At 44.5% G+C, this 57671-nt stretch carries 47 protein-coding genes (1 of these 47 running past the window's edge); 32 read left to right on the top strand and 15 right to left on the bottom strand.

Annotated elements, in window-relative coordinates; all coding sequences use genetic code 11:
• Positions 1–113 precede the first annotated feature (113 nt).
• Entirely contained in the window at positions 114–485 is a 372-nt protein-coding gene (locus tag HRM2_RS01940) for a pyridoxamine 5'-phosphate oxidase family protein (RefSeq protein WP_012662762.1), read from the bottom strand.
• 140 nt (positions 486–625) lie between these two features.
• Between HRM2_RS01940 and HRM2_RS01935 the strand changes: the two genes are divergently transcribed.
• Positions 626–1114: an RrF2 family transcriptional regulator gene (locus tag HRM2_RS01935; RefSeq protein WP_012662761.1), complete on the top strand. Its 489-nt coding sequence runs from the start codon at positions 626–628 to the stop codon at positions 1112–1114.
• A gap of 424 nt (positions 1115–1538) precedes the next feature.
• On the opposite strand, the gene HRM2_RS01930 is transcribed toward HRM2_RS01935, so the two are convergent.
• From HRM2_RS01930 to HRM2_RS01890, 10 genes are all read right to left on the bottom strand, one after another.
• Positions 1539–2078, bottom strand: coding sequence for a GNAT family N-acetyltransferase (locus HRM2_RS01930; protein ID WP_012662760.1), 540 nt, complete (start codon positions 2076–2078; stop codon positions 1539–1541).
• A gap of 155 nt (positions 2079–2233) precedes the next feature.
• Positions 2234–2482, bottom strand: coding sequence for a GlsB/YeaQ/YmgE family stress response membrane protein (locus tag HRM2_RS01925; protein WP_012662759.1), 249 nt, complete (start codon positions 2480–2482; stop codon positions 2234–2236).
• Positions 2483–2720: 238 nt separating this feature from the next.
• Positions 2721–3203: a DUF4113 domain-containing protein gene (locus HRM2_RS27495; protein ID WP_232364271.1), complete on the bottom strand. Its 483-nt coding sequence runs from the start codon at positions 3201–3203 to the stop codon at positions 2721–2723.
• Between the two features lie 286 nt (positions 3204–3489).
• Complete coding sequence (locus HRM2_RS27490) at positions 3490–3915, bottom strand: Y-family DNA polymerase (RefSeq protein WP_232364270.1); 426 nt, start codon at positions 3913–3915, stop codon at positions 3490–3492.
• Positions 3916–3991: 76 nt separating this feature from the next.
• On the bottom strand, positions 3992–4411 hold the full coding sequence (locus tag HRM2_RS01915) for a LexA family protein (protein ID WP_012662755.1): 420 nt from the start codon (positions 4409–4411) through the stop codon (positions 3992–3994).
• Positions 4412–4958: 547 nt separating this feature from the next.
• Complete coding sequence (locus HRM2_RS27300; RefSeq protein ID WP_202944680.1) at positions 4959–6059, bottom strand: HNH endonuclease; 1101 nt, start codon at positions 6057–6059, stop codon at positions 4959–4961.
• 152 nt (positions 6060–6211) lie between these two features.
• On the bottom strand, positions 6212–6970 hold the full coding sequence (locus HRM2_RS01905; RefSeq protein ID WP_012662753.1) for a hypothetical protein: 759 nt from the start codon (positions 6968–6970) through the stop codon (positions 6212–6214).
• A 912-nt stretch (positions 6971–7882) separates the two neighbouring features.
• Positions 7883–10819 (bottom strand): TOTE conflict system archaeo-eukaryotic primase domain-containing protein, encoded by a 2937-nt coding sequence (locus HRM2_RS01900; RefSeq protein ID WP_012662752.1) that lies wholly within the window; start codon positions 10817–10819, stop codon positions 7883–7885.
• A gap of 226 nt (positions 10820–11045) precedes the next feature.
• Positions 11046–11213, bottom strand: coding sequence for an addiction module protein (locus tag HRM2_RS01895; RefSeq protein ID WP_202944679.1), 168 nt, complete (start codon positions 11211–11213; stop codon positions 11046–11048).
• A 256-nt stretch (positions 11214–11469) separates the two neighbouring features.
• On the bottom strand, positions 11470–11673 hold the full coding sequence (locus tag HRM2_RS01890) for a hypothetical protein (RefSeq protein ID WP_012662750.1): 204 nt from the start codon (positions 11671–11673) through the stop codon (positions 11470–11472).
• A 449-nt stretch (positions 11674–12122) separates the two neighbouring features.
• On the opposite strand from HRM2_RS01890, the gene HRM2_RS01885 reads away from it, so the two are divergent.
• Positions 12123–13478 carry a DUF3300 domain-containing protein gene (locus HRM2_RS01885; protein ID WP_012662749.1) on the top strand — a complete coding sequence of 452 codons (1356 nt, stop codon included), beginning with the start codon at positions 12123–12125 and terminating at the stop codon, positions 13476–13478.
• Positions 13479–13740: 262 nt separating this feature from the next.
• Here the strand turns inward: HRM2_RS01885 and kamA are convergent, their stop codons facing one another.
• Positions 13741–15051: a lysine 2,3-aminomutase gene (kamA, locus tag HRM2_RS01880; protein ID WP_012662748.1), complete on the bottom strand. Its 1311-nt coding sequence runs from the start codon at positions 15049–15051 to the stop codon at positions 13741–13743.
• Positions 15052–15597: 546 nt separating this feature from the next.
• On the opposite strand from kamA, the gene HRM2_RS01870 reads away from it, so the two are divergent.
• From HRM2_RS01870 to aldA, 16 genes are all read left to right on the top strand, one after another.
• A complete protein-coding gene (locus HRM2_RS01870; RefSeq protein WP_012662747.1) occupies positions 15598–17079 on the top strand; it encodes a sigma-54 interaction domain-containing protein in 1482 nt (493 codons plus the stop codon).
• A gap of 284 nt (positions 17080–17363) precedes the next feature.
• The gene (locus HRM2_RS01865; RefSeq protein WP_012662746.1) at positions 17364–17705 is read left to right on the top strand and encodes a putative quinol monooxygenase; all 342 of its coding nucleotides are present in this window, start codon (positions 17364–17366) and stop codon (positions 17703–17705) included.
• Between the two features lie 359 nt (positions 17706–18064).
• Positions 18065–18430 (top strand): IS66 family insertion sequence element accessory protein TnpA, encoded by a 366-nt coding sequence (gene tnpA, locus HRM2_RS01860; RefSeq protein ID WP_041272989.1) that lies wholly within the window; start codon positions 18065–18067, stop codon positions 18428–18430.
• Positions 18430–18783, top strand: coding sequence for an IS66 family insertion sequence element accessory protein TnpB (gene tnpB, locus HRM2_RS01855; protein ID WP_012662744.1), 354 nt, complete (start codon positions 18430–18432; stop codon positions 18781–18783). Before tnpA ends, tnpB begins: the two co-directional genes overlap by 1 nt.
• A 44-nt stretch (positions 18784–18827) precedes the next feature.
• Complete coding sequence (gene tnpC / locus HRM2_RS01850) at positions 18828–20423, top strand: IS66 family transposase (RefSeq protein ID WP_012662743.1); 1596 nt, start codon at positions 18828–18830, stop codon at positions 20421–20423.
• Positions 20424–20959: 536 nt separating this feature from the next.
• Positions 20960–21568 carry an ABC transporter ATP-binding protein gene (locus HRM2_RS01845; RefSeq protein ID WP_232364172.1) on the top strand — a complete coding sequence of 203 codons (609 nt, stop codon included), beginning with the start codon at positions 20960–20962 and terminating at the stop codon, positions 21566–21568.
• Between the two features lie 26 nt (positions 21569–21594).
• Positions 21595–22596, top strand: a complete 1002-nt coding sequence (locus HRM2_RS01840; RefSeq protein ID WP_232364171.1) for an ABC transporter permease — start codon at positions 21595–21597, stop codon at positions 22594–22596.
• Positions 22597–23080: 484 nt separating this feature from the next.
• Positions 23081–23398, top strand: coding sequence for a BON domain-containing protein (locus HRM2_RS01835; RefSeq protein ID WP_012662740.1), 318 nt, complete (start codon positions 23081–23083; stop codon positions 23396–23398).
• Positions 23399–23429: 31 nt separating this feature from the next.
• Complete coding sequence (locus HRM2_RS01830) at positions 23430–24554, top strand: OmpA family protein (protein WP_012662739.1); 1125 nt, start codon at positions 23430–23432, stop codon at positions 24552–24554.
• A gap of 313 nt (positions 24555–24867) precedes the next feature.
• Positions 24868–25089, top strand: coding sequence for a hypothetical protein (locus tag HRM2_RS01825; protein ID WP_041272988.1), 222 nt, complete (start codon positions 24868–24870; stop codon positions 25087–25089).
• 93 nt (positions 25090–25182) lie between these two features.
• Complete coding sequence (locus HRM2_RS01820; protein WP_012662737.1) at positions 25183–25461, top strand: hypothetical protein; 279 nt, start codon at positions 25183–25185, stop codon at positions 25459–25461.
• A gap of 63 nt (positions 25462–25524) precedes the next feature.
• Positions 25525–26115, top strand: coding sequence for a hypothetical protein (locus tag HRM2_RS01815; RefSeq protein ID WP_012662736.1), 591 nt, complete (start codon positions 25525–25527; stop codon positions 26113–26115).
• Between the two features lie 219 nt (positions 26116–26334).
• The gene (locus HRM2_RS01810) at positions 26335–26547 is read left to right on the top strand and encodes a P-loop NTPase family protein (protein ID WP_041272987.1); all 213 of its coding nucleotides are present in this window, start codon (positions 26335–26337) and stop codon (positions 26545–26547) included.
• A gap of 277 nt (positions 26548–26824) precedes the next feature.
• The gene (locus tag HRM2_RS01805) at positions 26825–27394 is read left to right on the top strand and encodes a rhodanese-like domain-containing protein (RefSeq protein WP_012662735.1); all 570 of its coding nucleotides are present in this window, start codon (positions 26825–26827) and stop codon (positions 27392–27394) included.
• Positions 27395–27618: 224 nt separating this feature from the next.
• Positions 27619–29607: a sigma-54-dependent Fis family transcriptional regulator gene (locus tag HRM2_RS01800; protein ID WP_012662734.1), complete on the top strand. Its 1989-nt coding sequence runs from the start codon at positions 27619–27621 to the stop codon at positions 29605–29607.
• Between the two features lie 254 nt (positions 29608–29861).
• Positions 29862–31295, top strand: coding sequence for an aldehyde dehydrogenase (gene aldA / locus HRM2_RS01795; protein ID WP_012662733.1), 1434 nt, complete (start codon positions 29862–29864; stop codon positions 31293–31295).
• An 85-nt stretch (positions 31296–31380) separates the two neighbouring features.
• Here aldA and HRM2_RS01790 read toward each other — a convergent pair whose 3' ends face one another.
• The gene (locus HRM2_RS01790) at positions 31381–33003 is read right to left on the bottom strand and encodes a glycosyl hydrolase family 28-related protein (protein ID WP_012662732.1); all 1623 of its coding nucleotides are present in this window, start codon (positions 33001–33003) and stop codon (positions 31381–31383) included.
• Between the two features lie 357 nt (positions 33004–33360).
• Between HRM2_RS01790 and HRM2_RS01785 the strand changes: the two genes are divergently transcribed.
• From HRM2_RS01785 to HRM2_RS01760, 6 genes are all read left to right on the top strand, one after another.
• Complete coding sequence (locus tag HRM2_RS01785; protein WP_012662731.1) at positions 33361–34932, top strand: MBOAT family O-acyltransferase; 1572 nt, start codon at positions 33361–33363, stop codon at positions 34930–34932.
• Between the two features lie 226 nt (positions 34933–35158).
• Positions 35159–36091 carry a hypothetical protein gene (locus tag HRM2_RS01775; RefSeq protein WP_232364170.1) on the top strand — a complete coding sequence of 311 codons (933 nt, stop codon included), beginning with the start codon at positions 35159–35161 and terminating at the stop codon, positions 36089–36091.
• Positions 36092–36387: 296 nt separating this feature from the next.
• On the top strand, positions 36388–36630 hold the full coding sequence (locus HRM2_RS27485; protein ID WP_232364169.1) for a hypothetical protein: 243 nt from the start codon (positions 36388–36390) through the stop codon (positions 36628–36630).
• An 80-nt stretch (positions 36631–36710) separates the two neighbouring features.
• Positions 36711–38360 carry a hybrid sensor histidine kinase/response regulator gene (locus HRM2_RS01770; RefSeq protein WP_012662729.1) on the top strand — a complete coding sequence of 550 codons (1650 nt, stop codon included), beginning with the start codon at positions 36711–36713 and terminating at the stop codon, positions 38358–38360.
• Between the two features lie 267 nt (positions 38361–38627).
• Complete coding sequence (locus HRM2_RS01765) at positions 38628–39278, top strand: class I SAM-dependent methyltransferase (protein ID WP_012662728.1); 651 nt, start codon at positions 38628–38630, stop codon at positions 39276–39278.
• 12 nt (positions 39279–39290) lie between these two features.
• Positions 39291–40415 carry an oxidoreductase gene (locus tag HRM2_RS01760; protein ID WP_012662727.1) on the top strand — a complete coding sequence of 375 codons (1125 nt, stop codon included), beginning with the start codon at positions 39291–39293 and terminating at the stop codon, positions 40413–40415.
• An 85-nt stretch (positions 40416–40500) separates the two neighbouring features.
• Here the strand turns inward: HRM2_RS01760 and HRM2_RS24870 are convergent, their stop codons facing one another.
• Positions 40501–42132 carry an Lcl C-terminal domain-containing protein gene (locus HRM2_RS24870; RefSeq protein WP_012662726.1) on the bottom strand — a complete coding sequence of 544 codons (1632 nt, stop codon included), beginning with the start codon at positions 42130–42132 and terminating at the stop codon, positions 40501–40503.
• Between the two features lie 238 nt (positions 42133–42370).
• Here HRM2_RS24870 and HRM2_RS01750 point away from each other — a divergent pair, with 238 nt between their 5' ends.
• The 4 genes from HRM2_RS01750 to HRM2_RS24865 all read left to right on the top strand — a co-directional run bounded on the left by HRM2_RS01750 (position 42371) and on the right by HRM2_RS24865 (position 48401).
• Complete coding sequence (locus tag HRM2_RS01750; RefSeq protein ID WP_012662725.1) at positions 42371–43777, top strand: ethanolamine ammonia-lyase subunit EutB; 1407 nt, start codon at positions 42371–42373, stop codon at positions 43775–43777.
• Positions 43774–44532, top strand: coding sequence for an ethanolamine ammonia-lyase subunit EutC (gene eutC / locus HRM2_RS01745; RefSeq protein ID WP_012662724.1), 759 nt, complete (start codon positions 43774–43776; stop codon positions 44530–44532). Before HRM2_RS01750 ends, eutC begins: the two co-directional genes overlap by 4 nt.
• Positions 44533–45322: 790 nt before the next feature.
• On the top strand, positions 45323–46498 hold the full coding sequence (locus tag HRM2_RS01735; RefSeq protein ID WP_012662722.1) for a branched-chain amino acid ABC transporter substrate-binding protein: 1176 nt from the start codon (positions 45323–45325) through the stop codon (positions 46496–46498).
• A gap of 100 nt (positions 46499–46598) precedes the next feature.
• Entirely contained in the window at positions 46599–48401 is a 1803-nt protein-coding gene (locus HRM2_RS24865) for a sensor domain-containing diguanylate cyclase (protein ID WP_012662721.1), read from the top strand.
• Between the two features lie 88 nt (positions 48402–48489).
• Here HRM2_RS24865 and HRM2_RS01725 read toward each other — a convergent pair whose 3' ends face one another.
• Positions 48490–51621, bottom strand: coding sequence for an NAD-glutamate dehydrogenase domain-containing protein (locus HRM2_RS01725; protein WP_012662720.1), 3132 nt, complete (start codon positions 51619–51621; stop codon positions 48490–48492).
• Positions 51622–52032: 411 nt separating this feature from the next.
• Here HRM2_RS01725 and HRM2_RS01720 point away from each other — a divergent pair, with 411 nt between their 5' ends.
• The 4 genes from HRM2_RS01720 to HRM2_RS01705 all read left to right on the top strand — a co-directional run.
• The gene (locus HRM2_RS01720; RefSeq protein ID WP_012662719.1) at positions 52033–55026 is read left to right on the top strand and encodes a PEP/pyruvate-binding domain-containing protein; all 2994 of its coding nucleotides are present in this window, start codon (positions 52033–52035) and stop codon (positions 55024–55026) included.
• Positions 55027–55212: 186 nt separating this feature from the next.
• Complete coding sequence (locus tag HRM2_RS01715) at positions 55213–55584, top strand: winged helix-turn-helix domain-containing protein (protein WP_012662718.1); 372 nt, start codon at positions 55213–55215, stop codon at positions 55582–55584.
• Positions 55581–57272 (top strand): FmdE family protein, encoded by a 1692-nt coding sequence (locus tag HRM2_RS01710; RefSeq protein WP_012662717.1) that lies wholly within the window; start codon positions 55581–55583, stop codon positions 57270–57272. The genes HRM2_RS01715 and HRM2_RS01710 overlap by 4 nt, the downstream gene beginning before the upstream one ends.
• Positions 57273–57448: 176 nt before the next feature.
• A protein-coding gene (locus HRM2_RS01705) for a sulfite exporter TauE/SafE family protein (RefSeq protein ID WP_041272985.1) crosses the window boundary here: on the top strand, positions 57449–57671 show its 5' portion. It continues 929 nt past the right edge of the window; the window shows 223 of its 1152 coding nt (coding positions 1–223); the start codon lies at positions 57449–57451; the stop codon falls past the right edge of the window.

Here is a 57671-nt window from a genome sequence, read left to right as displayed (position 1 = left end):
TCCAGCATTTTGGGAGTGGACGTATGGACATAGTCCACAGGCCTTTTTCTAATCTTAGGGAATGCGGAATTTAATATAGGATACTTTCCTTTAGATTATTCAGCAAACCCTAACTACCAAGTTTGTTCAGCAGAATCGATGGAAACTGCCAAAGTAGCGCGTATCCAATCGAATTTTGCTTTTAATAGATCATAGTCCGGACCTGAGGTTATAAAGGACGCTGTCCCTTTGATTAAAAATCCAGCGCCAGGTCCATGATTGCCCGTCACTCTTCTACTGTTTAAGGTGATCAATACCTTGTCATTGTAGGCAACATTGGCCTCTGTTCTGTTCATATATCCGGCTGGAATCAACAAGCGCCCATCCGCTGAGATTTTGATGTAATTGTTCCATGTATTAACGAGGTGTGGACCATCTTCACCCAAAGTCGCGATTGCCGCCACTCCGGTATTTTTCAAAATTTCTTTCAGTTTTTCGGGTATCATCGTGACTATCTCCTTTAAAAGTATATTATAGACATTATATATCTATAATTGATAGATTAAAACGTGTATAAAAAAAGTCAAGACAAAATCTGAACAATGCGGTAATAATTTGGCCGAATAACTACAAAAGGAAATAATTCATGCAATTTAGTATAGGTGTAGAAAATGCGTTTCATTCACTATTTTATATGGTGGATTTCCCCGAACATAAAACCATTGGAATTAAGCAGATAGCAGAATTAAACAAAATCAAAGTAACCTATCTTTCAAAAGTTTTTACAAAATTACGTAAGGCGGGGATTGTCCGATCTACCCCAGGTGTGAAGGGCGGATACGAATTGGCAAAACAGGCTGAAAATATTTCTTTTTGGGATATTATTGAGGCCATTGAAGGGCCTACCTATTTTTTCCAATGCGCGGAGATTCGGAAAAAAAATATTTTTGTGGATGATCCGTCTGTGTTTACGGCTGAATGTCCATGTTTAATAAAAGTTGTGATTCAGGAGGCTGAAGAATTGTTTCGGGACAGGTTAAGAAACAGGTCTCTCCGTTGGCTGTATGATCAAGTGAACAAAGATTTTCCACAGGAGAAAAAAAAGGCTATCAGTGAATGGGCTAAAAGCATATGATCCTCCTAATGGTGAGGATACTACAGTATTTGCTAACAAATTAAATTTTTCCATGGTGTTCAATACTGGCTATAATCATGGCTGTTCAGGATTCAAAAATTCCCCAAGACGTTCCCTGTTAGTCCACACTTTATTTAAAATAATTTAAACCACAACATAGAAATTTTTTCAAATTCCTAAACTTAACAGCAACTTGCATGATTGACATCAATTTAAATCCAGATTCCCGGTGATGTATTCTTTTGGTATCCATAACAATTTTGGTGGCTGAATACTCCATTCGGATAATTAATCTTGAGCCAGGTCATCCGGCCCAATTAACGTTTTTATATTAAAACCTGAAGGTAGGGAAATATCTGAATGAAATTTGACAGGAAATCGAAAAATGTAATCTTTACAAGCAAAACTTAAAACTATTGTACGATTATACTGTGATTTCAACCCTATAAAAACCACTTTCCATAGAATATCTCACTTTATAGCCAAGGTTTACTAAAAGTTTTTGTATAGCAGTGTTCTGAGGGTCCATCATACCAATAAAATTTGTAATCCCATGATCAATTGCGATACTGACTACTTTTGACAGCATTTTTTTTCCAAGTCCTACTTGCTGCCAGTCATCACGGACTGCAACAGCAAGTTCTGTACCATCTTCATCAGGATCATATCCGTAACGTCCAATAGATACAATTGCATCTTTTTTATTTTTTTTCAAAACAGCAACTAAGGCAAAATTTGAATGATAATCTATGTTTATTAGTCGATTGATAATGCTTTCAGGAAGAGAATTAAGGTGCCTTAGAAAACGAAGATAAACTGATTGAGGGGACATTCTGTTGAATAAATCAACAAGAAGATGACGATCTAATTCCATTATCGGCCTTAGAAAGATTTCTTGTCCATTTTTAAGTTTGAGCATTGATTCATATTGTTTGAGATTGAGATTTGATGAATTAAGCTGCATGCTTTTTTCCAAATTAAGTTACTGATTATTCACTATTATTCGAAGGACCGCAGATGAAATAAGTTGATCCTAAATAGCACCGAATTTTGGTTCATCTACAAGGCGCATTAAAGGTTCAATAGCGATCTGGTGATCCTTTAAACAGCAACAGGTTGTTACTTTTTCAAAATGCGATACAGGATTAATAAGAGTACAGCACCACCGATAGCCAGTAAGAGACTCCCTACATTAAACCCTGTAACTGGCCCAAATCCCAAAAAAGACCCTATGAATCCACCGACAAAAGAACCCGCTATTCCTATCAAGAGAGTAACGATAATTCCTCCGGGGTCTTTACCCGGCATGATGAATTTTGCGAGCATCCCTACGATTAAGCCCATTACGATCCAAGATAGAATCCCCATTGTTGATCTCCTTATTTTTAATTCAAATTTAAGTTTTTGGTATAGAATGATTCAAAGATCTGGATACCACTCACGATATGCGTTGCACAAGCCGAGTGTCAATACAATTGTTATTAGATTTGTTTTTTAGAACCACTTCAGGCCAGGAACCAGGCAGTGGGTTCGCCACCACGAATACCAATAGACTCTTCAGTCATATCTCCGCCAAATCAGAAGCGGTAGAAATCTGATCATGGGCCTAATGAACGTTCAAAAGCTGATTCCATTCGGTTGTGTAGGCTGGGGATCGGTGGTTGCAGGACCCTTTCCAAGACTGATGGCCGGAAAGCCCAATTGCGGCATACCGGACAGCGTGGCTGCCCATGCGGGCATTTATTTTGTCCATGGCCAGCATCAAGTCGTCTGACCTAGACCGGTCTGTGGTGTCAAACAGATCCAGTTGCACCTGGCCGTCCCGGATCTGGCTGGAAAAGACAATACCCGCCTTTGTATAATATTTTCCGGATTGGAATATTTGTTTTAACAGCCCCTTTCCCTGCTTGATAAGCTCTGGTGTGCTGTTGGATGCTGTGGGCAGAACCGCTGTTTTGGAATTGTAGTAATAGGACTGGGGGGAGAACCGGTTGGTCATCACATAAACGGTGAGTGCTTCGGTAAAGCTGCCCTGGAGCCTCAGCTTTTCCGCACCCGGGGAAATGTAGAGTGATACGGCCTGGAACAGTTCCTCAAAGGTGGTTGCCGGTGTTTTAAACGATCGGGAAACGGCGACAGATTTTCGCCTTGCAGGACAGTCCTCCAGGGGGTAGCAGGATTCTCCTGCAAGCTCCCGCTACATGCGGATACCGTTGATGCCCATTTTCCTCTGATCAGGGATGGAGCGGCTGACTTGAAATCCAGGGCAGTGCGAATGCCCCGGTATTTAAAAAAGGGGGGCAATCTTCTGCCAATGCCCCAGACATCACCAATGGGGGTCATTTCCAAGGCAAGATCCCTGTAGTTTGTCGGGGTCAAATCCAGCACACCATCGGCTTTGGCTGATTTTTTGGCAATTCGGTTGGCAATTTTTGCAAGGGTTTTGGTGGGTGCAATGCCAATGGATACAGGAATGCCGGTATTTTTTTCACGGTATTGCGCATTTTTTGGGCATAATCCACCAGGTCTGTGAATACAAAATTCGTAAGATCCAGAAAGGCTTCATCAATGGAATAAATTTCCATGGCCGGGGTAAATGGAGCCAGGGTCTGCATCACCCGGTTGGACATATCCCCGTAAAGCGGATAATTGGATGAAAAGACACGCACGCCATTGCCTTTAACAATGGATTTGATCTGGAAAAAATGGGCGCCCATGGCAATGCCCAGGGCTTTGGCCTCATTGGAACGTGCCACGTCACAGCCGTCATTGTTGGAAAGCACAATCACAGGTTTGCCCAGAAGCTGGGGATTAAAGACCCGTTCACACGAGACATAAAAATTATTGCAGTCGACCAGGGCAAAAAACCGGCATATCTCATACCTTATGAATCACATTGGTGACAACACCCCATATCTCCATGGATTTTTCCTGGGTGATGCTGATGGGATGGTAGTCTTCATTTTCAGGTTCAAGCGAGATAAGGGCGTTTCTGTACCTCAGGCGTTTTACCGTTAACTCACCGTCTATGACAGCGATGACAATTTTTTTGTCAGTGGCTTCGAGGGATCGGTCGACAATGAGGATATCACCCGGGTGGATCCCGGCATTGATCATGGAGTCTCCACTGACCCGGACAAAAAAAGTAGCTGCCGGATGTTTAATCAGGTGGCGGTTCAGGTCCAGGCTGCCTTCCATGTAATCCTCAGCCGGTGATGGAAAGCCCGCTTCCACGGAAGAGATGCAGATGGGGCAGCTGATTGCGGTTGAATTATCCGGTATGAGTATCGTGTTCATTAAAATCCTGTTTGCCTGATATGAAAAATAGATGCCATGGGGATAGATTATAATTTGACAAGGGACAATGCAAGATTTTAAGGTTAAATTTGAATGCTGCCCTTTCTGGAGATAGGAGGTGAGGGCTCGAACTTGAGTCATTGCCAATGGTATGAGATCTTGAAAAAGCATGCTTAGATTTGTTATCCATATCAATTTTGGTGGCTGAATACTCCACCTTTGGATAATAAGTCATAACTATATACAGGTGCCGAATTGATATCGGAATTTAAACGTTTAATGAAGACAAGAAAATCCTCGCATACCAGATGTTGTGGTTTGAAGAATTTCTTCAAAAGCGACACATACACGTTACAATGCTCAGCATGAAATGGATATGGCAAGCCCCGCATCGATAGATACATTGTTCTTCCCGATGTGTCTTGTCAACGGGGAGCTGAGGGGCCAGGCTTTTAAACCCCAAAAGCTCAGATAAAAGTTAAATTTTCATGAACCAGACACTTCCGAAAACGCCGCGCAGTAAACCTGGTCTCTCTCCAGCGTTATGTCATTTTTGTATCATTTTCTTTAATGAATATAAGTCATTAGGGTTTTCACTTTTATGAAGCATAGCATGGCAATTCGGGCACACAGGAATTAAGTCTGTTTGAGGATTGATGCTATATTCCTTACCGATTTTGCTAAGCGGAATTAGATGATGTACATGGATATAATTTCTTCCTAATTCACCATAAGTTTTTTCAAAATCAAAACCACATACCTTGCAGTTGTACCCATGGTATTCTATGCATGCTTTTCTGGCGTTATGGTCACGCTCATATTTGTTTATTGTGACCGTTTGTTTTGCACCTTCAAAAAATAGCATTTCTTCATTTTCTGAAATTTCCTCGGCAAATTGAAACGGCCTTTTGTCTGGCAATAGACTGTCAAGCACCTGGAAAACTTCACTGGAAAGAGGATTTCTAAAGGTTGCACCTTGTGAACAAAAATGTCGTTTAAAATTGCTCCAATTAGCAGGCTTCTCTAACTGAGGAAGTCGCCGCCCGCAAAGGTCCTCGTTTATGTCAATAGGATTGATGAGGCAAGTTATGTCTTCAAGTTGAAATCTGAAATGATTTTTGCTGCCGATATGTTCATTTTTGTAATGGCTTAAAATCCTGTAAATTCCACAAAATTCAAATTTTTCATATACATTCTGAATTACATATACCAAATCGTCATCATTGACTTTAGACCATTTACTTTCCTGCGAAACACCATATCCGCCTTTATAGTCAAAACTTTCTGGATTTTGTGGGCCATGATAAGCAAAAAACCTACTTACCTTATGCCCATAAAGCTTCTTCGTGTATTTATCAATTAACATTTGTCCAGATTCATTTGATTCCCCATATCTTTTAGAACGAATTTCATAGTGTTTATCTAAGGCTCTTAGTACATTACCAAGATCTTCTCTTCTATTATTTGTATAAAGTTCTTGTAAGAGAAATTTTATTAAACTTAGCTGGACTCTACGTGAGGGAGACTCCCCTTTTAATAATTTGCCAAAGCACCGAATAGTATCTTTTGCAGAATTTTCATTCATCCCCATTTTTATAAGAGGATCAATATCCTTCTCTTTTGAGTGATAAATTTCAAAAGCTTTCACGAACATTTCTTCAGTATTCTTTCGCATTTTTTTATTTGTTTTGTTTGATTCGCATCATGGTTTTAAGACATAACGGCTGGCATAAAGCGCGGCGGCTTTTGGCCGTCGCCCTTAATCTATAGCCCTTAATGCCGTTGTTATCGACTAATAAACTAATCGTTTTTCTCTAAAATAATTAAATAGTTTTCAACTATCTTTGAAGCAATTTTTCTGACAGTTGCCAACTCAGAGGTCTCTGCTTGTCGCAACTCCCCGACATTGTTTCCTCGGTGTCTACCTTGCACCAGTGGTTTTTTATTTGCGACTAAACCAAAATCACTCCATTCCTTTTTTGTTACACCCAACATTGATCTGGCATTTTTTTCTCCCCCAAACTTTTTCGATGCTGCATCACGAATCTCATATAGATGAACTAATTCATTAGTTGGGTCAGAAACTGAAGCGCCATAGCTTTTTAACATTTGATTTAACGTATGATCTTTGGCTCTGAATTTTGCAGATGTTTCCGAGAACCATTTTTTCTTGTCAATTCTTTCCTTTTTAGTATCGGATACTACATTACCATCTGCATCACGGACAACTATGTCTCCTGATACTGATGCTACACAAACAATATCATGAGCCTGAAGATATATATTTTTTGAACCATCTTTCTTTAAATCATACCTTGAGGGTTCGCTTAAACTATACTTTTGGTGAGTCATTACTTGGACAGCCAAGAACCGGGATACTAAATCTTGGTTTAGTGCACTAATTATTTCCTCTATATTATCTATATATTGGGGAGGTATGCTTGCTGATGCGGCACCAGGGACTATATCAATCTTGTAATTCCCAAAATCAATTGTAATATCATCTTCAAAATAATCCTTAGGCTCAAAGGTCCATTCGACAACAATTTTTTCAATCATGTATAAATCCTAATCGCTAATCAAGATAATGAGCGGGTCTGGATATCATGCTTGTTATCCGAATCCGTATAATTTCTTTATAAACAGCAACATGTCATTTTTTCAAAATCGTGTAAAGCCATTAAAAATCATTTTGATATATAGTTGACCGAGCCCTTATGGTATCATCAGTCGGTAGTCGAACCTGATTTCTGGGCCATTAATTCATCTTCGGCACTGGGCTCCAATCATTCCAACAGCACTTCATGAGTTTTTTTCCGAAAAACAGGTATTACATTCGTTACAGATAAACAGCTGCTGGGACCATTATGAATAGTGCGGTACCCTTTGGATAACAACGTGTTTGATGAACCACAGTCTGAACATTTTAAGGAGCCTTATTTTTTCATGACGGTTTTTAAAACATAAAATGCCCGTCATGAAAAGGGGAATTTGAATTATATGAGCCCAGTCCCTTCATCTTCCAGTACACGCTTTTGGGATCGTCCAATACTCAACCATTCTTGCATTAGTCAAAAATCCCTAAACACTTAATAATTCTGATAGTATCATTAACCGCAAATAATTTTTAGATGATGAAAACCGGAAATCATTATACTAACATCGTCATTTCGAAACTACCAAAAACATTTAAAAGATTTCTCAATATATTCAATTAAAAAACTTTACAGGAAAAGAATAAAATTGACTGATCAAAGAATAAAGCCGATCCGAAGAATAGCTTGTTAAGTTTTATAGCTCTGGTCAAATGACTTAATCCCCATTATCGTTTTTTGAACTTTAAATTTTAAAAAAACAGCGGCTTATGTGTTAATGATCTCTTTTCAATTGTCCAACACTATGGATGAAATTTAACCAATCTTTTTTTGTACAATAGGCTGTTTTTTTATTTTCTTAGGATTTCTCTCTTCCTCATTTTTTTATACTATCCGCCAATTCAAATGCAATACTGCAGCTTTCAAGACGCATGATGCTTTCTTCTGAATAACCAAAACTCAAGAGATTTATGCTGCCGTACCAGGTTATTTTATCATCAATAATTGCAAATTTCTGATGAATGCTCGATCTGAATATTAAACGGACTCCTGTTTCTTCGACTGCTTTAAATATTTGCTCCAATGATGTTCGTCTATCTTCTTTAAAATCACTGGCAGGTCTTGTAATAATTATGATTTCAACTCGTTTTTTCAGAATAGCGGAAAAATGTTCGATCATCTGAAGCATTCTTTTTTTGGTAACAAATGGACTGACAATCAACAACCGTTTTGATGCCATTGCAATATCCTGTAGATAAACGGAGAAAAAATTATCTTTACTAAAAATGATATTGGTCGGGGCTTCCGGTAAGAGTTCAACTTTTGCTTTATAGCCGATTGCAGCATACCCTTTCAGTCTTTTTCCATACATTTTTTCGAGCATTCTTACATGAATATCAACGTAATCGTATATCTGGACGTCTTTTTTATGCTCCGAAAAACGATGTAATCTCCCGGCATATTGCTGAAGTGTCCCCTTCCAGGCAATCGGCATGGCCAAAAACAAAGTATCAAGGCGGGCCTCGTCAAACCCCTCCCCGATATAGCTGCCTGTTGCCACAAGAACAAAAGATTCCGTATTAGGTATAGAACCCAGTTCTTCCATTACGATGGAGGTTTTCTTTACACCCATTCCTCCTTTAAGGCATATTACGTTCGAAATCCTTTGCCTGAGCATCTCGCCCAAATCATCGACGTGGGCGACACGCCCTGTCAAAATCAATATGTTTCTCCCCTTTTGATAGCATTCAACTACATCATCTACAATCAGCTGATTTCTTATTTCATCTGATATAAGATGGGACTTAATCTCCTGAATAGTAGGTTCTGAATCATCTTTGTTCGACCCGATTCTAAAAGATGTAAATCTTGGGATCAAATAATGTTCAAATGGTCTTTTTTCTGCCTGTTTTTTCGCATCAACAGAAAATCGAACAGGCCCACAATAAAAAAAGATAATCGGATGATGACCATCTGGACGTGAGGGTGTTGCAGTCAGGCCATAGATATATTTAGCTGTCGCATGTTTAAGGATCTGTTCAAAAGTGACCGCCGGTAAGTGGTGACACTCATCAACAATTATCATTCCGTAATTCTTTATTGCCTCTTTTACATTGCCCCCAATATTCATTGACTGCATAATCGCAACATCAATAATAGAACTTAGCCTGTCCTTTCCAGCGCCCATATGCCCAATCAAACTTTGCTCTTTTTTCCGTCCCCTTTTCTTCGGCGGCTCTGGCAAGGTTTCATTGATAGTCAGAAATTGATCCAAACGTTCCCGCCATTGGGAGAGCAGCTGTTGCCTGTGGACTAATACCAGGGTATTCACCTTTCTTATACTGATCAATTTTGCCCCAATAACAGTTTTCCCAAATGCGGTGGCAGCTGACAGCACCCCATTGTCATGGGCTAACAAGGCGTCAATTGCTTCCTGCTGTTCGTCCCTAAGCGTTCCATTGAACTCAACATTGACAGTTTTTCCTGAAGTTGTGTCATCTTCAATTTCTCGAATTACTTTCAATTCATCAAGGGTTTGTATGACCTCAGCTTCGCATCCCCTCGGCAGTGCCAGATAATCCTCAAAATCATCAGCACAGGATATGATTCTCGGCTTGCCATATGTTGATATCCTCATGGCCTGAGCTTTGTAAAATGCTGGATTTTTGAATGCCGCATATCTCTTGAGCGTGTTCAACGCCCTCTGACTCAATCCGTTTTTTTTAATATAAAGCATACCAGATCTAACAATCTTCACCGTTCCGGAAAAATCGCCTTTTTTCAGCTCAGTCGTTTGTTTTACCCATGGTTTTAATTTTGAATCTCCATCTTTAAGCAACCCGAGTTCATTTCCTTTACTCAGCTTTTTAATGAACGTCGCTAAAAGTTTCTCATTCAATTTTTCAATATTTGAAAGAAAACGCCATTGATCCGGATAAGACACAAAATCTCCGTCAATGAAAACTGAATTTCCATTATCCCTGACTTTTTTCTGAAGCGGTAATGCTATCAGATTACCAAATCCTCCCTTTGGCATGGTATCCTGATTGGGAAACAATCTATCATAAGAAGCAAATGAAATTTCATGCCGTTTATTCATAGAGTAGGTCAGGAGTGACGACCCAAATTTTCGTGCAAGTGCAGCCGGGACTTTATCCTCAAAAAAGAACCAGGCATGGCAACCATTACCGGATTGGGACCGCTCTATAGCTATTGGAAGATCAAAGTGTGAGCATGTCTCCTGTAATACCGAGATATCTTTCTGCCAGCCATCCTTATCAAAATCAATGGCTAAGAAATGGCACGTATCATCAAGATCCATTGGATATATTCCAATAATCATTTCGCCTCTGAGATGTTTTTCAACGGCAGTTTTATCTAAAGGAAAATATCTTTGTTGATTACAACTGGAACACTTTGTTCGAGGCTTATTACAAATACCAGGCATCCATTCATTCATGCAATTGGGGCTATACCCTGAAAACCCCTTTTTATTCTGCCATTTTTTTGCGTATACATCATTTCGTCCTTTGAACAATGACATGAACAGAATAATTTTTTCATTGATGGATGAAAAATTGTTAATAAGGCTGGTATCATCAGCTGCATTATTTATTAAGATGTCAACAGAATTCAGTTCAGGGTGAAAGCCATTTTGCTGCTCTGATTGCGTGCTTTGAACAGGGCTTGTTTTTATGTAGCTGGCGGGATTTGGGTGAGATTCTAATTTCCGAATTTTCGCTCTGAGGTACTCATTCTCCTCAAGAAGCTCATCGTATTTTTTTTTCAGGCTATTGTATCTGTCATCAGTCATTCATCCGATACACTATAAATTTATAAATTTTGTAAAGACCCTTTGATTCTCTGTGGATCTCGTCTTAAATCGAGCACCCGCCATACAGTGCGACGGATTTTTCTCTTAGTTTGTAGTATACGTCGTATGGGAATCTTAAAGTATTCTCCCAGTCTTTCGCTTTGTTTCTCCTATAACGTTCTGCCTTCTGCCAGGTCTGACATGGCTGAAGAAAGAATCTCAATTTTCATTCAAAGTGTTTCCGTAGTTCTTTTTTGGCAGTATGCCAATCCACAATTCTCTCTTTACCTTCTGCAAGACGATTTTCTGTTTTCTGAAGGGCCTTTTTATGCCAGGTCGGAGATTCGAGCAGTTCTTCCTCTGATAATAAATCCGCCCACAAGGCATCCACCATCCTGAGTTTCTCTTCTCTGGGTAAGGTGCTTTATTTCTATTGAATTTTGCATGATTCAATCCTTTTATGGTTACAAAAAATTAACACTTATACTTTTTTTTGTCAATTTCATTGAATGATTTAACCCAATAGACAGCCAACCGGCAGATTGACATTAGGACAAAAATCTTCCGGTCCTTTGAATCGCCTGGAATAGTCTGGACGAAAGCTATATTGAACAGGTGGATTTAGTAGAATTAAAGTTGCTCAGGATTTGTCAGGCCACGGTATCAATAAGTTTCCCTTTGCCGGTGGTTGCATCAAGACCAGCTGTCTGATCTGTTTTAGTAGCCTCTCTGCCAAGGACCTGATTTCCTGATTCAGCGGTTTGTTGAACAAGGTTTATCAAAAGATTTGGCATTTCCATAGCCTTCTTCATGGCATATGTCGATGCACCAGTATTGGTTCCACCAATTTCCATAAATACCTCCTGGAAAGGATTTATAACTAGTTTTTAAAAACTTACTTCATCAAAAAGATTCTCTATTCCTTCTCCCGTGCTCTCGTGGGTTTTTACAATTTTTTCCGTTTATAAACTATTTACACAATATATGATTTAAAAATGAACTTGCAACCCAACAGCCCTACTGACCCCTATCAACGGGTTCAGATTATGGGGGCCATTATACTTTCCCTGAACCCTGCCATGTTCAGTACCTGGATATTAGAATCTATCAGTCAGCCTTTCACTAAGAACTGTGTTCGTATTGCTTTGGAAACATTTTGTGCTTATATTATTTTTTGTATAATAGAGTGGAACGCATTCCACCCACATTTATCTGCCGGGGTTTCAACGCGGTACTGATCGATATCACTGCCGTTACCAGGAGCAAAATCATGCCGTAGACCCTGGCTTTTGAGGAGGTAGTAATGAAGGCGACAACCATTTATCATCCAGTCCTCGGATTGTTCACCCTCTTTTCCCTTATTTTCTGTTTGGTCTTGCCCCTGGGGCAGGTTCACGCCCAGGACAACGACTATCCAGACTCGTCTGAAAGATATAGCCAGGAGGAAATTGCACAGATGCTGGCCCCCATCGCCCTGTATCCCGATGCGCTCCTGTCCCAGATCCTGATGGCATCGACCTATCCCATTGAAGTAATTGAAGCCAACCGCTGGATCAGAAAGAATCCAGAACTAAAGGGAGAAGCCCTTGATAAAGCCCTTTTAGACAAGGACTGGGACCCCAGCATCAAGGCGGTCTGTCACTTCCCATCAGTTTTTGACCTGATGAGCGAGCGAATCACTGAGACCACCAACCTCGGCAACGCCTTTCTTGCCCAGGAGGATGAGGTTATGGACATGGTTCAGGAACTGCGGAATGAGGCCTATGACCAAGGCAACCTCACCACCAATGACAGGCAGAAGGTCATTGTCGAAAAAGAAACGATCATTATCACCCCGGCAGATTCCAGGATCATCCATGTGCCATACTATGACCCCTTCTATGTCTACGGCCCGTGGCCGTACCCCGCCTATCGGCCCCATTACTGGGGCCCCCCGGGAATAAGCATCGGTATCGGCATTTCATACTGGCCCGGCTTTTATTTTGGTGCCGCCTTTGGCTCCTGGAGCTATTTTGACTGGAACCACCGCTATATTTATATTGATGCGCATAAACGACCAAGATTTGTCAGGAACAACCGGTGGGGAGCAAGTCCCGGCCGCTGGCAGCACGCTCCCACTCACCGGAGAGGCGTAACCTACCGTGACAAGTTTACCGCAAAAAAATACGGCCAAGACCCCAACCGTTTCCGAAATTTCAAGGGCAGGTCCCGTGATGTTATTGACCCCAGGACCAGAAATCTTGATCGGCGCGGTGACGACCGGTCAAAGACCAAACAGGACAGGCAGATCCAGCAACGGACCACGCCAGAAAGGCAAAAGCAGCAACAGGTAGAACAACGTCAACAGGCCAAACCGGAAAGACAAAAGCAGCAACGGGTAAACGAGCAGCAACGGACCAAGCCGGAAAGACAAAGGCAGCAACAGGTAAACGAGCAGCAACGGACCACGCCAGAAAGGCAAAAGCAACAACAGGTAAAACAACAGCAACAAGAGGGCCTCGACAAGGTCTACAACCGGAGCAATAATGACAAGAGGGACGGCCAATCAAACAAAGGCGGCCGGGTCAGCCGACAAAGCACAGCCGATGACTACCTCGAAAAAAACAGTTCAAGCGATGACGACAGTCGCGGCAGTGGCGGCAATAAAAACCACCGTTAATCCCAATGACAGATTTACTGAAAATTTTAACCTAAAAGTTGCAAGCGCCCTTTGGCCGGATATGTAAGGCCCATGATCAAAATAAAACCTCCCACATGGTGTGTCTTTTAAGCCGTCTTCTTCGTTGCCTTAATGGGCACATATTTTAATATGCTCCCATTAACGCGCCTTGAATACGACTTAAAATCCTACGCCATGTTTTGGAAGATTTTATTCCGATCATGGGCCTAAGGCGCCGAATATGCAGATCAGTTTTTGTTAATCAGCTAGCTTTACGCCGTTCAGTTCTGTCGTTATTTTCCGGAACAATGGCTATGGTGTTGTCGTAATCTGCCAGCAATTTTTCGATTCCTACTGCCCGATACTCTGCTGCATCCTCCAATGGCAGTTGCAGGTTGCATTCATCACAATTTCGGTCACAAAAGGTTTGCTCATAGGAAAGGGGTTCTTTATAGGTTGTGATGACGCCTTCATAGTTTCTGAGAATCACCTTATTGGTGGACCAGGAAATAAGATAGTTTGGCATTACAGGAATTTTTCCTCCCCCACCTGGTGCGTCAATAACATAGGTGGGTACACAAAAACCACTGGTATGACCGATGAGACTCTCTATTATCTCGATACCTTTACCTACTGGGGTCCTGAAATGGGTCAATCCTTCTGAAAGATCGCACTGGTATAGATAGTAGGGTCTGACTCTGTTGAGCACAAGTTTATGGACCAGTGAACGCATTATCCTTGGACAATCGTTGACACCGGCAAGCAGAACCGTTTGGTTACCAAGGGGTATGCCTGCGTTGGCAAGTTTTGTAAGGGCGTCCCTGGCGGATGCCGTTACTTCCCTTGGGTGGTTAAAATGGGTGTTTATCCATATGGGATGGTGTCGTTTAAGCATATTGGTCATTGCATCGGTAATTCGATAGGGTAAAACAACCGGGGTTCTGGTTCCGATTCTAATGACTTCCACATGCTCAATTTTTTCAAGTTCAGTCAATATCCAATCAAGATAGCTGGTTGACAGGAGAAGGGGGTCGCCGCCACTCAATAAAACATCTCTTATTTCCGGATTGTTTCGAATATAGTCAATTCCCGCCAGGATCTCTTGTTTACCGGGAATACTATCAACATCGCCAACCTTTCTTTTTCTGGTGCAGTGTCGACAATACATTGCACACCTGTTGCTGACCAGAAACAAAACACGGTCTGGATATCGGTGGGTAATGCCTGGCACGGGACTGTCCTTGTCTTCGTGCAAAGGGTCTTTCATGTCGTCGTTTGAAAATTCAAGCTCACGAACAGAGGCGACAGACTGTCTAAAAATGGGATCATGTTCTAAATCGTCCGTATTTATGAGGGATAAGTAGTATGGCGTTATGGACATGGGGAATTTGTCCATTGTTTTTTTTAATAAAACCCGTTGTTCAAATGGAAGCTTTATCTCCAGGAGCGATTCCAGAAGATCAATCGATTTAACACAGTGCTTTATTTGCCATTTCCAATCCTTCCAATTTGATTTTGATACGTTTAAATCCATTTTTTCTGCGATATCCTGCTGATGCTTATTAAAAATCAAGCCGACTCCTTTATTTTAAGTTAATAAAAAGGCTCAGAGATAAGGCCCATGATCAAAATAATTCCACAGATATGGTGAAGAATTGTAGAATTATTTGTTTCTGAGCCCCTGAACCACATACCAGATTTTACCGTTATTCAACGAACAACAATGCAAAACCCTATTATATTAAACATTTTTTGTAAAGAAAGCCTTTAACCCAAACCCACAGCCTATTTTGCTGGGCCGCCGTAGGGCTTGTAAAAGACAAGCTCGCCGACCTTGACTGTCTTGATGTATCCCGTGGACCAATTGGGGGTTGATTGCCCCCCGTGAAAATACAATCTGCCACCGGTTCGGTACGTTAGTTGTCGGTTGAAAGCCTTTCGAGCTATTTCCTTGGTGATCGTGTAAGATCCATCCCCCTTTACGTCAAATAATTTTCAAACCATCCTTTGACAAAAAACAACGATCAATCTATCATAATAGACTTTTAAGTGGTTGTTCCTCGATTGAGTCAACTCTTTTGCAGCCCCACGTTTTTGTTTTAGAAAAAGGTTTTTATTCGTGCAGAAATCGTTTTTGAACATTTTCAACAGTATCCTGGGTTCAATTCGTGAACCGCTTCTGGTACTTGATTCCAACCTGAGGGTGATGGATGCCAATCCGTCTTTCTATAAAATATTCTGCGTTAACCCCCAAGAGACAGTGGGGACATTAATATTTGATCTTGGCAATGGACAGTGGAATATCCCGAAACTCAAAGAACTGCTCGAACAGTCCCTGCCGGAAAATACCGTATACAATGATTTTGAAGTAGAGCATACGTTTAAAAACATCGGCACCAAAATCATGCATCTGAACGCCCGAAGAATTTATCGGGAGCCAAACCATGCACCATTGATCCTTCTGGCCATTGAAGATGTGACCGAGCGCGAATATTACAAACGACATCTGGAGAAAGTTGTTGAAACCCGGACTGCCGAACTGGTCACCGCAAGGCAGGAGGCTGAAAAAAGGAAACAGACCGCGGAAACCGCCCTTTCTGAAATAAAAAGGCTGAAAGAACAGTTGGAGGAGGAAAAGGCTTATCTGAAAGAAGAAATCAAGCTGGAACATAACCATGAGAACATCATTGGGAAAAGCGATGCATTGAAATATGTGCTGTATAAAGTGGAGCAGATCGCCGCAAGCGACACCACGGTTCTGATTCTGGGCGAAACCGGGACCGGCAAGGAACTGGTGGCCCGGGCCGTTCATGGATTCAGTAAGCGAAAAAAACGGGCTCTGGTAAAAGTCAACTGTGCGGCATTACCGTCAAATCTCATTGAAAACGAATTGTTCGGCCATGAAAAAGGAGCGTTCACAGGGTCCAATACCAGGCAACTGGGACGGTTTGAGGTTGCCGATGAAGCTACACTTTTTCTGGATGAAATTGGTGAGTTGCCTCTGGAATTGCAGTCAAAACTGCTGCGCGTGATCCAGGACGGAGAATTTGAGCGCCTGGGCAGTTCCCGTACCATCAAGGTGAATGCAAGGATTATTGCCGCTACAAACCGAAATCTTGAACAAGAAGTCCGTCAAGGACGTTTTCGGAGTGATCTCTGGTACAGACTCAATGTTTTTCCCATAACCATGCCGCCCCTGAGGGACCGAATAGAAGATATTACACTGCTGGTGGATTTTTATGTTAAGAAAATCTCCAAACGAATGGGCAAGGTCACAGGCATTATTCCAAAAAGCATGATGAACACCTTACAGAATTATCATTGGCCCGGGAATGTGAGAGAGTTGGAGAATGTTCTTGAACGCGCCGTGATCAACTCATCGGGACCCAAATTACACCTTGCCGATGACCTGAACAAGCCCTTTGCATACTTAACTAAAAGCCAGCAAACATTGGAAACAGTCGAGCGCGATTATATTGTCCGTATGCTGGAGCAGACCCATTGGAAAGTCAGCGGTAAAAACAGCGCAGCCGAGATTCTCGGTCTCAACCGCAGTACCCTGCGTGCACGCATGCGAAAGCTTAATATCAAAAGACCATAACTCCCCCGCCGATATCCAGCCAACAACCACTCCTCCGGGAGCACCCTTCAGGTGTCATATGATCTTGGCTCCTTAAAACGTCATATATGACCTATTGGCCAAATAAGACTCTTTTTATATCCTGTATATCCCTGACCAAATCATCCTTTTTATATTGTTAATCCCTGTAAAATCAAATGGATAAGCAAAAAAAATCTTCGAATCAAAATTCTGGCATAATGATTGCGAGACTAAAAGAGAAATAAAGACTTCAAAGACCCTTAAGGTAAAGAAAAAGAGACCCAATGATCATTGTCAGAATTATCCTGAATGCACTTGAAGACAAGCAGCTGGAACTTAAGCAAACCCTGCTTTCGCTCATCAAATTCGTGGGCAGTGAAACCGGCTGTAAAAGCTATTCTGTTTTTTGTGATCTCCATGACAAAAACTGTTTTTGTCTGATTGAGGAATGGGAAACCCGTGAAGACCTGGATCGTCACATAAAATCCCATCGGTTCGGGGTGTTGCTGGGAACCAAAACCCTTTTAAGAAAACCGTTGAACGTCGACATATATTCGGTTTCACATCTCCAGGGAATGGAGGTCATTGAAGCGGTCAGAACGAAGTCACGGACATCAGCCGATTGATTAAAACCCTTGGGGTTAAATCGATTTTGGGCAAGGAGATTTGTCATTCCATTCCCAGATTTCTTTGAAATCTTCTGCCAAAGATCCTTGTTCAGTTGGGACCTCCACCCCAAGGCATCGTTTCATCCGCGTACCCCAGGATATCCTGTTGATTACCATTGGATGCTTTTGAGGATATAGGCAGTGAACTTAATTGCTGAAGGCTGCCGCGGCCTCAGTCAAAGCTGTGGAAGAGACCAGATCAGTGAAGGGGATCAAATTTATCAAAGTAAGCGCTCTATAAACCCCATCTTTTAAAGCCTGCCCACCCGTGGCATATTAAGCCAACTTTCACACTACAGCAGGAGGCTTATTCAATTATGACGGGAACTTTACAGGTGCAGGATACGATAGAGCAATCGATTTCTGATGATGAACGTAAACAGTTTTGGAAGTCCCATATAGCGTCCTGGTCCCCATCAGGATTAAGCCAGGCGGAATATTGCAGAAGAAACGATTTAAATATACCCCGTTTCAGATACTGGAAACGTAGGTTTCGCAAAGAAAATTTACCTTTGGAATTTGTTCAGATTCCTTCAGTGCCTGTTAAATCAACTCGGCTGTTTCAGCAAACTGGCAATCCTTCTCTTCGAATCACTATGAACTCTGAATTTACCATTGAAGTTCTGGATGATTTTTCACCGGTGACTCTTGAGAAGGTTATTTTGACCTTAAAGGGAATGTGATGTTTTTGACCTCATCCAACATTCGGGTCTACCTGGCCATGGGCATTACCGACATGCGTAAATCCATTGACGGTTTGTCGATCCTGGTAAGTGAACGTCTGGAACTTGACCCCTTTTCCGGCCATCTGTTTGTTTTTTGCAATCGAAAACGCAATATGATTAAAATCCTTTATTGGGACAGGAATGGTTTTTGCCTGTGGCACAAAAGGCTGGAGAAACATTTCTTTAAATGGCCAACTTCCAAAGAGGAGATCATGACCATTGAGAAACGTGAACTCACCTGGTTGATGGATGGCCTCAATATTTATCAGAAAGAGGCCCACAATTCCTTGAAATATTCGACACTTTATTGATAATAAAGGTTTAAAATTTCAGCTCTTTATGCTATGTTGTGCGCATGATTATCGAAGCCAACATAGCCTCTGAAAAGGTTAATGAATTACAGAAAATAATCGATTCCTACTTAAGAAAGGAAAAAGAATATTTATCTGAAATCGACATCCTTAATGAACAAATTCGTTGTCTTAAAGACAAACTCTTTGGCCGTAAAAGTGAAAAGAAGCCAGTTGACGACAAACAACTCTCTCTGTTTGATCTACCGGAAGAAAATTTTTCGATAGTAGAAGAGCCTGAAGAGGACGATGAAATTGTTGTTCCAAGCCACAAACGCAAAAAGCGTGGACGCAAGCCCATCCCTGAGGACCTTCCCCGGATAGAGGTTATCCATGATATAGATGAGGCCGAAAAGCTTTGTAAATGCGGTTGTTTGAAAACATGCATTGGAGAAGAAGTATCTGAGCAACTCGATATTGTTCCTTCAAAAATCCAGGTCATTCGCAACGTCCGTCCTAAATATGCCTGTAAAAAGTGTGAAGGGGTTGAAAGCGATGGTCCCACAGTTGCCATTGCACGGCTCCCTGAACAGATTATTCCCAAATGTATTGGAACGCCGGGCCTGATTGCCTTTGTTATAACTGCCAAATTTGTCGATGCTTTACCCTTTTATCGTCAGGAAAAGCAATTTCTGAGAATCGGGGTAAAGATCTCCAGGGCAACCATGTGCAACTGGGCACAAAAAATATGCGAAAGTTGTGAAATACTTTTTGCAATGCTCAAAAACGAAATCCTTTCGGGACCATTAATCCAGATCGACGAGACTCCGGTCCAGGTTCTCAACGAGCCTGGAAAAAAGAACACAACTAAATCCTATATGTGGGTATTTCGAGGAGGGTCCCATGAGCATCCCGGTCTCCTTTTTGAATACCACCCCACCCGTGCAGGTGATGCTGCTGTTGCGTTTTTGCAGGGATATACAGGTGTTGTTCAGACAGATGGGTATTCTGGCTATGGCTTTCTGGATAATGAGTCAAATATCTCTCACATGGGGTGCTGGGCACATGCACGCCGTAAATTCATGGATGTCGTTAAGGCTGGTGGAACAAATAAGAATGGCAAACCCAGAGCTGGTGCTGCCGATCAGGCGCTGAAATACATCCGGAAGCTCTATAGAATTGAAAAAGAAGCTAAACTGATCGAGTTAACCGGTGAAGACCTTGTCCAGGAACGACAGGCAAAGGCCAAACCGGTACTGGATGAATTCAAACGCTGGTTGGATGTCAAAATTGAAGAGGTTCCACCCAAAAGTTTATTGGGAAAAGCTATTGGCTACGCCTTAAATCAGTGGCACAGACTCATTGTATATGTCGAAACGAGTCATGTAACCCCTGACAACAATATGGCTGAAAACAGCATCAGGCCCTTTACGATAGGTCGAAAAAATTGGTTATTTTCGGGAGCACCAGAGGGAGCAACCGCCAGTGCAGGAATCTACAGCCTTATTGAAACTGCCAAAGCAAATGGCCTTGAGCCATATTGGTATCTTCGCTTCCTTTTTGAAAATCTTCCCCAGGCCATGACTGAGGCAGATTATAAAGCCTTGTTGCCACAGTATCTGACACCGTCCCAACTCTCAGGCCCACCTAAAATCTCATAATTTGCCTGTGCTGACAAGGTGCGGTTTATAGAGCGCTTACTTATCAAAAACAACTTTATCAGCAGATATTAACCCAGAACCAGACAAAAGTGATATCATGAAATTTTGATGTATGAAGGCCCATGACCGAAGCTTTTGTGACAAACCGTCTAATTGCCCGGCCGAACACAATTTATTTTTTTAAAGGAGAAACAAAATGGGATTTATTATCGGCGTTCTAGTTGCAGTGACTTTGGTGTTCGCGATTATTTATTTAGCTCAGCGGATATAATTGTTTTTATCTGAAACTCCCATTGAAGCATTGTAAATAGAGGCGTTTCATCGTTCGTTGTGGCCAGAGTAGATACCCTGCTCCGGCCATACCGGTTATGTTGAAGAAGCCTTGCTTTACATTTTAAGAGATGACTTTGACTGATCCGGTAAATACCATTAAAATTTTATGCGGATAAAAAAAGAATGATTTTATGCTGATCAAAATTGATAATCTTACAAAAATATATAAGGAAGAAAGAGGGTTGCTGCCTTTTCATCTTAAAGTGGAACAAGGGGAATTGGTTGCCCTTATCGGGCATAATGGTGCAGGCAAATCCACTTTATTGAAACTTTTGGCCGGCTGGCTCATCCCTGACAGCGGGCAGGTTTTTGTGGATGGCATCAACCTTAAAAACAGAATGGCGGTTGTGAGAAAAATCGGTTTTGTTCCGGAAACGCCAAATTTATTTGATTTTTTTACCGTTGATTATAATCTCAGGCTATTTGCCCGTCTGTTTCAAATCCCTTTTCTGAGGATTGAAGAAATTTTGAAGACATTCAATCTGCTTCCTTTCCGCAATAACAGGATACAGGTTTTATCAAAAGGATTAAGACAAAGGGTGAGTATCGGGCGATCCCTTCTGGCAGATCCCTCCGTGCTCCTGTTTGATGAACCAACGTCAGGAATAGACTTTGACATGACAAAAGAGATTTACAGGTTGCTCAGGGAGTTTCATTCTTCAGGGAAAACAATCATTTTTACGTCCCATCGGCCTGAAGAGATAAAAAACCTGGCCACACGAATTGTTGTGCTTCATCAGGGTGCTCTGGTTTTTGACGGATCGCCCGAATCCTATTTTCAATCAGACATTCATGAAAAGCTTTATCAATGATGATAATAAATATCATTACATTAACATTGAACGATTTAGCCATTGCATTCAAGAATAAGTCCATATTTTTGATTCTTTTCATTCCGTTTTTTGTTTATATTTCTTTGATGCTGGTGGATGAGGTCGGTGTTGATATTAAACAAACCAACATCGGACTGATTCAATCACAAATATATCCACCTGTTATTGTTCAAGCCATTGAATCCGTGGATACGCTATTTTCGATTGTAACTGTTTCCAGTGAGGAACAAGGCAATAAATGGTTAAAAGAAAAAAAAATAGATGGTTTGCTGCTACGCCCTGAACAAGGAAAGGTCAATCTGGTTCTGGTTGTTTTAAAAAAAGAATCTGTAATATCCCTTCAAATTGTAGAGAGTTTTTTAGCATTACAAAAAGCAATCGAAGGAAACAGCGTTAACTGGATTTCTGATATCAAACCGCTTCAAAAAGGCGGGATTCAAAAACAAACTTTGCCGACATGGATACTCATGCTGGTCATGCTGGTAAGCTTCATCATCATGCCTGCACAAATAGCCGAAGAAAAGGAAAAAAGACTACTGCTTGCGCTTTTGCAGACACCCATGCGGGAAATTGAATGGCTGATGGCTAAATTGTTTTTAGGCATGATTTTAATCTTCATGGCCGTCCTGTTTCTCCACCTGATGGGAAGATTTAATTTTGGAAATACAGCAAGTTATCTCACATTTATCGGCGTCGGCAGTTTCTGTTTTAGTGCCTATGGAATTTTCCTGGGTTTTTTATGTAAAAGTCAGGCCGGGGCCAGAACCCTAGGGGTTATTTTCTATCTACCCCATCTTCTTCCTTCTGCATTATCCGAGTTCTCACAAAAATTATCGGCCGTGGCTCCTTTTTTGCCGTCATACCCTTTTTTTGAATCCATCAGATCAATCCTGCTGGATGAAAGGCGTATATCAACCTTATTTCCGGCATGGATCTATTTGTTTTCCATGGGATTATTAACCTTTTCCATGGCATATCTGCTCATGAAAAACCGCTGGAGAATGTAGTATGAAGTCATACCGGTGCAAAGGCTGCGGCTGGCGATTGATGGGTGATTCTCTGGACCCTGATGCGGAAATCAAGGCCCATGTTAACGGCCGTCACCCTTTCCATTTACGGTTATCATTACCGGAGAATCTGTGAACGGTATATTTATTAACTCAACTTTCAAAATTAAGCCTTGGTTGACGGTTTTTTGTCTGATAACCTGCGTCTGTGACAAAGCCGGCCATATATGACCAAAGGTTGTATATGACCTTTTTATCTGATGGAAGAAGTGGAGATAAAAATATTTTAAGCGGCATTTTTTCCTATAAAATCAGCGGAATAAAAACATAAAGCAGGCCTATTAAACCCTGGCACAAATGTTGAACAGACAATAAGTAGCCCGTGCAAGAGAATCACTTGCAGAACCAAAGGAAAAGTGGTTGATATCGGTCCGCTGACCCTATAAGCGGATAAAACACAAATAGGATGAAAAAAGGAGAAATTATGAGAACAAAAAAGATCACCAACTGTTTTATTATTGGATTTTTTCTATTTGCATTTGTCGCCGGTTGTGCCGGAACACGTCATAAGGAAAGCATGGGCGAGTATGTTGATGATTCTGTTATCACCACCAAGGTGAAGGCACAAATATTTGATGAACCCATGCTCAAAGTGCTACAGATCAATGTTGAAACTTTCAAGGGAGAGGTGCAGTTAAGCGGTTTTGTAAATTCTGCCGCAGCCTCTGCCAGAGCTGTGGAAGTAGCCAGGTCGGTCAAGGGGGTCCAATCTGTTAAAAACAGCCTTATTGTTAAAAAGTAGTTCAAATCAAAACCAGAACAGGAGAACGAATATGAAATTTTTTAAAACAATGTTTGCTTTGTCTTTCATTACCGCTTTATTTATAGTCGGATGTGCTGTCCAGCAGCCGGTCCAGCCAATTCCCGATTTTTCCCCAACCACGTTTAATTCAAACGATTATGTTTCTGCCCTGGATAATTTTCTAATCATCCTGGATGCATCAAGTTCCATGGATGACAGGTATAACGGAAATAAAAAATTCGTCACTGCCCGTGAAATTGTAAAACACTTGAGTCAGACCCTGCCGGAACTGGGTCAGAATGCAGGCCTCAGGTCTTTTGGGCACAGTCCAAAAGTGTCCGATAAACTGACGGTTCTTTTTTACGGCATGGAAGAATACACCCAGAAGGGTTTGAATGAAAAATCAGGCCTGGTTTCAAGAGCAGGTGGCACCAGTCCAATGCATACTGCCCTGACCGCAGCCAGAGAGGATCTTAAAACTTTTTCCGGTAAAACAGCTGTTGTGATTATCAGCGACGGCCAGGAAGCAATGGGATTAAAATTACCCATAACCCTGGAAGCAGCCCAGGCACTGAAGAATCAAATGGGTGAAGATCTTTGTTTTTATCCCATCTTTGTCGGTGATGATGAAAAAGGGATGCACCTGATGGAAGAAATTGCCAATATCGGCAAGTGCGGCTTTGTCACCAAAGCGGATAAATTAATGACAGGCAGCGGTATGGGTCAATTTGTACAGGATGTTTTCCTGACTAAAAAACCCATGGTTCAAGCACCGGCTCCCACTCCCATAGTAGCGACGCCTCCGGCGGTTGAAAAAGCATGGGTGGTGGGTGAAGCCTATTTTGATTTTGATAAAAGTATCATCAAACCTGCCGGTTTTGAGTTTCTTGATAAGGTGGTAGATGTTTTGAAATCCCGTCCCGCGCTTTTTGTAAAAATCCAGGGTCATACGGACAGCATCGGCACCAGAAAGTATAATGATGCCCTGTCCCTGAGGCGAGCCAAAGCTGTAAAAACCTATCTGATTAATAAAGGGATTGATAAAAACCGCCTGTCCTGTGAGGGCTTCGCATTTTCAAAACCTGTGGCGTCCAACAAAACGGCTGAAGGCCGTGCAATGAACAGACGTGTTGAACTTTACCCGGTCACAAAATAGGAGCGATCCTAAATAATGATGGGCATCGCAAGACTTCTCGGGAGGTCGTTTCGTTTCTTCGGATATCTGTACAAAAAAATCGACGCCCATCATTACTGAAGAACGACCCCTTCACGCAGAACTGTTCGGCAGTGACCAGATAAAACAGCATGGCAGAATCCAGACCAATGCACATGCACTGAGTGACAGGCAACTGCCGGACAAACTTCTGTCCCGCCTGTCGGATAATGAGGCCGTACCCGTTGATGTGTGCAGGCCCCTGGCCGAAGATGTATGAGATAGCCCTTGAATCCATTTCCCACGGGACGGGCGGGTGGATTCGGAAGGTCTCATAGGTTTTGTTGCTGCCTATCAGCGTGTCACCTTTCTGAAACTGGGTGAACTCGGGGCAATCCCCATCATGTTGAGGATTGCCCTGATTGAAAATCTGAGGAGAATTGCAGCCAGGCTTGCCGCAGATAAAATCAATCGAAACCAGGCAAACCTCTGGGCAGATCAGATGGTCAACACCGCCGCAGAAGCCCCCCTGGGTTGATGTATGGATAACCTCCCATGAAAAAAATAATTATAAAATTTGCGGCCCTGAGCCGGAAGAGGGATAAATACAAGAAAAAACAAGGGAGAGATCATGTCAAAAAATATAAATTCAAATGACATAGAACGATTAATGGCTGAGGCTGATGAACTTGTCGGACAGATTAAATCCGAAGCTTTAGAGGATATGGAAGAAGAACATCGTATTCAGTTTGAAAAACATGCTCAGAATCTGAAAAAAATTAAATCTGAAATTCAGGATGATATCGGAAATAAAGATGCACCAAAATTAACTTCTGGAGCGAATGGTATGCACGAGGCAATTCTGGACATTTTAAAAGCCATGCAAGCCTTTCAAAAAAAACTTTTTTGATTTAATATGCATCCGTAAATTTTAGGAAAAAATTTGAGGTGGTTTTGAATAGGAGTTAACACCATGCAGCGATTTATGTTTTATACGGCCCTTGCACTGACACTTATATTTGCCGGGATATGGTCAACCAGTGGGGCTTTCGCAGAAAAACCACAATGGGTTGACAGCAAAGAAAAAGGCGAAACCCATAAACAGGCGGCAAAAAACGAGCCCCAGAAACAGGCGGTAAAAAACAAGTCCCAGAAACAGACGGTAAAAAATGAGCGGCACAATGACAAAAAAAATGCCGATCGTGGAAAATCCCACGAGAAAGATAAGGGTGGAGACCAGAAGAACAGGTATTTCAATGAACAAAAACAGGCGTTCCTACACAAATATTATTCCGATCAATTTCGACAGGGGCGCTGCCCGCCGGGCCTTATCAAGAAGGGCAAACGTTGCATCCCCCCCGGTCATGCAAAAAAGTGGAAAAAAGGCCAACAGCTTCCCAGGGAAGTCATTTTTTATAATCTTCCGCCAAAAGTCCTTGTGGAATTAGGGCCTCCACCGCCAAGGTATCGTTTCGTCCGCGTAGCCCAGGATATCCTGTTGATTTCCATTGGAACGGGAATGGTCTTGGATGCCTTTGAGGATATAGGAAGGCAGCTTGATTGATTGAGGATGGCTGCCCATGAAAAAAGATTGGTGGCTGATAATTCCGTATACGCGTTACTGACAAGGTCATATATGACCGAATGTTGAATATGGATTTTTATATGAAACGCCCACAAAGCATTATCAATGAAGGTGTTTCAAAATTCGTTGAGGCCGGAGCCATAACTCGCTCCGGCCGTGCCGGTTATAAGAAAACTTTCAAGGGAGAATTGCAGTTAAATGGAAGATAAAATTCACAAAGTCCAATTTGAAAATGAATTCAGAGTTTGTCCTGAATGTGGCTATGCAGACGGGTTTCATACAATGATAAAAAAAGAAACTGATACTGTAAAATGGCTTTTTATCTGCCCTGCATGCCATAAAATATTTGATATTGGCTATACGGTTGATCTATTGAAAACCGGACCAGGAAATCCTTATCCTGAAAAGTAAAAACAACAGGACCACCCCAGTTGTGGAGATAACTCCGGGTTCCGGTATACTGACACAGTGAAGATGATTATATTTCAATTGCCTTTTGAACAGGACCCTGGTATTTTTTTTGTGCATATGATTTGAGTAAATATTTGAATATGATAGTAGCTATTCTGGAAAAGGATATGTCAAATTCAACCCCCATTGTTAATTCTCAGATGCTGGCCCATCTTACGATCAAGCCCGATAACGACTTTTGTAGGATTAAAATAACTCGATCGAAGGAGATAACATTATGAAAAAGCTGTTTATTTATGTTTTTAGCATGGTTTTTGTGCTGACTGCGGCCGGTTTTGCTTTTGCTGACGATTCAGCAATGCTTAAAGCCAATGAAGAAAAGGCCTGGGAGAATGCTACAAAAGTTTTTCCTGTAGAACGGCAGTTAGATGTCCAGGGATTTAAAGATCTTTACGACAAAGTCATGGCTGGACAGGAGGATGCCTATCTGGTTGATCTCAGAACTCATCCTGAATTTTATGCCGGTCACATTGCCGGAACAGACCACATCCATGCCGGTCATATGTATACCTTCCCCAAAATAATCACAAATAAAGATGCTAAGATTGTAGTGTGGTGCAGAACACATAAACGTGGGGCTTACGTAGGGGAAAGACTGACACAATATGGTTACACCAATGTCTGGTGGTATAAGGACGGTATCCTAGGTTGGATTAAGGCAGGATACCCCCTTTGTAATCAGTTTATGGGACAGTTTAAAGTTACTGGATACGATAAGAACTTCACGGAAATCGATAAAGAGACCCAGAAACCATTGTACCATATTCGAGAATTTCATCCTTTTTAGTAGAAAGATTGATTACTCAACTTTCGGATTGGCTTTTTACGTGGGGGTCAGGCTTGCATTATTGCATTTTTGTTCGGCTCAGAAAGAGGGGCAAAATATTGTCAAAGGCACAATAACACAAGCCTGATCATCAAAGTTAAAGTCCGTAAGTTGAGATTGATTATAAGATGGGTCAGCATACAAAAATATATTTTTGTGGTATATAAGGGACTCAGAAATAAATAATGCCCCAATATGATAAAGAAACCATCGCCCTTCAGTGGAGAAATCTACAAGCGGGTAAACCTGTTGATTCCCAGTCAATCCGAACAGATATCCTGGTTTCATGGAAACACAGTAAAAATTTAGGGATTGATGCCCATAAGGGATTGCACCATAAAGGCGATGGGGATGCCTTGCTGAAGCGATCAGCCGAACTGGTTTCTGTTGCTCAACCATTCATGGAGGTGATCAATGAAATAATTGCTGGCAGTGGATTTCGCATTGACTGTATTGATCATGAAGGATTTTTTCTTTGTTCCTGTGGGGATCCAACACTTTTAAAAGAATCAGAGTACAACGGCTTTGTGACAGGGTGTGACGTAAGTATCGAAGCTATTGGCACGAATGCTGCCGGCCTTAGTTTATCCCTGAAAAAGCCGGTCCAGGTTTTTGGGCCGGAGCATTATAATATCAATCTCCATAACCTTAATTGCTCAGCAACACCAATTTATACCCCTGACTCTGAACTTGTCGGCATTCTTAATATTCTCAGCTATGATACACCCCAAAATCGACAAACCCTTGGGTTAACCACATCCATTGCGAAGGCAATTGAGAATCAACTTGCCCTTACCAGGACAGTGACGTCTCTTAAAGTTTCTAATTCTGAACTCAATACCATTATGGAGTACCTGCCCCAGGGGGTTATCGCCCTTAATAAATTGGGGGAAGTGGATAGATATAATAAGAAGGCCCTTGAAATGCTTTCAATCCCCCAAAAGTCAGGTATCGACCAGCGTAAGAACCAACTTAAAAAAAACCTTAGCGCCCTTGATCTTTCAAGAGAATTGCGGCGACAAAAAGAGAAGGAGCATACAATTGCTGTGGGTAGCAGGAAAAAATCATTTGTAGTTAACGCCCATAGTATTGAAAACGGCGAACGAACCCTGGTTATGTTAGAAGATACAGGTCGTATTATGAGTCTTTCTGCAGTCCAATCCAACAGAACAAGCTATACTTTCAACGATATTACAGGTCGATGTGCTGGAATCATCAAAGCGAAAGAACTGGCAACCATGGTTGCTCCAACAGACTCAAGCGTACTGCTGGTTGGAGAATCCGGGACCGGGAAAGAACTATTTGCCCAGGCGATTCACGCCTCAAGCTGTCGCTCTAATAATCCTTTTGTAGCCATTAATTGCGGAGCTATTCCTGCTGACATCATAGAAAGTGAGCTTTTTGGTTATGAACCTGGCGCATTTACCGGGGCTCGTGAGGCTGGAAAAGCGGGAAGACTGGAGACAGCCTCAGGAGGTACACTTTTTTTAGACGAGGTGGAAGCAATGCCTCTGAGTTTTCAGGTAAAACTTCTTCGCGCTTTCTCTTCAAAAAGTATGGTTCGGGTAGGTGGCGTTAATGAAATCCCACTCGACTTAAGGATAATCTCTGCTTCAAAAGTAGACCTCATTGAGGAAGCCAATCAAGGCCGTTTCAGAGAGGATCTCTATTATCGAATTGCCACTTTTCCAATACTGATCCCCCCTCTGAATAAGCGAGGCGGTGACATCCGCTTACTTGCAAAACAATTTTTAAAGCAACTCTCCGCAGAATATTTAAGATCTGATATTTATGCTGATAATGACTTTTTTGAAGCACTACAGTCGTATCCCTGGCGGGGAAACGTACGGGAATTACGCAATACAATCGAACGAGCCGTCGTCATCGGTCTGGATCAACAACAGCTGACTCCAGCCCAATTACCACAATCGCTAAAAGAATATTGGATTTCAGGAAAACTCCGGCAACATGCTAAAACGACCTTAAACCATCACCCTACTGACAAAAAATCACTGCTAAAAATCGCTGAAGACACAACCATTGCAATGGTTCTTGAAGAAGAAAAAGGCAACATTTCTCGTTCTGCAAAAAGACTTGGCATTGCCCGATCAACCTTGTATCAGAAGATCGAAACAAGTGACCAGATTCTAAGTGTTGTAAAATCGGACACATAGTTAAAGTGTACGATTTCACAACACCCCACCCTCCCCTTTGTTCATATTCCACGCTTATTCAACTTTGTAAGTGCACAATTTGCCCTGGACAATTTTGCAAACCGTTCGATAATCATACAGTATAAAGTTTACACCGCTGGTGTTCTTTACCAAAAAACCTTTAATATCAAACCATTACCTAAGTGGCATGACGCATGCTTTATTTGCAACACGGAAACCACGTCACTGTTATTCAATTCAATGGGGAGGTAGCAATGAAAGAGTATCTGCAATTTATAAATGGTGGGTTAGTCAAGTCGCACGCAAGCGACATGATTGAAGTGGAGAACCCATATACAAGAAAAACCATGGCTCTTGCACCCCAGGGTGATGAGATTGATGCCCATCAAGCCCTGGAAGCTGCACAAAAGGCCCAGGAAAGTTGGGCTGCCGAACCTGCTGCGGCAAGGGCCTCATTTTTAAAAAAAATGGCAACGGTTATCCGGGAAAACAGAATTCAACTTGCTCAGACTCTTGCTAGTGAACAGGCAAAAATCTTACCTCTTGCCCAGGTTGAAGTCGATTTTACTGCAGATTACTTTGATTACTATGCTGGCTGGGCAAGGATTTATGAAGGTGAAGTTATACAGAGTGATCGCCCCAAGGAAAACATTCTTCTGTTTCGCCAACCTATCGGAGTTGTCGTGGGAATTTGTCCCTGGAACTTCCCTCTTTTTGTTATGGCCCGTAAAGTTGCCCCTGCACTTCTCACAGGAAATACCATAGTCATTAAGCCAAGCAGTGAAACCCCCGCCACAACTTTGGCATTTGCAGAACTTGCTGCAGGTCTTGATATTCCACCGGGTGTGCTGAACATCATTTCCGGAAGGGGTGCGACTCTTGGTGAAACCCTGGTGCGTAGCCCGATTACCGGAATGGTTACACTGACAGGAAGTGTTGGCGCAGGAAGCAAAATCATTGCCGCGAGTGCTGAAAACATAACAAAATGTTCACTGGAACTCGGTGGCAAAGCTCCAGCAATCGTCTGTTCCGATGCGGATATAGATCTGGCTGTCAAAGCGGTTGTAGCCTCACGGGTCATCTTCAGCGGACAGGTATGTAATTGTGCTGAACGCGTGTATGTCCAACAGAATATAGCTGAAGAATTCACGACCAAGCTGGTGGCAGCAATGAAGGCTGTTACCTACGATGATCCTTTTGCAGATCCTGCTCCGGATATGAGTAGTCAGGTAAGTCTTGATCAATTAACAAAGATTGAGGCAATGGTTGAGCGTGCAAAACAAAGTGGTGCAGAAGTTCTCTGTGGTGGGAAAAAAGCTGACAAAGATACAGGTTACTTTTTCGAACCAACAATTCTTGGTGGATGTAGCCAGGATTCAGAAATTGTACAGCAAGAGGTTTTTGGACCAGTCCTTCCGGTACTGACTTTTTCTGATCTTGATGAAGCTATCAATCTGGCAAACGATTGTGAATATGGTCTAACCTCCTCAATCTATACTGGCAATATCGGACAAGCATTTGAGGCTATTAATCGTCTCAAATTTGGAGAAACATATGTGAACAGAGAAAATTTTGAGGCAATGCAAGGTTTTCATGCCGGCTGGCGTAAATCTGGCATAGGCGGTGCGGATGGTAAGCATGGCCTGTACGAATACTTACAAACCCATGTGGCCTATATACAGCGCTAATAAAACACGACAATCTCGGGACTCCTCCCCTTGGGAGGAGTCCTGTTTTTCTAAAAACATACACCAGAAAAATAGAAATTAACGCCTATTTTTTTTTAAAACGCCAATGGTACTGCGCTTTATAAAGAGAGGGAATCCCAAGGTTCCTGATGTTCATCCCCTCAACAACCATCCATTTATTGTGTTGATCCGAAGATAGCCCCCCCATTGTCACCTTCTGATCTCCCCTGCGGGTAAGCCCAATGAAGAAACCCTGGGGCTGATATTCATACATGGTGGCAGGAGTGCCAGAGGATGTGTTGACATAATCATAGGTTCGCATGAATTCATCTTTACGTTCACAACTGTAACAACTCATATTCTTTGGAGCCTCAATGTTCCAGAAGACATTGCGAACACCGGCATGGGGCATGACGCTTGTATCTCCACCCGGACAGACATAGAAACCGCACATGTTATCAAACAGGTTTTCGTATGGAAAGAGGCCATGAAAATCAATAACCGCATCCGTGCTGTTATTGGCATCCCTTCCATCATAGTGGGTCTCACAATCTGTTATGACATTACCCGATGCAAAATTTTTCAATGAGACAGGATGAACCAGCCTTGCAAAAAAGTCAGCACGCTCCACAAGAATGCCATGGCTTTGGGCAATGGTTACTCCGGCATGACCGTCAAACCCTTCAAATGAAAGATCTCTGGCTGTAATGGAGGCGCACTTGCTGAAAATGATCCCCTGGGTTAAATTTTTAAAGGTTACATTGCGTATCCATCCATCACTTGCAAAACTGGACCAGATACCACCCCAGAGATAGTCCTGCTCCATGGCTGTTCTGACGATCTTGCCATCTTCTCCGATATTGGGTTTATGGTGACGGTAACCACCGGGCCAACTGCTCTCAATTGTCAGATTTTCAATTCCCACCCCTTCAACCCCGTCAAACGAGAGGATGCGTGGTGAGTATCGCAGGAACTGATTAAACCTTGCAGGCTCTGAAAAGACGATTGTCTTTTTATCAATAACCTTGTCAATCTTGGTAATCCAGGTGATTTTTTTAGAATATTTTCCAAATGTGTCGGTCTGCTCTTTGACTAACTTCAGGGGGTGGGTCAATTGCAATGGAATATCTGCTTTATCCGGAAGCGGATTTTCAGGGTCAATGAGTGGATCAGTAAATTCAACGACCACTGTCTGGCCAGGGGTGAGGGATGAACTGTCCAACACTTCAACCGTCTTTTGCCCCCGCAGCACCGTTTGTGTATAACGGGTAAGTTCACGGCTATGTTCTGACCCTATGACAGCCACACAGGTCCAGTGGCGCCCCTCCTGTTCTGCAGGTACCGTTCCAAGTCTACGAATGCGGCCGACAAATCCCGGGGAGCCGAAATGAAGGATCGTTTCTGATGGCGCTGCTAGTTCGGAAACGCCCACCTTTGTGGATGGCTGATGTCCCTCCCCCCTGAGGATTATATTGTCATGGGAAATCTGAAGAAATCCATTTTCCGGTTTCTGGTGAACCTCATAACGCCCCTTGGGCAGAAAGACCACCCCGCCTCCGGCAAAACCAGCTGCATCAATTGCCGACTGAATCGCAGCCGTGTCATCATTCCCATCATCTGGAACAGCCCCGAATAAAGAAGCTGTAACATCAAACAGATGCCCCTCAATAACCGTCGCCTGAATGTCTGGAACCGGTTCATTGCCCATCTGATAACCTGCACAGGAAAAATCGGGCAAATTGTTTTTTACAGGGCCACTCTCCATAAATTGCCGCCATACACCGGGAATCCATTCTGTCGCCTGTACCAGCGTATATGAAGAAAAGATAAAAATGACGCAAAAAATAACCACTGCAAGAAATAATGCATATATTTTGGAATCTGCAGTCTTTAATTGTTGAGATATAATTTTCACAAAACCGTCCTTCAGATAAAAAAGTTTATCAGTATGATCAAATTGATGTATTATCACCTCAACTTTCGGACTTCAACTTTGATGATCGAAGTCACCCATTGGATTTCAACCCGTTAATCAGTATAAACCAAGATTGAGACAAATTGCCAGATGCTGTTTAATTCATTATCATTTGCCCTGTTCTTTCTGCTGGTGACAGGCTTCCACTTTACGCTGCCGCACCGTTTCCAGTGGATACTTATGCTGGCCGCAAGTTATTATTTCTACATGTGCTGGAGCGTGGGGTATATTCTGCTTATCCTCACATCCACCCTGATCACATGGTACTGCGCCTTGCAGATAGCAAGGATACCCACCACGGTTAACCCTACATCAGGCAATGGGCCACCGGACAAAGAAACATCACAAAACAGGTCATCGGACAAGAAAAAAGTCTTTTTGATCATCAGCCTCATTGCCAATCTTGGTGCACTCTTTTTCTTTAAATATTACAACTTTTTTACCACATCTCTTTTTGAAGTTTCAGCCCGTTTTAATCTGTTTCAGGGCCATGATGCACCGCTGCTACACCTGATGATGCCGGTGGGGATATCTTTCTATACCTTCCAGATAGTCAGCTACACAATTGATGTATCTAAGGGGAAAATACCTGCCGAAAAACATCTCGGCATATTTGCCCTTTATGTGGCCTTCTGGCCAAGGCTGGTGGCAGGACCCATTGAGAGGGCAGGCAGACTGATACCCCAGTTCAGGAAGGGACAGTCCTTTGATTACACAAAAGCAACTGACGGTCTTCGCCTGGTACTGTGGGGAATGATCAAAAAGGTTGTAATTGCTGACCAGCTTGCCATCTATGTCAATCAGGTCTTTGACCATTGCGGGGAGTATTCGGGGGCCCCGCTGATTATTGCATCCATCTTCTTTACCATCCAGATTTACTGTGATTTTTCAGGATACTCTGATATGGCCATCGGCACGGCAAAAGTTATGGGATATGAATTGACCGAAAATTTCAGACATCCATATTTTGCAGCCTCTTTACGCGAATTCTGGCAAAGATGGCACATATCCCTTTCCACCTGGTTTCGAGATTATCTATATATTCCCATGGGCGGGAATCGCGTGAAGAGGTGGCGGTTTCATTACAATTTGTTTATTACCTTTCTGGTGAGCGGCCTGTGGCATGGCGCCAGTTGGAACTTTGTAATATGGGGAGGACTGCATGGTATATATCTGATTGTTGAAAACATACTCGAAGGCTTTTTCAGTAAATTTTCCAACAAAAAAACTATTTCATCTCCAGACCGGATGATGTCAACCATCAGACCCTCTGACACCACTGTGTCTGAAAAATCCATGATAGAGATTTTCATTTATAAGGGATTTCGTATTGCCAGCACCTTGTTTTTAGTCAATTATGCATGGATTTTCTTCAGGGCCAACACATTATCCGATGCTTTTTCCATCACAGGAAAAATGTTTCTGGCAGGGGGGGAAAATCCTGTAGCCCCGGTTGTAGAACCATCAGCATTGATACTCAATATTGTTCTGGTACTGTTTCTTTTTTTTGTGGAAATCGGGGAACAGATGGTACGTATTGAGCAGTTCTGGAAGTTGCTTCCATTGGCTGGGAGATGGTCCGTTTATATTCTGGGATTCTGGGCAATTGCGATTTCAACTGTTTTTGGCGTAAAGCAGAATTTCATATATTTTCAATTTTAAGGGGCTCAAATGTAAATAATTCCACAAATATGGTGCAGGATTTCAGCTCGTATTCAAGGCGTATCAAAGGGAGCATATTGAAATATCTGCCCTTTGATGCAACGCAGAAGACGAGCTGCAAGACAAGCAAGATTGAGGAATTATTTATTTTTGAGTCCCTGACAGCAGGGAAAATACGTCGCATATGCAATCTAAAAAATTTATATTTAAAATTGTAATATTCTCTGTGCTGAATCTGGCTGTTATGGTGGGCCTGCTCTCTTTCTTTTCAGGCAGAAATAGGAATATCCATTTTAAGAACTGGGAAACAGAATCAAACCTCCTGGTGACAGGAGAAAATGAACATTATGATGTGGCACTTCTTGGCACCTCAAGAGGGCGCGTATTCTCACGGGATTCCAATCATCTCACAATGGAAAATATTCTTGAAAAAAAAGTGATCAATCTCTCCAAAGGAGGCGGCGGCGGGGTGATGCCGGCAAAGGTTCACCTTGACCATTTTTACAGCAGGGGAAACCGGGTGGATCACATTATCTATTTTGTGGACCCCTGGATCTTTTTTTGTCCCATCAACAATGAAAACAACACTTTTTTCTTGCGGGATGAACCCTTTGAGCTTTCCATCCTAGGGGATCTTATTCTAAACCGGTTCCCGTCACAACGAATCATTTCATATCTTCAGATGATTGCTGTGGATGACTGGAAGCGCATAAGCCAGTACGGTTCACCCGGTCTTGACCAGCTGACACTTAAGGCCATTGATCCTGTTAAACTTGAGGAGGCAAGGAATCATTATCTTGGGCTCTACGACTATAGGAAATTTAATAATTACAGTGGATTTATAACTAGAATCAATAAAGTTGCAAAACAACACAAAAGCAAGATCACCTATGTACTGCTTCCTATTCTAATGAAGGATTTTCCAGGTGCAGGACAGGTGGATGAGAAGCTCAAAGAGATAAGCCGTAAGGAGGGAGTCGGGTATTTCAACCTGATTGATAAAATGCATGACAGACACTTTTTTTATGACCATATGCATTTTAACAGCAATGGGGTTGCCCATTTTACTGAGACGTATATGAGATCGATTCTGAAACAGATTCCATATAACCGGCACGGCCGGAGCGAGGTATTTGCTCTCGGCCACAACGAAGCATGAAACACGATGATACAGGGGAGGCGATAGTACCATTCCACCCCCTTTGGTTACCCTGACCGGAACGGTAAACGTCGGGGGGATTTCTGCCCTTCCAGACTAAAGCGCAGGAACTGCGGGCTAAAGTCCTCAAACAGCCTGCGCTTCTTAACGCCTGGAAGGGCAAAAATCCTATCCCCTTTGGTTTACAATGTTCCGATCAGGGAAACCAAAGAGGGCTCGAAAGTCGAGACTTTCACAATGATGTTTCGACATGAGTTTCTTATAAAACCTACATGTCCTGGTGGACACAACGAAGCATGAAACTCGACAGTAGTAGGCCGGTGGGAACGGGTGTTGCCCTGAACGGGTTAAATGGCAACGGTGGACACGAGGTCCAAGGAGTTGCCATTTCCCTCGGAGCAGGCCATGGACGGCCTGCGAGAATGAGTGAAGGGCAACACCCGTTTCCGGCGGTCGGTCGAAGCGAGTTTCTTATAAACCGGCATGGCCGGAGCGAGGTATGGCTCCGGCCTCAACGAATTTTGAAACGCCGTCATTGATAATTCTTTGGCGAGAGTTTCATATAAACATTTAAATTTGTTATTGTTCAGTTAAAATTTAACAATCAATGAGGTTTTATATGGCTGACAAACCGACATCCAAAGAATTAGAGTTAAAAATAAAACGGTTAGAGAAAAGAATAATTGCTCTTGAGAAATCCGAAGCATCATTAAAGGAAAACAGTTCCAAATTTCGGCGACTCTACGAGAACTTTCCTCTTCCATCTCAATCTTTAAATGCAAATGGATATTTTATTGAGGTAAATCCTGCTTGGCTTAATCTTCTTGGATATTCCCTTGAAGAAGTTATCGGAAAACCATTTAGCGATTTTTTACACCCAGACTGGAAGAAGCATTTTAAAGAACATTTTCCTATCCTAAAAAGGATCGGAGAAGTATTAGGCGTTGAGTTCGAAATGGTCAAAAAAGATGGTTCGTTAATACTTGTTTCATTGAACGGAAATATCAGCAAAGATGAATACGGAAAAGTGCAACAAACGCATTGTGTCTTTCAGGACATCACCGAACAGAAACAAAACGAAGACAAAATAAAAAAAATCACGGCTCAACTCCAGCAGTCACATAAGATGGAAGCCATTGGAATCCTTGCCGGCGGTATAGCCCATGATTTTAACAATATTCTTTTCCCCATTTTCGGTTACACTCAAATGTTAATAGACGACATCCCTGAAGACAGTCCATTTCGAAGTAGTCTTGATGAAATTCTTGCAGCAGGTATGAGGGCCAGGGATCTGGTGAAACAGATCCTGACATTTTCCCGCCAGGGAAGTGGTGATTTACAACCGGTACAGATGCAACTTATTGTCATTGAGGCGTTGAAACTGATCCGGTCTTCAATTCCAAAATCAATTGAGATCAAACAAAACATCCAATCGGACTGTGGACTAATAAAAGCAGACCCGACTCAAATCCATCAAATAATAATGAACCTTGCAACCAATGCTTATCACGCCATGGAAGAAACAGGCGGAAAAATAGACATTAAACTTCAAGAGGTGACTCTGGGGGAGGATGCGTGGACAAACGAAAATCTTCAACCAGGGAAATATGTCCTGCTCACCATCACCGATAACGGTTGTGGAATTCCACAGTCACAATTGGATAAAATCTTTGAACCTTACTTCACGACCAAGAATAAGGACAAAGGAACGGGACTCGGACTATCCATAGTATATGGCATTGTCAAGAAGTACAAAGGAAATATTAAGGTTTACAGTGAGGTTGGTAAGGGAACAGCCGTCCATATTTATCTGCCTCTAATAGAAAAAATATCGTCACAAGAATCTACCAATATGATATCGGAAATAGCCCCAACTGGCATGGAAAGGATATTACTGGTTGACGATGAAATTCCTATCTTGAGCCTTCAAAAAAAATTGCTTGAGCGCCTTGGGTATAAAGTAACAGAAAGAAGCAGCAGCATGGAGGCCCTGAGGGTATTTGCGGCAAATCCAGGTGGTTTTGATCTGGTCGTTACAGATATGACCATGCCTGACATGACCGGCGACAACCTTGCTAAAAAATTGACATCCATGAGACCAGATATTCCAATCATCATCTGTACGGGCTTCAGCGAAAGGATGAATAAAGACCTTGCCCGAAAAATTGGTGTCAAGGGCTTTTTGATGAAACCGGTTATTAAATCGGTTATGGCAAAGGAAGTGAGAAGGGTTCTGGATGAAATAGATACCACCAAAAAACCATCTTAGAATTCTATTTAAAGAGCCCCATATGATGCGTCACAACCTTGCCAGATCAATCAGGCTGCCTCTGGTTTCAAGGTCATCGGAAAGGAACTTATCTTTAATCCCGGCCTTACCAACGGCCCTTTTCAAAAAGAATCATGGTCAGCTTCAAACCGGCATTGCCATTGAGCTGATTTGCAAATTCATATGAATACGTGTAAACTGTTATAATTGTGCAGCAGGTTCGATTCAAGATACAAAGCTGTGCATCACCCTGTAAATAGGCTTTTTATGGTTTCATTACGTGTCCGCTACCAGACGATTGACTTTGGTGATGTGGATATCCATGTAAGGACATTACGAGATAATCTTCAATACCTTGACATCGACGGTGTCGCTGAAAAATTAGGAATTTCATCGGCCGCATGGCCGATTTTCGGTGTAATATGGGCCTCCAGCGAGGTCCTGGCCCACCACATGCTCAATTATAATATTACCGGTAAACGGATACTGGAAGTGGGGTGCGGCATCGCATTGACCAGTCTGTTGCTCAACCATCGTTTGGCAGATATTACCGCCACGGACTATCATCCGGAAGTTGAATCCTTTCTTTTAAAAAATACGCTGTTGAATCATGGCAATGCAATCCCCTTTGTTCGCACGGGATGGGGCGACAAAGACAGCGGTTTGGGAAAGTTTGACCTGGTGATCGGCAGTGACCTTTTATACGAAAGAGCTCATACCAGCCTGCTGTCTCATTTCATAGAGCAGCATGCAAAACCAACATGTGATGTGATCCTGGTTGACCCTGGACGCGGTCATCATGCCAACTTCAGTAAAAAAATGGTGGCGTTGGGCTATTCACACACCCAGTGTAAACCCGCCAGTTCAACCTATCTGGACCACCCTTTTAAGGGGCAGATTCTAAGTTATCATCGATAAAGGAGGAAATGCATGTATAATCACCTGTTTTCTGAAATGACCATAAAGGGCCTGACCTTGAAAAATCGTCTGACCATGGCGCCACTTTATCTGGGCTACGCGGGTGAGGGTGGCACGGTCAGTGACATGCTGCTTGAACATTACCGACTCATGGCCACAAGTGGTGTGGCCATGGTGGTGGTTGAAAATGCCACAGTTGATCATCCCCGGGGCAGTGGTTCCAACCGTACCCTGCGGGCAGACACCGATGACAACCTGGACGGATTGAAACGCCTGGCTACAGCGATTAAAGACGAGGGAGCCCTGGCCTGTCTGCAGATTAATCATGCCGGACGATTTGCCCATGCAACGCAAAATCCGGTAGCACCTTCTGCAGTCAAGACTTTCGAACGGATGCCCATGGCTCTGAACAGTGACGAGATTGCATCAATCATCATCAAATATGCCGACGCTGGGGCCAGGGCAAAAGCTGCTGGATTTGACATGATCGAACTGCATGGGGGAACCGGTTACCTGCTGGCTCAATTTCTCTCCCCCAGGACCAACCATCGCAGTGATGAATATGGGGGGAGTCTGGAAAATCGCGGACGTTTTGCCCTGGAGGTGCTGGCCCAGGTCAAAAAATCGGTGGAAGAAATGCCTGTGGGGTATCGTTTTTTAGCGGACGAATGGATGCCCGATGGCTTGAAACCCAGAGAATCACGACATTTTGCTGTAAACTTGGCCACGGCGGGCATTGATTATATTTCAGTCATGGGCGGCACCTATGAATCCTTTCTCCTGCCCGACATTCTGGAAAAATCCAGACACGAGGGATATATGCTGGACCTGGCTGCTGAAATCCGGGCAGCCGTTGATGTGCCGGTAATTGCTGCCGGCCGTTTTGCCACCGGTGCTTTTGCCGACCAGGCCATCCGCGACGGAAAAACAGACCTGATCGGTCTGGCGCGTGTACTATGGGCGGATCCGCAATGGCCCCAGAAAGTTCAACATGGCCGGGAGGCAGATATCGTTCATTGTGATCCGGATTGTTTAAACGGTGGTGCCTGCATGCAGATGGTCATGAAAGGCCGGCCTGCATTCTGTGTGGAGTGGCCTGCTGAGAAAATGAAAGCCTGGAAGGCAAAATTTGTTTGAGCGGTATGCTGTAATTTTATTAGATTCCGCCCTATCCTTGTCAGTAGACCAGATAGGGCGGTTGTGCCCATCCCTTTTTCTAATCTCAAGACATCGGCGATGCCATTTCCTGCACGCCCAGAAAAATGCTCATAAGAATCATGGCCTCGTCCGTTTGAATGCTCAAATCACTTGCCAGGACCTCAGGTGATGGTGGCGGGTTTCCCAAAATAAATTCCAGATCCGTTGCGGTGATGAAAATCCCCAGACTGGACAAATAATCGACACCTGCATCAAAATCCAGTACTGGCTGACCACCAGTGACCATTCCCATAACATCTGATGTGCCTGTTCCGAAATTCATACTCATCTCCATGGCATCGGATTCCATGCACACATCTTCACCGCTGAACTGCATCAGAGAATAAAGCTCTTTAAGGGAGGGCAGTCGCCAGTCGGTATATCCACCGGTGGTGCAGTTGCCGGCATTTGCAACGGCTTGATCAAAGGTGTATTTGTCATCCGAGGAAATAGAACCATCTCCGTTTGTGTCCGGTGTTTTCTGCCACATGAGACCCGTATTGTTGTCTGTCACTGTACCATCGCCATTATCGGTATAACTGGCCTTAACACCTTGGTAATTGGCATCCTGTCCAAAAAACTCTTCACCTTCAGCAGGTGCATTGATTTCAGAAAAATTATCCCAGAAAGTGGTCTGATTGGTATCCACAATAACATAGGTGGGATTGGTTACAGTGGTGTCATAGCGAACCGGACGAACATAATTGTAAACATAAACGGCATCCCCCTGGGGACCATGGCCGTTGGAATAATCTGTGCCATCATCAAATTTGGGATCGCTTCGCTGGCAACCTGCCCCGTGAACATCTGTCCAGGTAGTGCCACCCATATTGCCAAGGGCGCGCCCAAACGCCACATAAGCGCCCCAGGCCCCATTACCATCAGAGGCTTTATGGGTGGTTGATGACCAGAAAAAGCCCCAGTCTTCATCGCCGTTATAATTGGTAAAAGAGGTGATGTTAAAAAAATCGGTGTCAATGGCAGGGTCTGGTGTAAAAGGCGTGGTTGCATCGGTTGCATCCGGCATTCGGGTATAATCCACAATGCTCTGGAGTTCTTTGGCATTGGGCAGGCGCCAGTCAGAGTAGCCTGCATGGGTTAAATCTTCACAATAGTTCAGGGCATCCTGCCATTCCATGCCATAGCCGCTGTCATCCTTCATCCACATGAGGCCGGTGGCAAGATCTGTGACCGTGCCGTCGCGATTGTCTCTGAAATTATTCACACCATAGGATTGGGATGTGGTATCCCGGACATAGATCACCAGAAACGTTTTGTCACGACCGGCAAGCCCAAGGTCATACCCCTTGATTCTGCCATCGGCAAAGTTGACCCCAAAAGAATTGCCCGGGTCTGTGCCGGTCTCGTCCATATTATAATAGGCATCCGCAAGATACTGGGAATCAATGAGTCTTTCACCGGCTTGTGTATCTCCATAGGCAAAATCAAAATAATCAGTATCAATAAACGGCACATGGGACAGGCTGATGCTGTCTGAAACAGTTATGGTATCATCGGTGTCAGTTGTGGCATCTGAAGTTGTCGTAGAGGTAGACGACGAGCCGTCATCGCTGGATGAATCATTGCACGCGGAAACGAACATCATTGCCATACAGACTATCATTATGATTAATAAATGGTTTAACTTTTGTTTCATGTCAATATTTTCTCCCTATGTTTTTAAGCACTGCAACGTTCAGGCATTGCATCTCAAGCTTTTATGGTGTTAGCATACTTAACTATCATATAAAAAAAGGGATATTATGGTTAAATTGTATGGAAAAACAGAGGTCCTTCAAAAAAAAACATCACCAGGTGCTTAGGGACTCGCAAATTTTATTATTTCCCAACCCACCTGGATTTCTGAGTCCCTAACTGCCAGGTCAGGAGATTAAATGAATCACACCATTCATGACAGATACCGATTTACCATCGGTCATCAAAGCTATGGCTTTTCTGATCTCAAGGCGCTTATGGCCAATGCAAGCCAGCTAAAATCAGGGGATGGCCTGGCAGGCTGTGCTGCCGATTCAGAAGAACAACGCATTGCTGCAAAATTTGCATTGGCAGACCTGCCGCTGGGTGTCTTTTTAAATGAAACCCTCATCCCCTATGAGACTGATGAGATCACCCGCCTGATTCTGGACACCCATGACGCTGAAGCGTTTTCCCCTGTCAGCAGCCTAACGGTCGGTGAATTTCGCAACTGGCTGCTCTCCTACGAGACCCAGGCAGACCAGATGAAAGCTGTTGCTCCTGGAATTACACCGGAAATGGCAGCTGCGGTTTCTAAAATCATGCGCAACCAGGATTTAATCCTGGTTGCTGGAAAGATTGAAACCGTCACCCGGTTCAGGACAACCATCGGTTTAAAAGGACATCTTTCAACCCGGCTCCAACCCAACCATCCCACGGACGATGCCAAAGGGGTGCTCGCGTCCATACTCGACGGTCTGCTCAACGGCATCGGCGATGCCGTCATAGGCATTAACCCGGCCTCTGATAACATTCAGACGGCAACCACCCTTTTACAATTGCTGGATGATCTGCGTCAACGCTATGCCATTCCGGTCCAATCCTGTATCCTCACCCACATCACCAATGCCATGGAGATGATGGCCCACAACAGCCCTGTGGATATCGTATTTCAATCCATTGCCGGCACCCAGGGCGCCAACGACAGCTTCGGCATTACCCTGGGTCTGCTCAAAGAGGCCAGGGATGCCGCCCTTTCCCTGAAAAGGGGCAGCATCGGCAACAATGTCATGTATTTTGAAACCGGACAGGGAAGTGCTCTTTCGGCCAATGCAAACCATGGCGTGGACCAGCAGACCCTTGAAGCCCGGGCCTATGCCGTTGCCAGACAGTATGACCCCCTGCTGGTAAACACCGTGGTCGGATTTATCGGTCCTGAGTATCTCTACGACGGCAAACAGATCATCCGGGCCGGTCTTGAGGATCATTTCTGTGGAAAGCTCCTCGGCCTGCCCATGGGGTGTGATATCTGCTACACCAATCACGCAGAGGCAGATCAAAATGACATGGACAACCTGCTGACACTCCTCGGCGTGGCAGGGGTAAATTTCATTATGGGTGTTCCCGGTGGAGACGATGTCATGCTCAACTATCAGAGCACCTCCTTCCACGATGCCAATTATCTGCGTCAGGTTCTGGGAGTGCGTTGTGCCCCTGAATTTGAGACCTGGTTACAGAAAATGGGGCTCCAGGATGAACAACACAGGCTTTCCCAGGACCACCGGCCCCCCCCCCTTCTGGATTGCCTCAAGGAATTGAAAGAATGAACAAATCATTAGAAACGTTAAAGAAATTAAACCGGTTCCAGGAACTCACCCCCGCCCGCATTGGATTGGAACGCGCCGGGTCGAGCATTGCAACCCAACAGATCCTCAACTTTGATCTGGACCACGCCCGGGCCCGGGATGCCGTGCATCTGCCCTTTGATGAACAGGAAATTGAAGCCCAGCTTAAAGCCCGGAAAACACCGTCTATAAAGGTTAAAAGCGCTGCCCCGAACCGAACCGTGTACCTGCAGCAACCGGATCTTGGACGTAAGCTGGATGATGCCTCAAGGCTGGCGTTAAAAGAGATACCCCACCCTGCCCCCCCGGGCTTTGATCTTGGCATTGTGATTGCGGACGGCCTGTCCACCCGTGCCATTCACAGCAACGCCATTGCCTTTCTGGACCAGTTCCTGTCCCAGTCATTCATCCGCGACCTGAGATGCGCGCCCGTGGTCATCGCCTCCCAGGCCCGCGTGGCCCTGGCAGATGAAATCGGAGAATGTCTCAATGTCCGGTTGAGCATCATACTCATCGGAGAACGCCCGGGCCTGAGTGCGTCCGACAGCATGGGCATATATCTTACCTACCACCCGAAAAAAGGACGGACCGATGCACAAAGAAACTGTATTTCCAATATCCGACAGGGCGGTTTAGATTATAAACAAGCAGCCAGGCAACTGAAGAATCTGGTATCGGGTGCCTTTAAGCTGGGCCTGTCCGGTGTACATCTGAAACAGACCAGTCAACTCAAATAGTCGTTATGACCTGGGATAAAAGATCATTTTCGTACAGAAGGATATAGAACATGACCTCTCTCGCCTCATTGTTTGACTCTGATATTATTTTTTTTACCCCGTTTATTTATGTTTTTTTCTATCTCTTCATGGAGAAAAATTTCAATCAACATCCCGTTGTCAAAAATCTGCTGAAGATCTTCACGGTTTTTTTTGGAATTTTTATGATTATCTACACCTGCACCACACCACCTGATTTCATGGTACTCATGCCGTCCCGCGGTGGGTGGTCAAAAAGTTATTTGTCGGCCTCTATTTTCCTGATAATTGTGGGTGCAGCAACAATGGCACTTCCGTTGTATAGCAAGTATATAAAGTTCTCCAACAGAAACGAATAGAGTACCAGTCACCGGTACGCTCTTTTATCTAACTGGTGATTATTCCGTCACATAATTAGTGTTTGAGCGGAAACTCACCCATCTGCAGCGTTGCTGTAAAATCCTGCCAAGTTATACGATTGGCCTCACGTACAATCGTCCGCTCCGGTTTCAAAACTTTTTGCGCCTTGCATATGGACAATTTTCCCCCAAACACGGGTTTTCGATCAGCCACTATTTGGCATCCATAAATAGGATCCCAACTTAAGGAATGTCAGCACCGCTGTTGAGCTTTTATTTTTTGTACTGCACTTGACAAGAAACAAGTTTCCATCTTATTTTATCATCATCATCATCATCATCATCAATTGAAGAGCCCTTTTTAGAATTCTTAAAAAGAATTATCTTTTTTATTACCCATGTGGAGTAGTCAAATGATCTTGTCAAAGAAAAAGTGGGAAAGTAAATCTGGCCGAAAGAATCGTTTTCGGGCTTATTGTCAGATTTCTCTGCTTTTTCTTGTAGTTATAGGTGCTATTTTAGCAGCAATTCCCCGACAGGCGAGTGCAGAAGACACGGTCACAATTGCTATTGCCGGCCCCATGGTCGGTAATAGTTTCTCAGTTGGAATTCAATACAACGTGGGTGTAACTGCAGCCGTCCAGACCCTGCCTGGTAGATTATTGCTGGGGAAAAAGGTAAGTATTATAACCTACGATGACAAATGCAGTATTCCGGTTGCTGAGAAGGTCGCCCAGGATTTAGTCCTGAAACCTCCGGCAGTGGTCATCGGCCATTCGTGTTCCATGGCGACGATTGAAGCTGCACCTATCTATGCGCACCACAATGTGCTGCAAATAACGCCGGCATCCACCAACCCCAAAATTACTGAGATGGGAATCGAAACAATTTTCCGAATGATTGGCAGGGATGATGTCCAGGGCGAAGTCGCTGCTGAACGAATCTCTATATACCACGCCGACAAAAAGGTCGGTATTTTTTACTTTCCTGGCGGTTATTCGGAGGGGCTTGCCCGAACTGCCATCAATGCCCTGGGAAAAAAGGGTATTAAACCAGTCTATGCAGGTATTGGAATTGCTTCTGCATCATCCTATGCAGAAAACATCCAAGACATTATTGATGCAGGAGTCGAAATTCTCTACCTGATAGGAGGAGGACTCGATAGCGGTGTGTTCATGCGCCAGGGAAGCCAAATGGATGCGCCGTTCCATGTCATCGGCAGTGATACTTTAGTTTCAAAGGTTTTTATAGAAACTGCAGGTTTAGCGGGTGAGGGAATTCCATTTACCTTTCCTCCTGAAGCTGCAGAGTTGTCTACTTCAAAGGTGGCTGTGGCTGCAATAAAACAATTGGGGCAGGAACCGGCCGGTTATACCCTGCTCGCCTATGCGGCCACCGAAACCTGGATTGAAGGTGTCCGGAGGGCTAAGTCCTTTGACGCGAACTTAGTGGCCTCAGCTATTCGCCAGGCGCCGATTGAAACGATCCTGGGCCGGATTTCCTTTGACACAAAGGGGGATATAAATACAACCTATCCGGCTTTTTCCTGGTATGTCTGGGAAAAGGGTAAACGTGTTTCACTGGATTAAACCGTTCGGTTCAAAGCTGCCCATGCAGGCCCGACAAGCGCCACATCCTTCTGCCTCCGGTTTAAGTATTCGGAGCAGCTTGCTGCTGGGATTCGGAGCCATGGCCTTAGTCATGTTACTGGCCACCTTGATTGCGCTGTTCAGCACAACCCAGGTCAGCAAGTCAATGGGTGTTATCCTTGACAAACGACTGCCGACAATGATGCAAACATTACGGGTGGCCAAGGCTGTGGACGCCCTTGCCGCAACTGGCGTTTCTATAGCATCAGTCAGAACCGAAGACGATCGGCAGGTCGCTTCCCAACGATTTGATAATGCCGTAGTTGAACTGGAACAATCGTTGAGTGGCCTTGACAGAATTCCCAAGGAAATGGATGATGTCCGACGCCTTGCCGCAGAGTTAACCGAGAACCTTCTAAGATTGAGTAACATGGCCGAGCAACGGGTTGATATGGTGCGGGAGCGTCAGTTCGGACATGAACGTCTGTCTGCCAACCTTCAAACGTTTAAACAGCATTTGACCTATCGAATCCGCATCATTGAGGGGGATAATGATGTAATTGGCCGGTTATTGTCACGGCCATCCCCACCTATAGACCAGATAATCGAGATGGCGCGAAGATCAGCGCATTGGGCTCCGGTCCAGCGTTTTTACACAGAGGTGGAGTCAATAACCGGACGCGGCCTTGCGGCCATCCAAGATCCAACCCTTACAGCCCTGGCGATTTCGCGACAAATCCTGAAAACCGCGCTCATCGAGGCTGGTATTACTTTCAAAAATCTTCCCTCCGAGATCAACTCCGACCTTGGCAGATCATTCACTGAACTCCAGAAGATCATTCTGGCAGAAACCGGCTTGCTGTCATTTCGGAGGCGTGAACTCATGCTTGGAATCAAAAGCCAAAATCTGATCAGTGAGAACCATCGGATAACCCGTCTTGTTGATGAAGCCACTTCTGGGCTGGTGCGCCGGGAGCTTTCCGTGATGTCCAATGCAGGCCAGTCAGCGGATGAAATACGGCAAAGGTACACGCTCATTCTACTCATTGTCACAGGTCTTGGGCTGCTGGCAATTGCATCCTTGATGTATTTTCATGTCATGCGCCATGTCATCCTGCGGTTGTCCTGGCTAAGCGAAGCCATGCAGTTTATCGCTGCAGGAAAACTTGACGCACCGCTGCCCCCAGCAGGTAACGACGAACTTGGACGTCTGGGCTTTGCAGTCCATCAATTTCGAAGAACAGCGATTGAGGCAGACCGACGGGAAGCTGATTTGCGCCTCAGCAACCAAAAAGTCGAGAAGATCTGCGTTGAACTTGAACAAAAAGCGCAAGAATTGGCGATAGTGAACAACAAACTTGCGGAACTTTCTGTAACGGATTTTTTGACCGGACTTGCAAACCGTCGTCATTTTGACGAGGTCCTTGGGACAGAATGGGCCAGGGCCGTGCGGACATTTCAACCTTTGACCCTGATTATGATTGATGTTGATCACTTTAAAAAATTTAACGACAGCTATGGACACCAGGCAGGAGACGAGTGCCTTAAAAAAGTGGCATCCGCTTTGGTGACCAATTTGTGCAGAGCAGGTGATTTCGTGGCTCGATACGGCGGGGAAGAATTCAGCATTATTTCTGCCGGAACTGACTTGGCCGGGGCCCGTGAATTGGCCGAGAAACTTCGACGGGCGGTTCAGGCAATGGCTTTGATGAATGAAGACAGTTTGTTTGGCATCATAACCATTAGCATAGGTATAGGTGTTTGCATTCCAGACAGGAAACAATCGGCAAGCGATTTAGTTTGCATCGCCGACAAGGCCCTTTATGAGGCTAAGACAAGAGGACGAAACCGAATCGAAGATTTCGGTGAGCCTCAAAAAAAGGGGTCGGACCAAACACAATAATCTAACCTCTTGTTAAAAGGGATAAAAGAATTAAAAAGCATGAGAAACAGCCCATAGAAAGCCCTTTTGGGTATCAAGGCAGCCAAGATCAGTCCACGGCACTTGCCAGGGCTGCCTCAAACCGATAGTCAATGTCTGCAAGGAATGCTTCCCATTGGATGCCATATTTATAGAAGGCCAGGGATGCCATTTTTTTAGTCAGGATGGCATCCCTGTAGGGTTTGAGCTCCCCTGAATTCAGGATGTCCAAAATCTTTTTTTTACCCAGGCGCTTGATCAGAATGCCGGGGATATAATGTTCCAGAACTCCCCACACCAGGGAATGGTTGCTCGTGAGTTCAGAAATCCGGCTATAAAGGGTGGCCTGGAAGGCGAAAATCTGTTCACTGGTCTGTTCGGACAAAACAAACAGGGGAATAGATCGGTCGGCCTCATGGAGTCTGATAAGCATCACGGTTTCCTCTATGGCATACTCGTCCACCAGAAGCATGATGTCCCGGATCAGTGCCCAGCGGGTGGTCGTGTCGTTGAGGAGTTTTTTTTCGTAGTCGTCGCCAAGGAGAAAGGCGGTGAGGACCTCGGCAATGGAACTGGAGAACACACCACCCTTGTTTGCCGTTGAATCTTTGATCTGGCGGATGGCGGTTTGGGCGGCAATATACCGCCTGGCTGCGTTGTCAAAAAATACGTTGGCACCTTCGACAATGAATTCAAGGTCCTTGAACATGGAGACAAATAGTTTCACATTGCCGTGGTGGATCGTGTCCTTGAATCCTCCGCAGGGGATAAAGGCCCTGACCTTGGCCTGGCTGATTCGTTTACGATTGGCCGGATCGTACAGAAACGTTCTGTGGAACAGGGTGCCTTCTTCCACAAAAGTGCCATCTGGAAGGGTGATATTTTTGGCTGAAACAGGGACCCTGAATCCCTGGGCACTCAGTTTTTCGACAGGATAAGCAAGGGAGTTGGCCCTGGGAGAGGTGTGGCGCATGAAAGCAATTTTTATGAGTTCACGCTTGTCCAGTCCATCGGGATCAAACAGTATGGAGCCGCCGTCAACGATCAGGCAGATATTGCCCTTGTAGCATTGGATGACGTTGGCGCCCAGATCACCGTCGGGTCCGCCGGTCATCATCAGGTTCAGATCCTCTTCCCGGTGTCCCGAATGATGGATCAGCGCCCTGAATGAGCTCATGATACCGGTGGTGGTCATTCCACTGGTTTCGATTCGGCCGCCGATGGCATCATAAATTTCATCCATATCTTGAGTGGTTATCACAGATTTTTCATTGATCTGGAGTTCAACACCGTTGTTGCTACGGTTAAACAGGCCGAACAGGTCGTTGTTGTCCAGCATGCCATAGGTGCCGTGGGGAATTCCAAAGCTTTTGCCGGTGGTGATGGTGCGCCAGTGTTTATAGCCCCTGTCCCTGGCTCTGAATGAAACCGCATCCATGAAGGGGGCTGTGCCTTCATCCGGATCAAAAAAAATCATTTCCGGCTCTCCGAAATAATCGATGATGGAAGGATCGCCCAGCACAAGGTCCATGATGCCTTCGGTATAATCGGAAATGGCATCTTCGCTGTAGTCTGCATACAGGGAATGGGGCACCACAACGCCTTTTGAGCCGCTTTCACAGATGTCTTTATGTTTGAGACGTTGGGTCTTGGGCCCAAGGGCGTAGTTGAGAAGCACGGCATTATCCAGCTCAATGGCGTGGTTGGAAGCAGAGACTCGGATCAGTCGAAGCCCGCCCCGGGCAATGTCACCGGCCCGGAGATGGGTACCGCAGGCATAATGTCCGTTGACATAAAAGATGCCGTAAACAAATTGACTGAAAACAATGGGGTCAAGGATCCGGTTGTCAAAGCGGAAGGAAAACGATCGTTTCTCCTGCTTGTAGAAATTAGTTTTCAGGGTGCAATCCACCATTTTAAACATGAAATTGAAAATATCGTATCCAAGACTTGAGTCCATGAACCGGGTTGAGATCAGCTTTTTGAACTCCTGGTACTTTTCCACAAGTGCATTAGGGTTCAGCCGCGTTTTAAGGGCCGGATTAAAACGATGCTCAAACAGATTGTAAAGAAATTTGATCAGGTCTGGATGTGATTTTGCCATTTTCAGGATCAGGTCTGAACCGTAGGTGGATTTGTTGTAGCTCTGAAGACGTGATGCAAAGACATCCTTTTGATCCATGGTGGCAAGGCCTTCAATGATTTCCCTGTCCGTGGCGTTATCGCGCTCCTTGAAAATAAACAGATGGGTGAACCCTACGGCATTGCTGGCAAAGAGCATTTCCTGAAAAGTCAGCTTTCCCGTGATGTACAGCTTTTCCATACCGTTGACACCAAGGCAGAGAAAAGCCCCAAGATCGGCCCGAAGCGCCGTTTCCTTACGCCTGGGCAATTCGCCTTGAACATAGAGCGAACAGATGGACGAGGGAACAGTGGATTGAGTCCGGTAAGGCTCCCAATAGGCCCGAATCAATTCAAAACCATGATCATTCATCAGTTTTCTCAAGGCAGGCAGCTGGGGACAGGCAAAATCGCTATTGAACATCAGACGGGTTTCACCTGTTTCCGGAAGATTAAAGACCTCAATCAGGGGGATAACCGCTGTTTGGCAAACATCCAGAAAGGCTTCGTAACGTTTGCGGGTGGATTTTGGCGTGGCAGTATAATCCCCTGCCAGGGAAAACAGAAACCTGGACCCGCTAAAGTCCTCCCCGGAGAAATCCTGAACGGTTTCAGGCCGAACAATGTAAGTATAATACTTATTTTTCGGGCTGTAATAGTATTCCCTGCGATGGCCGGAGATAAGATCCTCCAAGAGTTTTTCCATGTCGTCCCGGGTCTCCCGGGTGGCGATTCGGAGCCTTTGAAAATTACTGGCCTGATTCAGGCCAAAATCCACGTGGGCCACCCGGCCGTAAAGTCTGACCTCTCCATCCTCAATCGTGATACTGTTGGCAATGGATCCCAGCAGATGTTTCAGGGATTCCACCCCGATGTTCTGAAAAAAATAATTGGGAAGGCCCAGCTCTTCCAGGAGAATGAAGGCAGCCATGTTGACACACCGGGCCGTGAGAAGCCCCTGGGACGATAAATCGATGACGGCCTCGTATAATACTTCAGGGGCAAGGTGAACGCGCTGGGCAGTATTGATAATATCCGTATCCTCTGCTGCCAATACAAATGGGTCTAAATGGATGTCCATGGAGTCTCCTTAAGGACGTAACCGGAAAAATACCTGTTTTTACCCTGACATTGATTTAACAGTGTTATGGCTTTTTTGCTACCCGGCTGGGGCCTATAAAGGACCAGGGCGTTTTTTTCAACCATTTCCAGGTCACAGCATATGGTATTTCAAAACCATTATAACCATCCGTATCTTATAACTATTTTCAACCCATCAAGGATAAAAGGATATGGATAACGCGTAAGGTTTTACCGCATTATACCTGTAGTATTGTCGAGTTGCCTAAAGTGCTGATATCAGATAGTCATGTCAAACGTTCATTCGTGAATTTTGCATACATTATTGCCCGGGGAAACATGGGGCACATGGCTTGATACATGGTGAAGACAACATCCATATGGAGGTTCAATTCTCTGACTGAGGCACTGCATGACGAGGAACGAAAAAAATACAAAACTGGTCAGTAAGTATCATGCCCGTTCCAACATCTATCGGGAGATCATGACGTATGAGATCAAGGAAGTTCTCCTGATTTCAAGCCCCTATAATATTTTCAACATGGAAGAGGATGGCAGTCTTGCATCCAAGATAATCAATGAATACAGCGGACTGAACCTGCGCTATCCGCCGGTAATCACCGGGGCCTCCTCAGCCCGGGAAGCCCTTGATTTGCTGGCTGAAAAACGGTTTGACCTGGTTCTTATCGTGCCCCACCTGAAGGAAACGGATATTTTTTCCCTGGGCCGGGAGATCAAGGTTGTTCAGCCTGATCTAAGGGTCATTCTCCTTTCTCCAAGCATCAGGGCGCTTCCGGCGGGATATGATTCCCAGTGCGTCAACGGCATAGATACTATTTTCATCTGGTCAGGCAATTCCGACCTTCTGATCACCCTCATCAAAAATGCTGAAGATCATATCAATGTTGACAACGATACTCGTCTGGCCAATGTGAGGGTCGTTATCCTGGTGGAGGATTGTCCCGAGTTCTATTCTTTTATGCTGCCCATCATCTACAAGGAGATTGTTACCCAGACCCAGGCGCTTCTGGCAACGGATCTCAATGACAGCATGAAGCTTCTAACCATGCGTGCAAGGCCAAAACTGCTCCTGGCAAAAAATTACGAGCAGGCCCAGGCGTTGTATGAACGTTACAAGGATTTTTTGCTGTGCATCATCTCGGATACACGCTTTCCCAGAAACGGCAGTCTTGATCCAGAAGCCGGCATTAAACTGTTTTCCAACATCCGCCGCCAGATCCGCGGTATTCCCTTACTCCTGATGAGTTCAGAGAGAAAAAACAGTAAAAAAGCCGACCAGATTCCAGCCCTGTTTTTAGACAAGAATCATCCCAACCTAGTCCATTCAACCCGTCTGTTTTTCCTGAACCATCTGGGATTCGGTAATTTTGTCTTCTGCATGCCCAATGGCCGTAACATAGACATTGCAACCACCCTGATGCAACTGGAATCAAAGCTGCCCACCATTCCCGATGAATCCCTCGTCTACCATGCCGATCGGGATCATTTTTCATCCTGGCTCATGGCCCGGTCAGAAATCGATCTTGCCCTGAAATTCAGAGCCTGCAAAAGCGATGATTTCAGCAGCCCGGATGAACTTAGAAAGTTTATCATAACCAATATCCACGAGTTGAGAAAATTCAAGAACAAGGGTGTGGTGTCGACGTTTAACGAGAATTATTTTGATTCAGATGTCAAAGAGTTTGTCAAAATCGGCCAAGGTTCCCTGGGAGGCAAAGGTCGGGGCCTGGCTTTCATGTCAGGACTTCTGGAACAGGCGAGCGACATCCATAAGAACCATCCAAAATTCCGGATCCAGATTCCCAAGACCCTGGTCCTGTGTACGGATGTTTTTGAGGCGTTTATTACCCAAAACAACCTGGAAAATTTTGAACGTCAGAAGCATTCCGTGGAAGAGGTGGTTAATGTTTTTCTTCGTGCAGAACTGCCTTCATGGCTGATCCGGCAGCTCAAAAAATTTTTATCCCAGTTCAAGGTCCCCCTGGCGGTACGCTCATCCAGCCAATTGGAAGATGCCCATTTTCAGCCCTATGCAGGTCTTTATAAAACCTATAAGATTCCCAACAATCATCCGGATCTGTCCATGCGGATCTGCCATCTGGCCAACGCCATCAAGCTTGTCTTTGCCTCCACCTACTACGATGATGCCAAGGCGTTCCACCGGAGCACCTCCAGCCATCCGTTTCATGATTCCATGGCGGTCATTGTCCAGGCCCTTGCAGGTCAGCAGCATGGAGACTATTTTTATCCTGCCGTATCCGGAGTCGCTCAATCCATTGATTACTATCCTTTTTCCCGCATGAAATCCGAAGATGGCATTGCCCACATTGCCCTGGGGCTTGGGAAGACAGTGGTGGACGGTGAAAAATGTTTGCGGTTTTCTCCGGGCAACCCGCAAATTCTGCCGCAGTTTTCATTGGTTGACGATATCCTGAAGAATGCCCAGACAACCTTTTATGCGTTGAAGACAAACGATTACTCCGATGAACTCAATTTTGGGCGGTATTCAAATCTTGAAAAGCGCAACCTGGACGAAGCCCTGGAAGACTACCCGGTGCAGGTCCTCTCCAGCACCTATATTCCGGATGAGAACCGCATTCGTGACACCTGGAGTGCTTCGGGTCCGAAACTATTGACCTTTGCCAGTATCCTGAAATACAACTCCCCACCACTTGCCCCGCTGCTTGCCGATCTTCTTGACCTTGGCGGCAAAGAATTTGGCGGACCTGTTGAAATTGAATTTTCCGTCAATCTTTATCCAGGGCAACAGCAACCCAGCGATTTCCACTTTCTGCAAATACGGTCCATGGCCGGCCACGAGAAACAGCAGACAACCCATATCTCCCAGCAGGATATCAACGCTGCCTTCTGTTACTCTTCAGCAGCCCTTGGCAATGGAATTGTAGAAGACATCACAGATATCGTCTATGTCACACCCCAGACTTTTTCCGTGGATGCAACCCTTAAAATCGCTGAAGAGATCTGTCGAATCAATGCCAGCCTGGTTGAAGCAAATCGCCGTTACCTTCTCATTGGTCCTGGACGCTGGGGAGGATCTGACCGGTGGCTGGGCATACCGGTTAAATGGCATGCCATTTCCGGTATTGGAGCTATCATTGAGCTAAGAAACGAGCAACTCAATGCAGACCCCTCACAAGGATCTCATTTTTTTCATAATATCACATCCCTGGGAATTCCCTATATCACCGTGAATGAACTTACCAGGAATTCCCAGGAATCCAATCCAGATTTCATAGACTGGACCTGGCTTGAAGAATGCGAGGCTGTCTGTGAAACCCAATATTTACGTCATGTAAGGTTGTCGGCACCCATACTTATCAAAATGGACGGGAAAAAATCCCGATGCGTCATTATCAGCCGATAACACAGGAACAACCGTCTTCTTCGTTGAATCAATGGAATGAACACCATTTAGTTAATTTATTGACATTGTTTAATCAATCGGTTATTTCAAAACCACGTGATGTCAATATTGACACAACGATTTAAGCGTTTTGCAGTCAAAATAATTTTTTTTGACAAATTATGAACAACCCACAGGAAAATCAAGATGCCAGAAGTAAAAGGGAAACAGCTCTTCATGCGGTCCAAGATATGGATAGAAGATGAAGGTGGCGCCGTGGTTTTTGGACTGGGGCGACTTAAAATCCTTGAAGCGGTCCACAGACTGGGTTCCCTGCAGGCTGCGGCCAAAGAGTTAAAAATGAGCTACCGGGCCGTATGGGGCAGAATAAAAGCCACGGAAGAAAGGCTGGGATCTCCGTTGCTTGTCCGTAGCAAAGGCGGGGCCTCGGGTGGGGGATCACAGCTTGTTCCCTTTGCCCTGGAACTTGTTGAACAGTTCCGTAAACTCCATAAAAATGTAGTGGTTCAATCTGATATACTTTTTAAAAACGGCATTACGATCAAGGAAAATAAATGAAAACAAAACCTGAAGACCTGAAGACCCAAAAACCTTCTGATACCCCCCGGTGGTGCAGGGACCATAGTGGAAATGTTTACACCTATGAAGAGTACTTCGACTTTATCACCTCTTTCCACGGATATCCCGCGCCCGGCCTGATCATTGGCGGGCGCATGGTTGATCTTGCACTTGAACAGCTTCCCCGGGGAATCTTGTTTGATGCCATCTGTGAAACCTCCTATTGCCTTCCCGACGCCATTCAGATGCTCACCCTCTGCACCACCGGCAATGCCTGGTTGAAAGTTGTCAACCTGGGACGTTTTGCCCTGACCCTGTACGATAAATTTGAAGGCACCGGGGTCCGCGTGTTCCTGGACCCTGCCAAAATAAAACCCTGGCAGGAAATCATGAACTGGTTTTACAAGCTCAAACCCAAGGCCGAACAGGACACCCCGCTGCTGCGTGAGCAGATAAGGATTGCAGGGTCAGATCTTTTTTCCAGTGAACCCGTCCAGGTCCATCCCCGGTATTTAAAAAAAAGAGAGCTTGGAAAAACCATTAACTGTCCCATATGCGGCGAGGCTTTTCCCATGCGCCACGGCACCATCTGCAGGGGATGCCAGGGGCAAACACCCTATATCTCCGATGAACCGGAATCTGCTTCCCCCGCTCCCCACCTGATCGCCATACCCGTTGAAGAATCTCAAGGAGCCGTGCTTCTCCATGATATGACCCGAATCATTCCCGGAGAGAAAAAGGGAGCAGCCTTTAAGCGAGGCCAGGTGGTCACCCCGGGGGATGTCTGCCGCCTGCAGACCATGGGCAAAAGCCGCGTTTACCTGGACAATCCTGAAGGACTCGATGATCGCTGGGTCCACGAAGACAATGCCGCCCTTGCCTTCGCCCACGCCATGGCCGGCACCGGGGTTGTCTTCACGGAAAAGCCCAGTGAGGGCAAGGTCACCTTTACCGCTGCCAGGGACGGCCTGCTCAAAATTCGTGAGGATCTGCTGGAAGGATTTAATATGGTCCCTGATGTCATGTGTGCCACCCGCAAAGGCTACAGCGTAGTATCAAAGGGCCGCCAGCTGGGGGGAACCCGTGCCATTCCCCTTTATATTTCAAAAACAAACTTCCAGAAGGCCATGGCCGTTCTGGGCGACGAACCCATCCTTGAAGTGCTGCCCATGCGTAGGGCAAACGTCGGTATATTGATTACCGGCACCGAGGTGTTCCAGGGGCTTATTAAAGACGGATTTGGTTCGGTTATTAAATCAAAAGTTGAAGCCCTTGGGTGTAAGGTGGCTGGATCGGTTATTGTACCCGACGACAGAAAGGCAATAACAGAAGGGATCGGCCAGCTGATTCACGGTGGTGCTGACCTGTTGATCACAACAGCCGGGCTCTCCGTTGACCCGGACGATGTGACCCGCCAGGGGCTTGTGGATGCTGGCGCAACCGACATGCTCTATGGTGCACCGATTCTACCGGGGGCCATGACCCTTCTTGCCCGCATCGAAAAAATCCCGGTGATCGGCGTTCCAGCCTGTGCCCTCTATTTCAAAACCACCAGCCTCGACCTTGTATTACCACGAATTCTGGCTCAAGAAAGCATTACGCGCCGGGATCTTGCACGCATGGGTCACGGGGCCTTCTGTCTTTCCTGCAAGGAATGTAAATTTCCCAGATGCAGCTTTGGAAAATAGCTAAATGCCTGATTATGACCAGACATCCTCTGTTCCGGCCATGATAAGACCGATTCAAGTCTTTAACCGCACACCTCTTGCCATTGGCACAAGTCTTGCTATAGGCAGCTTCCAGAGATTGAATACAAACGAGATTTGCATGATGATGGACTTATCAATTACTCTGGAGGTGTGTTGTGGCAAAAAAGAATAAGATTATTTTTTTTGTGGTGTTGGTGGCCCTGTCTGTTGGGTTATGGATGGAACCTGCTTTTGCAGGCAAACTGCAGGATGCCATCGCGGCGGCACCAACTGGTGCAGACAAAGGCCAGGTCGATACCAGCCTGCCCGCCGGGTTTCTGGGTATCCCGGGTGCCCCGCAGGTCAACCTGATTGTGGCATTTTTATGGGCAATCTGGG

The organism is Desulforapulum autotrophicum HRM2 (genome assembly GCF_000020365.1).
GTDB lineage: Bacteria > Desulfobacterota > Desulfobacteria > Desulfobacterales > Desulfobacteraceae > Desulforapulum > Desulforapulum autotrophicum.
This window is presented reverse-complemented; position numbering and strand designations above follow the sequence as displayed.

Coding starts and splice junctions, on each gene's coding strand:
- HRM2_RS01940 (WP_012662762.1), bottom strand. CDS start 485: ATGATACCCGAAAAACTGAAAGAAATTTTGAAAAATACCGGAGTGGCG.
- HRM2_RS01935 (WP_012662761.1), top strand. CDS start 626: ATGCAATTTAGTATAGGTGTAGAAAATGCGTTTCATTCACTATTTTAT.
- HRM2_RS01930 (WP_012662760.1), bottom strand. CDS start 2,078: ATGCAGCTTAATTCATCAAATCTCAATCTCAAACAATATGAATCAATG.
- HRM2_RS01925 (WP_012662759.1), bottom strand. CDS start 2,482: ATGGGGATTCTATCTTGGATCGTAATGGGCTTAATCGTAGGGATGCTC.
- HRM2_RS01915 (WP_012662755.1), bottom strand. CDS start 4,411: ATGAACACGATACTCATACCGGATAATTCAACCGCAATCAGCTGCCCC.
- HRM2_RS01905 (WP_012662753.1), bottom strand. CDS start 6,970: ATGATTGAAAAAATTGTTGTCGAATGGACCTTTGAGCCTAAGGATTAT.
- HRM2_RS01900 (WP_012662752.1), bottom strand. CDS start 10,819: ATGACTGATGACAGATACAATAGCCTGAAAAAAAAATACGATGAGCTT.
- HRM2_RS01895 (WP_202944679.1), bottom strand. CDS start 11,213: ATGGTGGATGCCTTGTGGGCGGATTTATTATCAGAGGAAGAACTGCTC.
- HRM2_RS01890 (WP_012662750.1), bottom strand. CDS start 11,673: ATGGAAATTGGTGGAACCAATACTGGTGCATCGACATATGCCATGAAG.
- HRM2_RS01885 (WP_012662749.1), top strand. CDS start 12,123: ATGAAGGCGACAACCATTTATCATCCAGTCCTCGGATTGTTCACCCTC.
- HRM2_RS01865 (WP_012662746.1), top strand. CDS start 17,364: ATGATCATTGTCAGAATTATCCTGAATGCACTTGAAGACAAGCAGCTG.
- tnpA (WP_041272989.1), top strand. CDS start 18,065: ATGACGGGAACTTTACAGGTGCAGGATACGATAGAGCAATCGATTTCT.
- tnpB (WP_012662744.1), top strand. CDS start 18,430: ATGTTTTTGACCTCATCCAACATTCGGGTCTACCTGGCCATGGGCATT.
- tnpC (WP_012662743.1), top strand. CDS start 18,828: ATGATTATCGAAGCCAACATAGCCTCTGAAAAGGTTAATGAATTACAG.
- HRM2_RS01835 (WP_012662740.1), top strand. CDS start 23,081: ATGAGAACAAAAAAGATCACCAACTGTTTTATTATTGGATTTTTTCTA.
- HRM2_RS01830 (WP_012662739.1), top strand. CDS start 23,430: ATGAAATTTTTTAAAACAATGTTTGCTTTGTCTTTCATTACCGCTTTA.
- HRM2_RS01820 (WP_012662737.1), top strand. CDS start 25,183: ATGTCAAAAAATATAAATTCAAATGACATAGAACGATTAATGGCTGAG.
- HRM2_RS01815 (WP_012662736.1), top strand. CDS start 25,525: ATGCAGCGATTTATGTTTTATACGGCCCTTGCACTGACACTTATATTT.
- HRM2_RS01810 (WP_041272987.1), top strand. CDS start 26,335: ATGGAAGATAAAATTCACAAAGTCCAATTTGAAAATGAATTCAGAGTT.
- HRM2_RS01805 (WP_012662735.1), top strand. CDS start 26,825: ATGAAAAAGCTGTTTATTTATGTTTTTAGCATGGTTTTTGTGCTGACT.
- HRM2_RS01800 (WP_012662734.1), top strand. CDS start 27,619: ATGCCCCAATATGATAAAGAAACCATCGCCCTTCAGTGGAGAAATCTA.
- aldA (WP_012662733.1), top strand. CDS start 29,862: ATGAAAGAGTATCTGCAATTTATAAATGGTGGGTTAGTCAAGTCGCAC.
- HRM2_RS01790 (WP_012662732.1), bottom strand. CDS start 33,003: ATGGGCAATGAACCGGTTCCAGACATTCAGGCGACGGTTATTGAGGGG.
- HRM2_RS01785 (WP_012662731.1), top strand. CDS start 33,361: ATGCTGTTTAATTCATTATCATTTGCCCTGTTCTTTCTGCTGGTGACA.
- HRM2_RS27485 (WP_232364169.1), top strand. CDS start 36,388: ATGAAACTCGACAGTAGTAGGCCGGTGGGAACGGGTGTTGCCCTGAAC.
- HRM2_RS01770 (WP_012662729.1), top strand. CDS start 36,711: ATGGCTGACAAACCGACATCCAAAGAATTAGAGTTAAAAATAAAACGG.
- HRM2_RS01765 (WP_012662728.1), top strand. CDS start 38,628: ATGGTTTCATTACGTGTCCGCTACCAGACGATTGACTTTGGTGATGTG.
- HRM2_RS01760 (WP_012662727.1), top strand. CDS start 39,291: ATGTATAATCACCTGTTTTCTGAAATGACCATAAAGGGCCTGACCTTG.
- HRM2_RS24870 (WP_012662726.1), bottom strand. CDS start 42,132: ATGAAACAAAAGTTAAACCATTTATTAATCATAATGATAGTCTGTATG.
- HRM2_RS01750 (WP_012662725.1), top strand. CDS start 42,371: ATGAATCACACCATTCATGACAGATACCGATTTACCATCGGTCATCAA.
- eutC (WP_012662724.1), top strand. CDS start 43,774: ATGAACAAATCATTAGAAACGTTAAAGAAATTAAACCGGTTCCAGGAA.
- HRM2_RS01735 (WP_012662722.1), top strand. CDS start 45,323: ATGATCTTGTCAAAGAAAAAGTGGGAAAGTAAATCTGGCCGAAAGAAT.
- HRM2_RS24865 (WP_012662721.1), top strand. CDS start 46,599: ATGGCCTTAGTCATGTTACTGGCCACCTTGATTGCGCTGTTCAGCACA.
- HRM2_RS01725 (WP_012662720.1), bottom strand. CDS start 51,621: ATGGACATCCATTTAGACCCATTTGTATTGGCAGCAGAGGATACGGAT.
- HRM2_RS01720 (WP_012662719.1), top strand. CDS start 52,033: ATGACGAGGAACGAAAAAAATACAAAACTGGTCAGTAAGTATCATGCC.
- HRM2_RS01715 (WP_012662718.1), top strand. CDS start 55,213: ATGCCAGAAGTAAAAGGGAAACAGCTCTTCATGCGGTCCAAGATATGG.
- HRM2_RS01710 (WP_012662717.1), top strand. CDS start 55,581: ATGAAAACAAAACCTGAAGACCTGAAGACCCAAAAACCTTCTGATACC.